Here is a 55,893-nt window from a genome sequence, read left to right as displayed (position 1 = left end):
CACACGCTGGAGGCCGTGAAGGCGCTGGGTGTGCTGCGCAGCCGGGGTGTCACCGATCCCCGGAAGCCGCTGGAGACACTGCGGACGATGAAGGAGTCGCGCATCCTCGGCCCGCAGGCCACGCTGATCCGGCACTCCGCGCGCGTGGCGCCGGACGCTCCGGGCATCGTGGACGAGGCGGGCGCCCTGACCTACCGCGAACTGGACGACCGGTCGACGGCCGTCGCGCGCGGCCTGCAAGCGGCGGGCATCTCCGAAGGCCAGGTGATCGGCGTGCTCGCGCGCGACCACCGCGGGCTCATCATCGCCATGGCCGCCGCGGGCAAGCTCGGCGTGCGAGTCGCGTTGATGAACACCGGATTCGCGAAGCCGCAGTTCGCCGAGGTGTGCGCCCGCGAGAAGGTCAAGGCGGTGCTGCACGACAGCGAGTTCCTCGGCCTGCTCGACGCGTTGCCCGCCGACTTGCCGCGCTACATCACCTGGGTCGACGAGGGCGCCACACTCCCCGAGGGTGCGCAGACGCTCGACGACCTGGTGGCCGCCAACTCCGCCGAGCCGCTGCCCGCGCCGAGCAAGCCCGGTGGCTTCATCATCCTGACCAGCGGCACCACCGGCCTGCCGAAGGGCGCTCCGCGCACCAAGGTCACTCCACTGTCGACGGCGCAGATGGTCGACCGCATCCCGTTCCCGCAGCGCGGCACTCAGGTGATCGTCTCGCCGATCTTCCACAGCACCGGACTGGCCACCTGGCTGGTCGGCGCGGCGCTGGCCAACAAGGTCGTGGTGCGCCGCCGGTTCGACGCCGAGGCCACGCTCGCCCTGGTCGCCGAGCACAAGGCCGACATGCTGGTGGCGGTGCCGACGATGCTGCACCGGATGGTCGAACTCGATCCGGCGATCCGGGCGAAATACGACACGTCCTCGCTGAAGTCGATCGTGCTGGCCGGTTCGGCGCTGTCGCCGGAACTGACGATCAAGGCCACCGAGGCGTTCGGTCCGGTGCTCTACAACCTCTACGGCTCCACCGAGTGCGCCGTGGCGACGGTGGCCAACCCGGAGGATCTCGCCCTCGCGCCCGGCACCGTCGGTCGCGCGCCGATCACCTGCGAGGTTCGGCTCTACGACGACAACGACCAGCGCGTCACCGCCACCAACACCACCGGCCGAATCTTCATCCGCAGCGGCGCTCCGTTCGAGGGCTACACCGACGGCAGGCACAAGCAGATCATCGACGGCTACATGTCCAGCGGCGACGTCGGCCACTTCGACGAGAACGGCCTGCTCATGGTGGACGGCCGCGACGACGACATGATCGTGTCCGGCGGCGAGAACGTCTTCCCGCAGGAGGTGGAGAACCTGCTGCTGGAACGGCCCGACATCTTCGACGTGGCCGTGGTCGGCGTGGACGACGTGGAGTTCGGCAAGCGCCTGCGCGCCTTCGTAGTTCCCGAGCCGGGCTCCTCGCCCGACGGCGAGGAGATCAAGGCGTACGTGAAGAACAACCTGGCGCGCTACAAGGTGCCGCGCGAGGTGGTCTTCCTCGATGACCTGCCGCGGAACGCCACCGGCAAACTGCTGCGCCGCGTGCTGGTCGAGTACGAGGTCAAGGCCTGATGAACAGCGGGCCGGGCCACCGCGCCCGGCCCGTTACCAGCGGGTAGCGTCCGCTGAGATACATGACACAACCGGTTACACAAGCTTGCTAGTGTTAGCACCAGCACTGGGTATCGAAATTGCGGTCCGCACCACCCGGAGGATCACCGGGTGATACCGCCGGAAGGTTGTCGTCGATGTCTCTTTCCCTCCCCGCGTTGGGCGGCGCCGCCCGCAAGGCGGGCGATCTTGCCCTTGGCGTGAACGTGATGGTCAAGCGGCGGCTGTTCAATCCGCTGCGCCCCGACCATGCCGCTCGGTCGGCGTTCAATATCTTGAAGTTCGGCCCGTTCGCGGGTGTCGTCATGCATGCCGCGCAGACGAGGCCGCACGCCGTCGCGATCGTCGACGAGCGCGGGGAGCTGACTTTCGGCGGTCTCAACGAACAGTCCAACGCCTTGGCCCGCGGCTTGCAGAGCAAAGGCATCAATCCCGGTGACGTGGTGGCGATCCTGGCGCGCGACCACCGCGGCATGGTGCTGAGCCTGCTGGCCACCGGCAAGCTCGGCGTGCGCGGCGTGCTGATGAACACCGGGTTCGCCAAGCCGCAGTTCGCCGACGTCGCCGAGCGCGAGAACGTCAAGGCGGTGCTGCACGACAGCGAGTTCATCGACCTGATGAGCGCCATCCCCGCCGCGATCCCGCGCATCCTCACCTGGGTGGACGAGAAGGACAACGCCGATCCGGCGATCCCGACCGTCGATTCGCTGATCAGCGGGCAGTCCGGCGCATCGCTGCCCGCCCCGGCCAAGCCCGGCGGCATCGTCATCCTGACCAGCGGCACCACCGGCACCCCGAAAGGGGCCCCGCGCGACCGGGTCAGCCCGTTCGCCTCGGCTCAGTTCGTCGACCGGGTGCCGCTGCCCGCCAACGGCACCATGATCATGGCGGCGCCGATCTTCCACGGCACCGGCTTGTCCCAGTTCACCCTCGGTCTCGCGCTGGGCAACCGGGTGGTCTTCCAGCAGCGCCGCTTCGATCCCGAGCAGACCTTGGCGAACATCGAGAAGTACCGGGCGGATTCGCTGGTCGTGGTGCCCACCATGCTGCAACGCATCCTGGACCTGGATGCGGACGTGCTGGCGAAGTACGACGTCAGCAGCATCAAGGTGATCTTCGCGGCGGGCTCGGCCATCGCGCCGGACGTGGTGACCCGCACGCTGGACCACTTCGGCGACAGCCTCTACAACCTCTACGGCTCCACCGAGTGCGCCGTCATGACCGTCGCGACGCCCGAGGACCTGCGCAAGGCGCCGACCACCGCAGGCAAGGCTCCGGTCGGCATCCGGATCGTGCTGCTCGACGAGAAGCGCAAGCCGATCACCGAGCCGAACGTGACCGGAACCATCTTCGTGGACAACGGCTTCGCCTTCACCGGCTACACCGACGGTCGCGGCAAGGAGATGGTCGACGGCATGATGTCCAGCGGCGATGTCGGGCACTTCGACGCCGACGGCCTGCTCTACATCGACGGCCGCGACGACGACATGATCGTCTCCGGCGGCGAGAACGTCTTCCCGCTCGAGGTGGAGAACCTCATCGCCGGTCGCGACGACATCTTCGAAGCCGCGGTCGTCGGCGTCGAGGACCGCGAGTTCGGCAAGCGGCTGCGCGCGTTCGTCGTTCCCGGTCCCGATTGCAAGCGCGATCCGCAGGAGATCAAGGACTACGTCAAGGCGAATCTCGCCCGCTACAAGGTGCCGCGCGAGGTGGTCTTCCTCGACGAGTTGCCCCGCAACGCGACCGGCAAGCTGCTGCGCAAGCCGCTCATCGAGATGGAGGTCGACGCGGGCTGAGCGGAGCGCGTCCACGGTCTTCCTGGCGGTGCGCCTGCCGCCCGCCATGGAGGCCTGAGTATTTTCGGGGCCTGCTGATGCGGTCGGACGCGTGCAACCGGTCCGCTATCATCAGCGGGTGAGTTACGAGTTCGACCGGTCTGCCGCGGGACGTCGCGGCGCCGTCGCGCGGGTGCGCGGTGGCTCGGCCGGTGCGATCTCGGGGGCCATTTCCGTCGCGGCGCACGGCTGGGCTTCCGGCGGCATGCTGCCGGACACCACCGCGCTGGCCCTGCTCGCCGCCGCGTCCGCCGTGATCGGCGCGCTGGTCGCGGGCCTGGCCCCGCTGCGCGAGACGTCGACCGGGCTGGTCGCGGCGCTGGTCGCCGGGCAGTTGCTCGGGCACTTCACCATGGGGATCAGCTCGGGACACCTGCATCACGGTGATGCCCAGCTGACCCCGGCCATGCTGGCCGCGCACGTGTGCGCGGCATTCGCGGCGGCCATCGTGATCCGGGGGGCGGAGGCCGCCTACCGGATCGGCACCGCGGTGCTGCGCCGGGTGCTGCCGGTGCGGCACACCCCGCCCGTCGTCGCGGACCGCGCTCCTTTGCGGACGGCCCATCGTGACCGGGTCGTCCTGCGTGTTTTCGCCACCGAGGCGCTGCGCACACGCGCTCCGCCGCTCGCGGTCGTTCTCTGAATTCTTTCCACACCCGGTGCACGCGTGGCGTGAGTATCGCTCATCGTCACGGTCTTTCCTCGTGCAGCGCAGCGTCGCGGCGCACTCTCGTGCCCACTCCTGAGCGTGCCGACGCGACGCCGTTCACCGAATCGCACACCTTCCTTCCGTGCGGTTCCGAGATCGCGCTTCCGTCGAATGGACGCGTCCGCAAATGATTCCGCGACGGCTGTCCGCGCAGGACGGTCGCCGCGGCGGTCGCGTGCCCACGGCCGTCAGAAAAGGTTGCGTCCCACCCGGGTTCCGCCGTCAGAAACGAAATGATCGTGAGTACAACAGAAACTATTTCCGACGCCGACTTATCGGAGCCGTCGGATTCCTCCGGCCCACGCCGGGCCACCGCGCGTAACAGTTTGTACGCGCTGGCCATGCGGCTGCACTTCTACGCGGGAGTGTTCGTCGGGCCGTTCATCCTCATCGCCGCCGTCACCGGCGCGCTCTACGCGATATCCCCGACGCTCGAGTCGATCGGGTCGCGCGACCTGCTGACGGTCACCGCGACCGGAACGCCGAAGCCGCTGTCGGAGCAAGTCGGCGCGGCCGTCGCCACGCGGCCGGATCTCCAGCTCGTCGCCGTCGCCCCGGCGGGGGGCGCCGAAGACACCACCCGGGTGCTGTTCAGCGACCCGTCGCTGGGGGAATCCGAGCGGCGGGCGGTGTTCGTGAACCCGTACACCGCGCAGCCGGTGGGCGATTCCGTCGTATACGGCAGCTCGGGTGCGCTGCCGATGCGCACCTGGATCGATCGGTTGCACCGGGACCTGCACCTCGGCGAACCCGGCCGGCTCTACAGCGAGCTCGCCGCGTCCTGGCTGTGGATCGTCGCGCTGGCCGGGCTGGTCATCTGGGTGCGCCGGGTGCGCAGCCGACGGGCCCGCAACGGCTGGGGCTGGCTGTTCGCGGCCGATCGGTCGCAGCGCGCGCGAGGCCGCACCCTGAACTGGCACGGGGCGGTCGGAATGTGGGTGCTTCCCCTGGCGCTGCTGCTGTCGGCGACCGGCATGACCTGGTCGACCTACGCGGGTGCGAACGTCACCGAACTGCGTGAGCAGCTCAGCTGGACCACACCCGCGGTCAGCACCGCGCTGCCCGGAACCGCTGCCTCGAGCCATGATTCGGGTTCCGATCACCACGGCGGCGGGCACGCCGACCACGCGCCCGCCGCTCCGGCCGAGCGGATCGCCCAGCTGGATCGGGTCTACGCGACCGCCCGCGCCGAAGGCATCACGCAGCCGGCCGAGATCGCCGTACCGGCCGCGCCGGGCAAGGCGTTCGCGGTGAAGGAACGCCGGATGCCCGGCACCTACACCGTCGACTCCGTGGCCGTCGACGGCGCGACCGGCGCGGTCACCGACCGTCTGCCGTACGCCGACTGGCCGCTGATGGCCAAGCTCACCAACTGGGGCATCCAGTTCCACATGGGGCTGATGTTCGGGTTGCTCAATCAGTTGTTGCTGCTCGCGGCGATGATCGGCCTGATCACCGTGATCGTGCGCGGCTACCTGATGTGGTGGCGCAGGCGGCCGACCCGCGATACGGGGCGGTTCGTGCTGGGCCGCGCCCCGCGACGCGGCGCGTTGGGCAAGACCTCGCTCTGGCTGGTCGTGCCGCTGGTGACCGCCGTGCTGGTGGTCGGCTGGTTCGTCCCGCTGGACGGGTTGAGCCTGCTCGCCTTCCTCGCGATCGACGTGCTGCTCGGCCTCGCCGGACGGATGCGCGCCGCCGCTTAACCACACATTCGCGGGCGAAGGCCCGTCACCCCAACGACCTACCGAAACGTCACGGGTATGGCCGTCGCTTCGCCATGCCTTCGAAACCGAGGATTTCCCATGCAGATCACGAAACTAGCCCTGGCCGCCGCGTTCACCACCGCTGCCGTGAGCATCGCCGCGGGCACGAGTTCCGCCGCCCCCGAGGTCGCTGCGGTGGACAGCGCGTCCGTCGAGGCCACATCCACGGAGGCCGCCGAGGCCGTCGGTTTCACCGCCCACGCCACCGAGACCGCCAGCATCATCAGCATCGATTCCGGCTCGCTTGTGGTCGAGGACCAGGTGCTGAAGGTGAAGGCCGCCGACGGCACCGTCGTCGCGGGCACGCCGTTGACCTTCCTGGTCGACGAGTTCGAATTCCCCATCGCCGCGGAGATTTCCGACCGCACCGCGACGCTGACCCCCCAGTTCGACCTGGCACACGCGGTCTACAAGCCGGTCGCCCTGCCGTTCGAGGACAAGGCGCCGTGGAAGACGGAGTACGACCGTGAGCAGGCGGCCTGGTCCCGGATGACCAGCACCATCTCCATGGGCGCCACCATCGGCACCCTGGTCGGCGGCATCGGCGGCGCGGCGGTGGGCTGCGTGCTCGGCGGCATCGCCGGAGCGACCGTCGCCGCCGCCACCATCGTCGGCATGTTCGGCCCGTTCATACCGGCCGCCGCCGTCGGCTGCCTCGGCGGCATCGTCGCCGTCGGCGCCCTCGGCACGGTCGCGGGCCAGATCCTGGTGACGGCCCCCGTCGCCATCGGCGCGGCGATCATGTACTTCTCCACGATCAACGCACCCATGCCGGCTCCGCTGAAGTGATCTCCGGCCCGGCATCGAGGGCGTGTCACTCGATGCCGGGCCCCGCTTCATCCGTTATCCGAAGACCGATTTCGGCGAGCAGGTCGCGGACGTGCCGTTTTATCTCGGTGCGGATCGCGCGGACGGTGGCGCGGTCTTGTCCGGCGGGATCGTCGAGCTTCCAATCGAGATAGCGTGTTCCGGGGTAGTAGGGGCATGCGTCGCCGCAGCCCATGGTGATGACGACGTCGGAGGCTTCGACAGCTTCGGGCGTCAGGATCTTCGGCTTCCGGTCGGTGAGGTCTATGCCGATCTCGTTCATGACTTCGGCGACGACAGGGTTGATCTCGTCGGCGGGGGCCGAGCCTGCGGAGCGGACCTCGATTTCGTCTCGAGCGCGGCGATCATGTACTTCAGCACGATCAACTCGCTCTTCCGGGGGCAATGAGCTGACCTGGGCGAATAGTCCAGACCCTCGCCGTTGACCAGGCTTTTACAGGGAAGAGCGAGTTGTGTCACAGCGGCTCCGGTTCGGAGACCCTACCCGCCGCGGACCGGGGCCGCGCACCAAGGAACTACGGACCCTTGAACTCTCCCAAGAGAAGTCCGGAGCAGCACCGCCGTCCTGAACGGATCAAAAGGTACAGCCGACCTGGCCCCGTCGTCACGTACAACACCCGGTCGCCAGGCTGCCACTACAGTTGCGTCTTCTAGGTACGCATTTCAAACCATTCGGTACGCCTAGGTCGCAATCTCTAGTGCATTCTCGGCGAGAAATCTACGAACAAATCTGAGGATGCCTACTAAAGTGGCCATCATGCAAGAGAAGGCCTCCGCGTCAGCGCCCAGTGCAAAGGTCCAGGTACGTCCCTGGGTCGATCGCGCAGCAGGGGGGTTGCCACTATTTCCCGGATCCTACGCGAAGTGGCTGGATCTCCTGAAGTCACTACTGGCCGCACTGAGCGTGGAGAGTGATATCCGGACCCAAATCGCATGGCCAGCGGATGGTGAGTACACAACGGTTGGCGATGCGTCCAAGACGATATCCCGAAGTGGCCTGATATCCGTCAGCAAGAGTGTTGTCAAGCTCACAAAAGAGGGTGAGCACTGGCTGGCGTCAGGAGACAACGAATACCTTGCAGCCGTATTCCACGGGAACATCAGATTCATCGGCGAGCTACTGTCGGTCCTTTCAGAAAATGGTCCGACAACTCACGAAGAGCTCTGGAAAATAGCTGACGCGCAGTACAGGTTGAAGTGGAGAACTGTCACTCAAATTCGCAATAGAACAACATGGCTGAGATTGCTTGGAATGGTTGATTTCTACGGCGGTCGCTTATATCTAACAGAATCCGGTAAACGCGTCCTGGAAAGAGTTGAGAACGGATCGCCGACAGAAAGCGAAAGAGTTCCTTCATTATCAATCAGCGACCCGTCACCGGCTGTTGCGCAACTACTGAAGCAAATGACGGATGAGAGGCTGGCTCGACGCTCTCGCCAACTCTATATTCCCAGGGGCAGTGGCGAGAAAGGGAAGTTGGAAATAATAGCGACGCTTGCAAAGCGCGCGGACCCCACTGTAGAGACGGCCGCATTGACAGAATTCTGCGCAAGAGAATTCGGCATAAATGCCGACTCTGCCGAATCGGTTCTGATCAGCCTCAGATCTCTTGGGGTGATCGCGAGATCCTCCTCTAAATCGCACTCGATTACACCCGCTGCCAAATCCTGGCTGGCAAGCGGTGACCCATTAGATCTCGCTAGGATCGCCCATTCCAACGTGTGGTATTTCGGCGAGCTGCTTCATGAACTGGATAACCCCGATATAGGACACAACCCGAAGGAACTCGCAAAACAAAGTAATAGATACCACCCTGATGGCCGCGGGGTCGATCGCACTTTGGTCGGGAGTCGGATAACAATATTGATTGCTTGCGGATTAGTCGAGAAGCTGGCAAGGATGGATTATCGAGCAACACCATTAGGCCGTCTCTTTCGGACAACCATCCGCTGTCAAGATCCTACTCACTCATCGGATATTCGGCAACCAGCTAGTTCAGATATCACAGAGCCCATCGTTACTGAGGGAGGGGGCGAAGCGGCGACGAGCCAGCCTAGGGCGGATACCGCTGACAGTCTGATTACCGACCCTATCGCTAGTGATATCGTTAGCCTTATGGCAACGGCTTCGCCTGCGATGGTTGAGGCCCAGGACATCGCCGACGAGCTTGAGGCTGCCAGTCGTGATAGCAGGGAAAATTTTGCGCGTTTCGAGTATGCGGCGGTGGCGGCGTTTAATTACCTCGGGATGCCCAGCACCCACCTCGGCGCGCCTGGTAGGGCAGATGGGATCGTCTACACGGAAATCGGAGTAAAGTCGCGCAAACTTGCGCTTGAGACAAAAAGCTCCGCCAAGGGTAGCGTATCCGAAGAGTCTGCCAACCTTCTTGCCCTTCCGGAACATCGGGAAAAAGAGGGCGCTGCGTTTACACTGCTCATCGGACCAGGATTCGATCGAAGGCTGCTGGAGGCAGCGGATAAGGATCCCAAAATTTCCGCAATATTGGCGCCGCTCCTTGCGGAAGCCGTTCGTCGCCAGTCCGTTTCTCCTCTGACACTAGACCAACTTGCTCCACTCATAGATCCAAATCTCAAATGCGGAGAGCGTCAGGAAGCGCTATTGAAACTATGGATGAGAGAGGCGCGCCGTTGTGAGCTGGAGCAGATGCTCGTGCGGGTTCTTGAGGAGGAAGCTTTGAATCCTTTTCATGAGGATGGGTGGCTCGATACGATTAGTATTCGGCGAGAGCTCCGTCGTCATCGGCTTCATGCTAGTGAAGAAGAGGTCCTCGATGGCCTGGAGTTCTTGACGTCATCGAGAATTTGCGCTGTCGAAAAATCGACGAACGGCTACAGGTGTTCGATGCCGAGCGCTGCAATCGCGCGAAGGGTCCAAGCTATCGGGCGACAGTGGCAACGAGTCTAGCGATTAATCGCTTTAGAGGTTGCGTTGCACCGTGTGCCCAACGAATTCGATCCTCATTCCGTGCCAGTCGGGAGATCTATGGTCGCAGAGCAAGCGCACGTATGGACCGGTACCTAATAGACATCAACTGAATTTGCCAGCCAGGCCGGTGACATGGTTACACGCAGAGGCCAAAGGAGCGCTTTCCGCCGCTGCCCAACTTCTTGCACTGTGCTACTAAAACGGAGAACGTCTCGCACCCCACTAACCCGCGATTGCTTCCGCGCACGCTAGGACAAGCGGACGCAAAGGGCGTGGCACTGCTGCCGCACAACCCATCGTGCGACCCACCAAGCCCACCGAGGACCGACCACACGTGAGCCGGTGGAGCGAGTGGCTATCGGTCGCGGGCTATTCCGCGTGTGCGGTCCTGCCCGTGCCCGGTTCCGCCACGCACGACACTCGGTGCGTGGCCGGGCGGCTGCCTAACTGCCGCTTGTGGGTGATGCGCCTGCCCCAGCCACACGAGTCTTTCTACCTCTGATAGACGGCCCTTCTCGTCCAACTCTTTGAATGCCGCGTTTCGCGCCTCGTCGAGAGACTTGTACGCGGCCTCACGTTCCTTCTCCGCTGCCGCACGAGCTTCGGCCGTTTCTCGCTCTACGCTGGCCGCGTCGGCCGCATCTCGGGTCGCTTGTTCCTCCGTGTTGACAGCCACCCGTTCGTCATACTGGCTCGGCATTGGGAACTCCTGCACCACCCATTCGGCGGCCTCACGCTCAACCCGTGCCCGCCCGGTTTCCGGCGTTTGGCGTGCTTGCCTGGTCCGCTCGGCTTCTTCTCGGGCCTGCCGGTCGCGTTCGACTCTCTGTGGAGCATCCGCGCGGCCACGTGCGGCGGCTTCGCGGAACCGCTGCATCTTCCGAAACTTCTCGGCCCGATCGCGTGCCCTCTGCACCAGCTCCGCGGCTTTCACCCGCTGCTCGAGCTGCTGCGCCTTCTGCTGCCGCGCTTGGTCGCCGACGCCAGGCAATTCTAGCTGTTGAACCATCTCGAGACTTTTACCCAAGTCTATGGCCTGCACAGCCATTTCTTGCGATACCTCTATATGCTGGAATCGGTCCTTGAAGTCCTGCTCCATCTGCCGGAGCAAAGCTCGGATTTCCTGCGGGATATGCTTACCCTGGACCGTTACCCATGCCCCGATGCGATATCTGTCCGTCTTGAGTAGATGCCGGTCGATGGCGAGCTGCTTGCGTACCTCTTTCGTATCATCGACGCGGCCGGACTTGTATTCAGTAAATGCCCGTTCTCCACGCTCGGTGTACACCCGAGCCTGGTCGATACGGCGGTTTCCTTCGGCCGTGCACTCTCTGTGCTCGCGAACCCACCCGTTTTCGCGTGTCTCACCGCGCATCTGCGCCATACCCCGGTGAAACCGCTCCCCTTTCTGTGGGTTGTCCCGGCCGCGCTGTTTGCTCTGCGCCTCCTGTCGGCGGAATTTCTCGCGGTCTTCCTCCCGGCGTCTGGCATCATCGTCGGACATCGGTCAGCCACCCCCCGTACAGCAGAAGTCAGGTAAAAAAATTTTGGGCTACAAGCCATTAGGGGCGGGAATGGGTCTTCCAGTCGTCCCAGTCCAGGCCCATGCTGTGAGCTTCCATCGTCACGTCCGAGCAGCCTTCCTCGATCGCCCACTGCACGAGATAGAGCGCGCTGAAAACGTCATCGGTGTAGTCGAAACGCAGACTCGGACCGATGGTTTCGTATATCGGGGCACTGGAAGCAGGCGCGTCGAACCATTGCGCCCCGGCTTGGCGCACGAAATATTCACCGAGGAATCGGGCATACTGGTCGACGGTGTCGAAATTCTGGGGTGAGAGGATGGTGCGCTTGTCGAGGAAAACGGTGTCGGCTGCTTCCTCGATGCGGGACAGAAACGGACGCTCCCACCAGAGGCACGGTGATTGTTCCGGGTGCACATCTGGAAGCGTCTCTGTGAGGAATTTCCGGATTTGCGATTCCATGCGTTCCGGTGCTATCCACGCGGCCCATTCCTGCCGCCGCCGCACCAGCTTTGCGTCTACATGGATCTCTACGCCGAGATCCATGGCCATCTGCTCGTCATCCTCCACGGCTACCTCTTTGTTGGCACGGTCCGAACAGGTCAGTCTCGCGTCTGCGCGTGCCTGAGGCAAGCGACAGGCTGAGAGGCGGGAGTCGCATCAGCGCTCGACATACAGGCGTTCGCATCGCAGCCGGGGCAGCCGATCGGTTCTGCCGCTGGCGACAGATACGGCGTCGGTGCGTCGGTGGATACCTTCGTCTTGCACGAACACCAGAGCCGCAGTCAGGCATGCCGCGTAATGCAAGTGGTAGCCACGCATCCGCACGATCAGGTGCACGTCGGGTTCGTCCGGCAGGGGTGAACCCGACGCATGCTGGTGGTTGCTGCTGATTTCTGCGGGGCAGTAGTTCAGTTTTGGGTCGGGTTGCATGTGAGGGCCTCCGTTGAACGGTTTGACCGGTCGTGAATATGACTTTTTGCAGGAGGTTTCGAGAGCGGGAGGCTGGCGGCGGGATCGATTGGGCACACCGATGCGGAGTCCCGTCCGCACAGCCTCCCCCTCATGTGTCCCAGCACGTGCCTACGTCCCCTGCGGTGCAAAGGGGGACCAGGGGACGGCTATCCGTGCGGGGCGGCCCAGGTGGTTTAGGTGTTGTTGAGGTGCTGGCCGATGATGGCGGGGATCAACAGGTCCAGAAGGGTGATGTCGTCGGCGGCGGGGACGTTGTCGATGATCGGGTCGAGTAGCGGTGCGGCGTACAAGCGGCCGGTGTGCGGTCCGGCGGCGGTGCGGGCGCTGCTGATCAGTTCATAGACGACCATCGCCATCACACGCACGCGGGTGGTGTCGCTCATCCCGTCCCGCACTGCGTCTGCGGTGGTGGCTACCAGAGTTCCGATCACGTCGGTGAGGACATCGAGTTCGGCGGCGGATCGCTCCACGTCCTGGTCCCCGGTCACCGATCCACCTGCGGCGGTTGAACTCTCGGCGGGGCGGGCTCGGCGGCGTGTTCTGGGTACTGGGCGCGGTGGAACACGACGCGGATACCGATCCACGGGCATTTCTGCCCGCCAAGTGCGATGTCCCTCGGGGAGTGGTGGTCGGCCATGCGGCCGTGGACGACTTTCCCCATCCGCCCGAAGCAATTCACCGAGGGCACCTCACCAGTTCCCTGGTCGAAGGTGAACACACCGCACTGCTCGACAGTGATCCACGGCCGACACGCCGGGCTACACGCGTAAAGCACCGTCGCCGTGATGGCGTCAGCCATACGCCCTCACCGCCCGGCGCTGCCCGGCGTGCTGGGCGGCGCATCCCCGGATCGCCTCGACCACAACCCGACCTGGCGGTCGATAGGAATCCTGGGGAGGCTGCACCCACGCCCGGAATAGACCGGGGCGCTGTCCGGGACCGGGCAATGCGATCTCTCCGGCACGGAGGATGGAAACGTTCAGCCGCGACATCTCAGCGAACAATCGAATGTCCTCCGGCAGATCCGGCCCGGTGAGGAACGTCCAGCGCTGCGAACGAGGATGCGTCAGTATCGGTCCGGACGGGTGGCCCGTGCGGTGCATCCACGCTTTGACTTCCGAGCCGATGAACGCAGGCATCATCAACCCACAGACCCGCCCCGCGCGTAGCGTGATGCGGCCTAGATGCGGTGGGTGGACTTCGGCGGGCAGGTCACACACGTGCCGGTAGAAGTGGCACAACGACAATGGTGTGTGTCCAACGTGTTTGGATGAATCCACAATCGTCTCCCCTGCTCGATGCACTGGTGTGCACCGACGCCGAGGCCCAACCGCTGGCCGCCCGTCATCGGACGACCAGCAGGGCCGGGATGAGGAACCGGCAGCACCCGGCGTCGGGGCTGAATCGAGGGTGGCGGAGATTATTCGCCGGAACTTGCACAAAATCGGCACACTGCCGAGTTTGGTTGACGTGGGGTTCTCAGCGTTGGACGCTGGGCATATGACCGGCGAGTCGAGAACAGCCATCGGTGTCCGGATTGCCGAGGTGCGTAAGACGCATGGTGTCACTCAAGTGTCGCTGGCACGGCGGGCGCGTGTGTCGTCATCGTTGTTGCAGAAGGTCGAGCGGGGTACCCGGCCAGCTAGTCCGTCGCTGATCGCTGCGGTTGCGGCAGCGTCGGCGGGGGCCGAGCCTGCGGAGCGGACCTCGACTTCGCCCTGAGCGAGGTGGGCGAGCAGGGCGGCGGCCATTTGGGAGCGTCCGGCGTTGTGGACGCAGACGAACAGCACGCTCGGTATGGCTGGCATCGCGGCCTTTCAGTGAGTGTCGATGGTGTCGCGGGGGATGACGGCCTTGTCGGCGGCGGCGGTGGCCGGGTAGAGGATGGCGACGAGGGCCATGCCGATGAGTGCGCCGAGGAGTTGGGCGGCGAGGTAGCCGGGCACTGAGGCGGGGGCGATTCCGGCGAAGGTGTCGGAGAAGACGCGGCCGATGGTGACGGCGGGGTTGGCGAACGAGGTGGAACTGGTGAACCAGTACGCCGCTCCGATGTATGCGCCGACCGCTGCCGCCGACAGGGCCGCTCGCCCGCTGCGGGCCAGGCCGAAGACGACGGCGATCAGTCCGGCCGTGGCGACGACTTCCGCGATTACATGGCCGGTGGTAACGCGATGGTGGGTGGAGATCTGCAGCGCGGATCGATCGAACATGATGTTGGCGAGGATCGCTCCGAAGACGGCTCCGGTCGTTTGGGCGGCGATGTAGCCAGGGAGGTCTCGGCCGGGAAGGCCGGTGCCTCGGCGTCGCCCGAGTAGCCAGTCCACCACGGAGACAACGGGATTGAAGTGCGCGCCCGACACCGGCCCGAAGACCAGGATCAGCACCGCGAGTCCGAGAACGGTGGCGGTGGAGTTCTCCAGTAGCTGCACGCCGATGTCATCGGGCGACAGTTGCCGGGCAGCGATGCCGGAGCCGACGACGACGGCGACGAGCAGGGCGGTGCCGAGGAATTCGGCCAGTAGCCGCCGGGCCAGGTCGGTCATCGCGCCGCTTCCGAGACGGTGATGTCGAGCAGGCGGGGCAACTGCCGCAGCGCGGCGGGTTCGATGCGGTAGTACACCCACGACCCGCGCCGCTCGCTGCTGAGCAGTCCGGCTTCGCGCAACACTTTCAAGTGATGGGAAATGGTCGGCTGGCTGACGTCGAAGCCTTCCGACAGGTCGCAGACGCACGCCTCCCGCCCGGCATGGCCGGCGACCACCGACAGCAGCCGCAAACGGACCGGGTCCGACAGCGCTTTGAAGACGCAGGCCAGCTCGATGGCGGCGTCGGCGGTCAGCGGTTGGCGGATCATCGGCGTGACCTCACACGATGGTGCGGTCACGCCGACGAGCGGTAACTCCTGTTTCGACACGGATCGATATTGATGTACATCGAATCCACAGGCAAGCGAACACCGGGTTAACGTCGCCCGGGGTCAGTGGCAGCAGGTGGCACCCGAGTCGATTGCCTCCTTCTTGGCGACCGAGCCGCAGCACGCACCTTCGGCGGCGGCTTCCTCGACCGTGCCACAGCAGGACTGAACCGCCTCGGCGTCGGAAGGCGTGGCCGCACCGGTGAGTTCGGGTGCCGTACCGAAGGTTTCACTGTCGGCCAGCACGGTGTAGACCTCCCAGCGTTCGGCGTCCGGCGCTGTCACCCAGACTTTGTCCTGCGTGGCGAAGCAACAGGTGGTGGAGATCTGCTCTTCGGTGAACAACCCGGCTTCCGACAGGCGGGCGATCTCGGCGTGCACCTGGTCGGAGGTCTCGACCTCGACGCCGAGGTGGTTGACGCTGCCGCCGTGGCCGGGGTTCTCGATCAGCACGAGTTTCAGCGGTGGTTCGGTGACGGCGAAGTTGGCGTAGCCGGGCTTGCGCTTGGCGGGCTCGGTGCCGAACAGGGTCGAGTAGAACCGCACGGCCCGGTCGATGTCGTCGACGTTGAGGGCGAGTTGGATGCGGGACATGACTACCTCCACTTGTGTGACATATATCGAAGAACCGGTTCGGTGCCGAGTCTGCCACCTTTTCGACATATGTCAATGAAGTGGGTAGAGTCGACCGCATGCCCAAGACGCTGCCCGTGATCGACATGTCCGCCCCGGTCTGCTGCACGCCGGTCGCGGCCGGGCCGATCGACGACGACGCCGCGCTCGCGGTGGCGCTGCGGTTGAAAGCGATCGCCGACCCGGCGCGAGTGAAGCTGCTGTCACTGCTGTTGACCAGCACTTCCGACGAGGAGAACGGCGGCGATCTCGCCGCGGCGGTCGGATTGTCGGAGTCGACGGTGAGCCATCACCTCGGCCAGCTCCGTAAAGCCGGGCTGGTGGAATCCGAACGGCGCGGCATGAACACCTTCCACCGCGCCCGCCGGGACGCCCTAGCGGCACTGTGCTTCGTCCTCGACCCCAACTGCTGCCGCTGACCCTGTTCTGAACAACAAGATCAACGGCACATGGTGGAGCGGCTTACTCGCGAAATGCCGCAGTCATGCGCCGTTGATCTTGAACTTACTTGGGAAGCGCGGTGACGCATTCGTACATGTGACCGTCGAAGGAGCCGAGCGGGGCCACGCTCCAGAGCATTCCGGTTTCTTCCATGCTGGGGGTGTAGATTTCGCTGCCCGCGCTGTTGAAGTAGCCGAAGGACGTTCCGGGGAACTTCTTGCCGGAGGAATTCAGGTATTCCGTCATCGAGTCGACGAAGGCGGAGAAGCGCGCGGAGTCGCTGGATTCCTCTTCCGCTACCGCGGCGGCGTTCTGCGACCAGTCGTCGTATTGCTCCATCAGCGAACCGGAGGGCGCGGGTGTGCCGGACGGGAAGGCGATGGCCTCGTAGATTCGGGAGCGGTCGCGGAACCCCGACAACGTCCAATAGATCGACGACGCGTCGCCACGATCGACGCCCGCGTTGTCCGACATGTGGCACACGCCGTACGCATGGACGTCCAGTTTCAAGCCGAGGCGGCTCAGCCAGCCGGGGAGCGCGTCTTCGAATTGGCTGAGACACGCCTCGTCGTCGCTGCCGTCCTCTTCCGCCTCGGTGGCAGCCATCAGGCAGGCGAGCTGGTACGCGCCGTAGGCATCGTCCCGGCCGCCGTTGGAGCCCTGAATGCGATTCTTCAGTGCCTCGGGATCGCGCCTCTCGCTGCGGGTGGGCATGTCGAAGATCTCGACCTTCTTCATTCGAACCCTCCTTCACTCGATCGTCCGGCATCTGTTCGTCCTCAACCCTGACCACACGCGGGCCTGCCGTCCTCGCACATTCCGGGTGGTTCTCACGCTCGGGATGTGCGGCACGTCGGTTCCGGAGACGCCCGGGGCGGGCGGGCCGAGTCGGTGGCGGAACGGCGGAGCATGCCGACTCGCCGGCGGTCGAGGACCAAATGCCGGAGGTGAAGACCGCGGTCGCAGCGACCGCCACGCTTCCCGACGCCAGGCGGCAATACCGCGGGAACGATCGCGCAAGCCCTCGATTGTGTTGTGCCAGAACGATTGTCGGCTGTTCTGGACAGATGTTACGTTGGCCGCGAACCGCTCTTCGTGAACCAGGGGGCATCTCGATGAAGTCGAAGTCCGTACTCGCTGGAACAGTCGTCCTGTGCGTGCTGGCTGCCTGCGGTAACGAGGATCAGAGCAACCCAGGAACCTCCGACACAAAGCTGGCAGTGCCCGGGCTGGCGGATAGAAGTACGCGAGGAACCGGCCATCTTGCCCCACTCGAAGGCCGTCGCGGTCTGGCGCGGCGAGCGGCTGGACGAAGGCGCGTTCGCCGTGCTGGACGCGACCACCGGGAAGGCTCGTTGGAGCCGACAGCGGTACGCGCGCTGGGCGCGTTGGCCGCCGACGTCCTCGTCTGAATTGATTCGGGAAGAAAACAAGGCCTGATCGGGCCTGGGACCTGGTCCGACGGCGCTGGTCGGCACGTGTGACGGGGATTCCGCTCTGTTTGCCCCCCAACGACCCGGGTAAGCGACCAATGTCCCGAGTCGCCCCACAAGGGAGCGCTTGTCAACCGAGAGACGCCGACCCGCGAAAGACGCGGATGGGCGAGGAAAGGGGTAGCAAGTGAGCACAATGGCCGCCACGGTGGACGTCGAGGTTCCGGTTCGCACCGCCTACAACCAGTGGACGCAGTTCGAGTCGTTTCCGCAGTTCATGGAGGGTGTCGAAGCGGTACAGCAGATCGATGACCGGCATATGCACTGGCGTGTCCATGTCGGCCCGTCGACGCGGGAGTTCGACGCGACCATCACCGAGCAGCATCCCGACGAACGCATCGCCTGGAAGTCCGACAGCGGACCCAAGCACGCGGGCGTCGTCACGTTCCATCGGCTCGACGACACCCACACCAGGGTGACCACGCAGATGGACGTCGACCCGGAAGGGTTCGTGGAGAACGTCGCCGACAAGCTCGGTGTGCTGAAGCACCGGGTGAACGGTGACCTGGAGCGCTTCAAGCACTTCATCGAGCATCAGGGCAGCGAGACCGGTGCGTGGCGCGGCGACATCCCGCGTCCGGACGCCGGCGGCACCGCGACCGAACGCGGCACGGCTCCCCGGCCCGGCGTCGGCGGAACCGGCATGCCGGGCGCAGGCGGAACCGGGACCCCGGGAACGGGCGGAACCGGCAGCCCGGGTGTCGGTGGGACCGGCACACCCGGCACGTGGCCCGGCGGAACCGGTAGCCCGGGCGTCTGACCAGTGCGATGACGACGCCCCCTGGGTCTCCCAGGGGGCGTCGTTCGCGTCAGGCGGAGTCGCGCTCCTCATCGGTGTCCGCCGGATGCGCTTCCGGTGGCACCTGGACCGGGCGCAGCAGCGCCCAGGCCACGAAGGCCACCGCCACCACGCCCATGCCGAGCCCGGCCCACAGGTTCACGTTCACCCCGCCGGTCTTGGCCTGCTCGGCGGCGGTGTCGTGCACCAGTCCGGTGACCACGAGAACGATCGCGTAGCAGCCGAGCAACCCGCCGACGATGGTACGGATATCGAAAAACATTGCGGCGATTCCTTATCCGACGAAGATGTTGAGCGCGATCACGAGCACGAGCGCGATGCCTGCCAGCAGGACCGGGCGCTGGTACCAGGGCAGCGTGTCGGCCTCCGGGTCGGTGCGCACTTCCTTCGGCGTCTCCGAGTAAACCAGCCCGATCAGTTCCGCCGCCGGTTTCGGCTGGGTCACCTGGGTGACCAGGACACTGACGAGGATGTCGACCACGAACGCGACACCGGCGGCGACGAAACTCGCCCCTTGGCCGGACAGCTCGAAGACCTTCGTCTCGTGCAGGATGAAAACGACTATGGCGGAGGCTGTTCCGCAGACCAGACCGGTCCAGCCCGCGGTCGGCGTCATCCGTTTCCAGAACATGCCGAGGATGAACGTGGCGAACAGCGGCGCGTTGAAGAAGCTGAACAAGGTCTGCAGGTAGTCCATCATGTTGCTGAACCCGGAGGCGATGAACGCGGTGAAGATCGCGGCCACGGTCGCGCCGATCGTGGCCAGCCTGCCCACGCCGAGGTAGTAGCCGTCCGCGCGGTCGCGCCGCACGTACTGCTGCCACAGGTCGTAGCTGAACACCGTGTTGAACGCGGAGACGTTGGCCGCCATGCCCGCCATGAACGCCGCGAGCAGGCCTGCCAGCCCCACACCCAGCAGGCCGTTGGGCAGCACGTCCTTCATCAGGTAAAGCAGCGCCTGGTTGTAGGTGGTGTCGCTCTCGAAGTCCGGATTCGCCGTCACCGCCGCCTTGTACTCCGCCATCTGCGGCACCAGCACCGCGCTGATCATGCCGGGGATCACCACGATCAGCGGGATGAACATCTTCGGATACGCGCCGATGATCGGCGTGCGCCGCGCCGCGGAGATGGAGTGCGTCGCCATCGCGCGCTGTACCTCGACGAAGTTCGTGGTCCAGTACCCGAACGACAGCACGAATCCGAGGCCGAACACGATGCCGAGGATCGACAGGAAATCGTTGGAGAATCCGCTGAGCGCGTTACCGGGCCACGATTCCAGCTGCGCCGCGCCGCCCGGCGAGGCGGTCACTTTGTCGCGCAGCCCGTCCCATCCCCCGACCCGGTGCAACCCGACCAGGGTGAGTGGCAGCAACGCGGCGACGATGACGAAGAACTGGAGCACTTCGTTGTAGATCGCCGCGGACAGACCGCCGAGGGTGATGTAGGACAGCACGATCACCGCGGCCACGATCACCGAGACCCACAGCGGCCAGCCCAGCAGCACGTTCACGATCGAGCCGAGCAGGTACAGGTTGACCCCGGCGATGAGGATCTGCGCGACGGCGAAACTCAGCGCGTTCACCAGATGGGCTCCGGTGCCGAAGCGGCGACGCATGAATTCCGGCACGCTGCGGACCTTGGAGCCGTAGTAGAACGGCATCATCACCACGCCGAGGAACAGCATGGCGGGCACCGCCCCGATCCAGAAGTAGTGGAAGGTCGGGAAGCCGTACTCCGCGCCGTTGGCGGACATGCCCATGATCTCCACCGCGCCGAGGTTGGCGGAGATGAACGCAAGGCCGGTCACCCAAGCCGGTAGCGAGCGCCCGGACAAGAAGAAGTCGATGCTGGATGACACCCGTTGCCTGGCCAGAAGGCCGATGCCGAGCACGAACACGAAATACAGGGCGACCAGCGCGTAGTCGACGGGCTGCGCGTCCAGGCGGAGGGTCTCGGCGGCTTCGAGGTGCGGTGGCGAAGCGGCCGAGTGCAGGCCGGGCACGGCGGCGAGAACGGACGAATCGACGAGCGGCACAGCGTTCCTCCTGGCGGTGAAACCGGGGCGGCGAGCGAGGTCGTTCGTCGTGCGAGAGCCGCGTCGTGCTGGTCCTGCCCGGCGCGCGCGACCTCCTCGTCGCCCGCCGAATGGTGTCGGCAGACACCACTGTGCGCGATCATGCCCAACGGCGTGGCACATTCGCGCACAAATCCGGTCGGTCGCTCAGTCGACCCGGTGGGCTCCAGGGGCGGGGACCACCACGAAAGTGCGCGGATCGGGGAGATCCGCGTCGGCGAAACGCTGCCGCACCGAATCCGCCACCGCCGCGGTGCGGTCCCGGTCGACGAGCGCGATGACGCTGCCGCCGAATCCGCCGCCGACCATCCGCGCGCCGTGCGACCCGGCCGCCAGCGCGGCGTCGACCGCCGCGTCGAGGGCCGGAGTGGACACCTCGAAGTCGTCCCGCAGCGAGACGTGTCCGGCGGTGAGCACCGGGCCGATTCCACGCGGGTCGAGCCCTTCCCGCAATTCTTCGGCAACTGCGACCACTCTGGCGTTCTCCGTCACCACATGCCGGGCGCGCCGACGCAGCACGTCGTCGGCGATCCGGGTGGTGTCCGTCGCCGACGCCACGTCGCGCAAGGTCTCGACGCCGAGTGCCTCGGCCGCCGCAGCGCATTCCGCGCGGCGCTCGGCGTAGCGGCCGTCGGCCAGTTCGTGCGGCTGGCCGGTGTCGACGACAAGGAGTTCCAGCCCGAAAGCGCCGAGATCGAAAGGGATCTGCTCGACGCCGCGCGGCGCGGCGGTGTCGGCGGCGAATGCCCGCACGTCCAGCAGCAGCGCGTGCCCGGCGGTGCACAACATCGCGGCCGATTGGTCGAGCAAGCCGGTCGGCGCGCCGACGTAGTCGTTCTCGGCGGCGCGGGCCATGTCGATCAGCGTGCGATCGGTCAGGCCCGGCGCGAACAGATCACGCAGCGCGATGGCCACCGCGCAGGACAGCGCCGCCGAGGACGACAGGCCCGCGCCGATCGGCACCGCGCCGTCGAGATCGAGATCCACGCCGGGGATCCGGTGTCCGCGCCGGGTGAACTCGGCGACCACGCCGAGCGGATAACGCGACCAACCAGGCACCCGCGCCCGCGCGCCTTCGATGTCGGACACCGCGACGAGCACCGGCTCGCCGGGCCGCTGCCGCGAGCCGACCCCCACCAGCCCGTCCGTGTGCGGCGCCGCCGTACACCGCGCCACCAGCGGCAACGCGATCGGCAGGACGTAGCCGTCGTTGTAGTCGGTGTGCTCACCGATGATGTTGACCCGCCCCGGCGCCACCCATGTCCGCACACTCGCTCCTCGCTGTCCCGGTCGGTGCCAGGGTACGAGACACGCCGCCCGGACATCGTTTTCGGCCCGGTCGGCTGCGGGATCGGCGTTCGTGCCGCAGAGTCGAATTCGACGCAAGTCCGGCCTGCGAAATCTGGTGGCCGCGGCGGATCGGGAGGGCACCATGATTCACGACGCCTCACGCGGCGACCTACGCGCGCGGCCTCGCCCGGATCGGCTGCGGCCGCCGCTGGAGCGGACGTTCCCGGCGCCGCTGACGATCGAGATCGGCGCGGCGACCGGCGCGGGACCGACCGCCATGTCGGCGTTCGACGCGGCGCTGCGCGATCTCGGCGTGGGTGAGGCGAACCTGATCCGGTTGTCGTCGGTCATCCCGCCGCGCGCCACCGTCGAACGGATCGGCCGGGTACGCAAGCCGATACCGTGGGGTGACCGGCTGTACTGCGTCTACGCGGTGCGGCACGCCTGCGAACGCGGCGCGACCGCCGCGGCGGGCATCGGCTGGGCGCTGCGCGACGACGGCTCCGGCGCGGGATTGTTCGTCGAGCACGAGGCCGACACCAGCGACGAAGTCGACGCCCTGATCCGCGCCAGCCTGGCGGACATGACCCGCCACCGCGGCGACGGCTTCGGCCCCGTCCAGTTGTGCACCGTGGACGCCACCTCCGACGGTGACCCGGCGTGCGCGCTGGTCCTCGCCGCGTATCACACCATTCCGTGGGGCCCGCGATGAGCGAGATCACCGTCACCGTCGAGGCGGCGATTCCGGAGGAACGGATCGCGATGTTCCATCGCCTGTACGAGGAGGCGTTCGGCCCGTTGCGCGCGAAGGCCATCGCACGGCAGGTGCTGCACCCGGAGGAGTTCCGGGAGGAGATGGTGGATCCCCGCGTGCAGAAGTACGTGGCGCACGCCGACGGCGAGCCGATCGGCGTCACCACGCTGACCAGGCATCTGGAGACCGTGCCGTGGATCAGCCCGGACTATTTCGCGGCCCGCTATCCCGAACACGCGGCGCGCGACGCGATCTACTACGCGGGTTTCACCCTTGTTGCGCCAAGTGCCCGCCAAGGGGCGGCGTTCCATGCCATGATCAAATCAGTTGTCCAGATATTGGTTGCCGAGCGCGCTGCGGTCGGTTGGGACATCTGCTCGTACAACAACACTCGGTTCTCGTTCGCCGACAGCATCAGGGCGGTGCTCGACGAACAGGCGAACGTCGAAGTCGCGGTGGAGGATTCACAGATCTATTACGCGGCCCGGTTCACCGGGGATGGAGCGACCAAGGGGGGCTGATGACACCAAGTGAACAGCCACAGACCAGCCGTCCGCGCGGCATCGGATCGGGCTGGTACCCGGTGCTTCTGGGGGGAAGCGCGGCCGCGATCGCGGTCCATCTGGCGGTGGACTCGCACGTGGCGGCGTTCGTGACGATGACGATCATCGTCGGCGCGACCCTCGCCATGATCGCGGTCGGCGTGCGCACGCACCGGCCCGCGCACCCGTTGCCGTGGTATCTGCTGTCCGGCTCGGCGGTGCTGTTCGCCACCGGCACCACGCTGCGCGACATCGGCGACCACGCGGTCCATCCGCTCGACGACGCGTTCACTCTGCTGGGTTATCTCGGCGTCGGGCTCGCGGCGCTGATCTGGTTGTGGCCGCGCCAAGTGCACGGCGACTACGACCTGCTCCTGGACTCGGCCCTGATCGGGCTCGGCGCGCTGCTCGCCTCCTGGACCTTCCTCATCTCCCCGATCCTGCAATCCACCGCGACCGGGCTGGACGCGCTGTTGGCGGCGACCTACCCGGTACTCGACGCGCTGCTGCTGACCTTGGTGGCGCACTCCATGGCGACCTCAACGCGCGCGGAGACCTCGCTGTGGTTGCTGCACGCCGGACTCGTCGCGGTGCTGCTCGGCGACTTGGGCTACAGCCTGGAGACCGCGGGCGCGACCGTGTTCGGGCGCGAAGTGCTGCTGGCTCCCCTGCTCGCCGCCTACGCCACCGTGGGCGCCGCGGCGCTGCACCCGACCATGACCGCGCTCGGCACGCCACGGCGCATCCACCCACACCACTCCAGGCAGCGCGCCAGCCTCATCGCGATCGCGCTGATCGTGGCCTCACTGGTGCCGGTGGTCGGGTCGAGCCTGCGCCCGCTCGATCGCGTGGTGGTGTCGTCGCTGTTCGGGTTACTGCTGATCGGCATGCTGGTGCGCAGCGAGCGCGCCATCGTGCGCAGCGCCCGCAGCGAGCGGCGCGCGCAGTACCAGGCCGACCACGACATACTCACCGGATTGCTGAATCGAGCCGCACTGCTGCGCGCGCTGCGGCAGCGCGGCGAACAGTGGGCCGAGCAACCGATCTCGCTGCTGTTCATCGACCTCGACGGCTTCAAGCGGGTCAACGACAGCTACGGGCACGCCGTCGGCGACGAACTCATCTCGACGGCGGCCGGCCGGATCCGGCGAGTCGCGCGCCACGAGGACGTGGTGACCCGCTACGGCGGCGACGAATTCGTCGTGCTCGCCCGGCTCGCCCGGCCGGAGGCCGCCGTGCTGGCCGAACGGCTGCTCGGCGCGTTCGTCCGGCCGTTCGGGCTGAGCGCCGGGGAGATACCGATCACCGCGAGCGTCGGCGTGGCGTGCGTCGGTCCACGCAGCTCGGACACCGACGTGCACGGCCTGCTCCGGGACGCGGACGCGGCCATGTACCACGCGAAGCAGTACTCGCTCGGTTACGCGTTCCACGACGACGTGCGGCACACGCCTCCCAGCACTGAGCGACGGATCTGGCGCACGGCTGCCCGATCCGCCAGCCCCGCGGTCTGACTCAGTCGCTCAGCTCGTTCAGCAGGCGCTTGGCCTCCTCGAGCTCGGCCTGTAACTGCTGCACCTTGGCCTCCTGCACCCCGCGCAACGCGTCCAGGACGCCCGCGACCACCTCGGCGACCTCCGGATGCAGGATCTTCGCCGCCTGCGCCACCGTGGAACCGGCCACCGGAAGACCGCGCAGGGTGCGCTTCTTCCCGCTGACCACGTCGATGGACCACTCGCCGTCGGCGGTGCCGGTGAGCGTCACGGTGACCTCGGGCGCCTTGGCCTTGCGGGCGGCGGCCGCTTTGGCCGGTTTGGGCGCCGCGGCCTGCTTGGCCGCGCTGTCGGCTCGACTCGCTTCCGCGGCCGCCGCGGGCTTCGGGGTGGCCGCGGGCGCGGGTGCGCTCGGCCGCGCGGGCTCGGTCGTGGTGCTCGTCGTGGTCGACGACTGCGTCACAGGGGATTCCTTCCGTGTTGTCGACTTCTGCTGGGCGGTGGCGCCCGCCGCCCCTCGCGGCGGCTTGGTCAAGGTCACCTCGGTGGGAGAGAAGGACAGTACATCCTTCGATCCGGTCGGCCGGACCTGGAGGAAGTCACCGTCGGCAGGGTCGCCGAGCGCGATCACCTTGCCCGAGCGCCCCTCCGGCACGCCGACCGCGGCGGAGGTGAACCACACCATGGGCGGGCTGCCACCGGCTATGTCCGCGGCGATCTGTTGAATCTCGCTGTCCGACAAGGGCTGCGGCTTGGTTCGTGGGGACGACATGGGTAACTCCGAGCGATTTCGTGGTTGGCTGCGTGCACAGATGATGCCGCACGACGCCGACAGATTCGCGGGCCACCGTCGAATAGGGGCGGCGGACGACACCGTTCACGCATCCAGCGAACAGTGGGCAACACATGCCGTCACCCTGCGGACAGCCCCCACAGACCACAACGCTTCGGCGTCCTATGCGAGAAAACCAGTGCTGGAGGCCTTCTCGCACCTCAGCCGACCCGACGTCACCGACTGGCCCGCCCAGGAAGGTCGACTGTGCCGAACAAGCCCGCTCAACTCGCGTCCGTCGGCGCGCGCAGCGCCGGAAACCAGATGTCGGTGAGCACTTCGACGGCTTGCTCCACCGAGACGTCGATGGTGCCCTGCATCGCCCATCGGGTGAAGAACCGCTCCAGTTGCGCGACGAGCAATTCCACGCGCAACCGCGCCTCGTCGCGCCGGTCGGCGGGCCACGCCGCCAGGTAGGCGGTCATCGCGTTGGGCAATGCGAGGATGCCGTCGCGGGCGATCTCGCGAAACTCCGGTTCCAGCGCGGTCGCCTCGTCCCAGGCGGGCAGCAGGTCTTTGTATTGGTGGAACCACTCGATGGCGCGGGTCATCCAACGGGCGAACTCGGCGCGCGAACCGGTCTCCAGCACCCGGTCGAGGTCCTGATAGGAGTGCAGCACGGTAGACAGGGTGCCCTGCTGGGCGATCGCGCGCAGGATCTCTTGTTTCCCCGCGAAGTGCAGGTAGAACGTGGCGCGGCTGCAACCGACGGCGGCGACGATGTCGTCCACCCGCACCGCCGCGTAGCCGCGGGTGGCGAACAGCTCCTTGGCGCCCTCCATCAGCCGGACCCTGGTCTGCTGCTTCTGCTCGTCCCGCAGGTTCGCGCTCGCGTTCGTACGCATGGTGAACAGGTACCTCGTATCCGTGAAAAGAGGGACTGACGTGCGGTTGACGCCGCCCGAGTCTACGCGGCAAAGGGAGTGATGGACAGCGCGTCACTCACTAGACACCATGTCTACCGAGTGCTAATTTGTTGCCTACGTCACTCCGGCGCGTGAGCCGCACCGGACGGTTCGGCCGTCACCGACGACGGCCTCCAGCACGAGGACAGTGAATGACGTCAACCGCACTCCCCCGCGTCTGCGTGATCGGGGCGGGTCCCTCCGGGATCACCGCCGCCAAACGCCTGAACGATTACGGCATACCGTTCGACTGCTACGAAGCGTCCGACGAAGTCGGGGGCAACTGGTACTTCAAGAACCCCAACGGCATGTCGGCGTGCTACCAGAGCCTGCACATCGACACGTCCAAGTTCCGCCTGGCCTTCGAGGACTATCCGGCGCCCGACGAGTGGCCGGACTTTCCCCACCATTCGCAGCTGTTCCAGTACTTCCGCGACTACGTCGACCATTTCGGCATCCGCGACCGGATCGTGTTCGACACCAGGGTGACCGCGGCCGAGCGCGGGACGGACGGCCGCTGGCTGATCAGCACGAGCGACGGGAGCACCAAGGACTACGACGCGCTCATCGTCTGCAACGGGCACCACTGGGATCCCCGCCTTCCGGACTACCCGGGCGAATTCGACGGCACGCTGCTGCACAGCCACGCCTACAACGACCCGTTCGACCCGGTCGACATGCGCGGCAAGCGCGTCGTGGTGGTCGGCATGGGCAACTCGGGCCTGGACATCGCCTCCGAGCTGTCGCAGCGGTTCATCGCGACGAAGCTCTACGTCTCCGCCCGGCGCGGAGTCTGGGTACTGCCGAAGTACGTCAACGGCAAGGTCGGCGACAAGCGCTCGATGCCACGGTGGATGCCGCCGAAGCTGGGCCTGAAACTCAAGCAGCGTTTCGTCCGCAAATTCCGCGGCAACATGGAGGACTACGGCCTGCCCAAGCCCGACCACCTGCCCTTCGAGGCGCATCCATCGGCGAGCGAGGAGTTCCTGCACCGCGCGGGCTGCGGCGACGTCACGTTCAAGCCCGCGATCACCGCGCTGGAAGGTTCGCGGGTGCGCTTCGCCGACGGCAGCGCCGAGGAGGTGGACGTGATCGTCTGCGCCACCGGTTACCGCATCTCCTTCCCGTTCTTCTCCGATCCGGAACTGCTGCCCGACAGCGACAATCGCTTCCCGCTGTTCAAGCAGATGGTGAAGCCCGGCATCGACAACCTGTTCTTCCTCGGGCTGGCCCAGCCGCTGCCCACGCTGGTGAACTTCGCCGAGCAGCAGAGCAAGCTGGTCGCCGCCTATCTGACCGGCCGCTACCACCTGCCGCCCGCGGAGGAGATGCGGGCGGCCATGCGGTCCGCGGAGTCGGCCAGGTCGGGGCGCTACTACGACTCGCCCCGGCACACCATCCAGATCGAATTCGAACCGTACGTACGGGACATGCGGCGGGAGCTGGCGCGCGGCGCGAAACGCGCCACCGCCGCGGGTAACGCGCTGCCGGTTCCCGGCCGCACGCCCGAACACGTGTGAGGCGGCGATGACCACTACCACGGGCACCGCCACCTCGGGATTCTGCGCCGAACGATTCGCACGGGTCCGCACGGAACTGGAGACCCGGCTCGCCTCCGGCGACGAGCTGGGCGCATCGATCTGCGTCACCGTCGACGGCGAAACGGTCGTCGACCTCTGGGGCGGCTACCGCGACCGGGAACGCACGCGGCCGTGGACCGAGGACACCTTGGTCAACGTCTTCTCCATCACCAAGACCATGACCGCGCTGTGCGCCCTGCTGCTGGTCGAGCGCGGCGAACTGGACGTGCACGCGAAGGTGGCCAGGTACTGGCCGGAATTCGCGGCGAACGGCAAGGGCGACATCGAGATTCGTCATCTGCTCGCGCACACCTCCGGCGTCTCCGGGTGGCAGCCGCCGATCGAGCTCGCCGATATCTACGACGCGGAAGCCTCCGCCGCCCGTCTCGCGAGCCAGCCGCCGTGGTGGGAGCCCGGCACCGCCTCCGGCTACCACGCGCTGGCCTACGGCCACCTGATCGGCGCGGTGATCCGCCGCGTCACCGGTCGCTCGCTGGGCGAGTTCTTCGCCGATGAGCTCGCCGGGCCGCTGGGCGCGGACTTCCACATCGGCACCGCGCCCGAGCACCACGGGCGGATCGCGACCTTGATCCCGCCCGCCATGCCGGAATTCGACATGGCCGCGCTCGACCAGGAAAGCGTGCTGGTCAAGACGCTCACCAGCCCGCTGCTCGACATCGCCGAGACCGCGAGCGCCGGGTGGCGGCAGGCCGAGATCGGCGCGGTGAACGGCCACGGCAACGCCCGTTCGGTGGCGCGGGTGCAATCGCTGGTGTCCTGCGGCGGCGAACTGGCCGGACGGCGGCTGCTGTCGGAGCGGACGATCGAGCTGATCTTCCAGCAGCAGTCCGACGGCGTGGATCTCGCGCTTGCGGTGCCGCTGCGATTCGGCATCGGCTACGGTCTGCCGCAGCGGCAGACCGCCCCGGAGGTTCCCGACGGCCGGGTGTGCTGGTGGGCCGGGTACGGAGGCGCGATGGTGGTCAACGACCTCGAGCACCGCACCACCTTCGCCTACGCCATGAACCGGATGGCGCCGGGGCTGATCGGCTCCGACCGCGGCGATGCCTATCTGCGCGCGACATTCGCGGCGGTGCGCGGATGATGCGGGCACTGCAGCTCACCGAGCCCGGTGTGCTGGAACTGCGCGAGGTATCGATTCCGGAGATCGGTCCCACCGATCTGCTGCTGCGGGTGGGCGCGGCGGGCATCTGCCATTCGGATCTGCACGTGCTGCACATCCCCTTCCGGATGCGCGAGGAACCGTTGACCCTCGGCCACGAGATCGCGGGCACCATCGAAGCCGTCGGCGCCGGGGTCGGCGGCCGCCGGGCGGGCGAGCGCGGCATCGTGTATCTGTGCTGGTCGTGCGGGGTCTGCCGGGAGTGCGTCGGCGGCAACGAGAACGTCTGCCTCGCCGCGGGTCGCACCGCCATGCCGCCGTGCCCCGGACTCGGGCCGGACGGCGGGATGGCCGACTACATCCGGGTGCCCGCGAGTTCGTTCGTGCCGATCGGCGACCTCGACTTCGCCGAGGCCGCGCCGCTGGCCGACGCCGCGCTGTCGAGCTACCACGCCATCCGCGGCGCTCGTGATCGGCTGGGGCCGGGGTCGGTGGCGGTGGTTGTCGGGATCGGCGGGCTCGGCCACCTCGCGGTGCAGATCCTCGCCGCGACCACGGCGGCCAAGGTGCTGGCCGTGGACGTGAGCGCCGACAAGCTCGAACTCGCCGCGCGGTGCGGTGCGGCCGAAGGACTTCTCGCGGGCGACGACACGGCGAAGGAGATCCTCGACCGGACCGCAGGTCGCGGCGCGGACGCGGTGTTCGACTTCGTCGGCGTCGACGCCACCGCACGGCTCGCGGTGGAATCGGTGGCGCCCAACGGGGCCTACCGCATGGTCGGCCTCGGCGGTGGCGCGCCGGAGATCACGGCGGCGCCCGCCACCGGCACAGGCTGGCCATGGGGCGCCACGGTCCGGAAATCCTACGGCGGCACCAGATCCGACTTGATCGACTCCGTGGCGTTGGCCGCGGCGGGCAAGCTGCGCGCCGAAGTGGAGCGCTATCCGCTGGCCGACGGCCGCGCCGCCCTCGACCGGCTGGAGCGCGGGCTGATCACCGGCCGCGCCGTGCTGATCCCAGAGCCGTGACGAATCAACCCTTGCGCAGTGACGAGGAAGTATCCGATATGACAAAAGCCATCGACCCGCAGACGTTCGTGGCACAGGCCGCGAGCAGGCTCACCGGACCCGGCGGTCGATTCGAGATGGTGGTCGAGGACGTGCTCGGCGCGCCGCTGCCGGTGGTGCGCCATCGCAAGTCCTCGCTGCGGGAAGTGCTCGTCGCCGGGGCCGCGCACGGCGACCGGGACTATCTGGTCACCGCGGACCGCAGGATGTCGTTCACCGAGCACGCCGCCGCGGTCGCGGCACTGGCCACGGCCCTGCGCGACCGCTTCGGCGTCGGCAAGGGCGACCGCGTGGGCATTCTCGCCGCGAACACGCCCGAGTGGGTGCTCACCTTCTGGGCGGCCCAAGCGCTCGGCGCGATCGCGGTGGGTTACAACGCGTGGTGGGCGCCGCGCGAGATCGCCTACGGCGTCGAGCACACCAGCCCCTCCGTGCTCGTGGTCGACGCGAAGCGCGCGGCGCTGGTGGCGGAACTGGATATCCCGGTCCCGGTGCTCACCATGGAACACGACATACCCTCGCTGCTGGCCGAATACCGCACCGACGACCTGCCCGACACCGAGATCGACGAAGACGATCCCGCGGTGATCCTGTACACCAGCGGCACCAGCGGCCGACCCAAAGGGGCGGTGCACTCGCACCGAAACCTGGTGGCGGTCACCGACTACCACCTCTTCAACGACGCGCTGGCCGCCGCGCTCACCGGGGCGGACGAACTGCCGAGCGGGCGGCGCTTCCTGCTCACCTCGCCGCTGTTCCACATCGCCAGCCTGCACAACCTGGTGGTTCCCCGGCTGGTCACCGGTGACGCGGCGGTGATCCACCAGGGCTCGTTCGACGCCGACCGGGTGCTGCGGCTGATCGAGGCGCAGCGGGTCACCAACTGGGGCGCCATGCCGACCATGGCGACCAGGATGCTCGAACTCGACCTGTCCGACTACGACCTGTCCTCGCTCGCTTCCTTCTCGCTGAACTCCGCGCCGTCCTCGGCCGCGTTGCAGGAGAAGCTGCGCGATCAGCTGCCCGTCGCCCGCAACGCGCTGGTGACCAGCTACGGGCTCACCGAATGCAGCACCGCCGCGACGCTGGCGAGCCCGGCCGAACTGGCGGCGTTCCCGGACACGGTCGGTCGTCCGGTCGTCGGGGTCGCGCTGGAGATCCGCGACAGCGCGGGCAACGTGGTCCCCGACGGCACCGAAGGCGAGATCTGCGTGCGCAGCCCTTACGTGATGCTGGGCTACTGGCAGAACGAGGCAGCGACCGCCGCGGCGATCACCGCCGACCGCTGGTTGCGCACGGGCGATATCGGGGTGCTGGAGGACGGCAGGCTGCGCTTGTCCGGGCGTCGTTCGGATCTCATCCTGCGCGGCGGGGAGAACGTCTATCCCACGGAGATCGAGCAGTGCCTCGAGGAGCATCCGGCGGTGCGCGAGTGCGCGGTGCTCGGGGTACCCGACGCCGACCTCGGACAGCAGGTCGCCGCCGTGGTCGTGGTCGAAAGCGTCACGGCGACCAGCGAAGAGGAGCTGCGCGCGTTCGCCGCCGAGCGGCTCGCCTACTACAAGGTGCCCGCCCGCTGGCGGCTCACCACCACCGCACTACCGCGCAACGCGACCGGCAAGGTCATACGCGCCGATCTCGAGGTGTAAAGCCATGTACGACACCATCATCGCGAACGGCCAGTGGTTCGACGGCACCGGCGCGCCCTCGGCGATCCGGCACCTCGGCATCCGAGACGGTCGCGTCGCGACCGTCTCGGCCGACTCGATCGATGACCCCGACTGTCCGAACATCGTGGACGCCACCGGGAAATGGGTGATCCCGGGCATGCTCGACATCCACACCCACTACGACGTGGAGGTGCTCCAGCATCCCGCGCTGACCGAATCGCTGCGCCACGGCATCACCACGGTCCTGCTGGGCTCGTGCTCGCTGTCGACCGTCCACGTCGACGCCTCCGACGCGGGCGACCTGTTCGCACGGGTCGAGGCGATTCCGCGCAAGCACGTCCTCGCCGCGGTCGGCGAGCACAAGACCTGGCGCTCGGCGCACGAATACGCGGCCGCCCTGGAACAACTGCCGCTGGGCCCGAATGTCGCCGCGTTCATCGGGCATTCGGACATCCGCGCCGCGGAAATGGGTCTGGAGCGCGCGACCCGCAAGGACGTCCGGCCCGATGCCGCCGAACTGGCGGGGATGGCGGCGAAGCTGACCGAGGCGCTGGACGCCGGGTTCGTCGGCATGTCCTCCCAGCAGCTGCTGTTCGACAAACTCGACGGTGCGGTGTGCCGATCGCGCACCCTGCCGTCCACCTACGCGACCACCCGGGAACGGCGCAGGCTCAACGCCATCTTGCGCCGGCGCGGGCGGGCACTACAGGGCGGACCCGACGTGTCCCGCCCGCAGAGCCTGGTGACGATGGCGGCCGGTAGCCTCGGCCTGTTCCGCAAGCCGCTGAAGGTCAGCCTGCTCTCTGCCGCCGACCTCAAGGCCATTCCCGGCATCGCGTACCTTTTCCCGCTGATCGCGCGAGTGCTCAACGCGCTGGGCGGCGATTTCCGCTGGCAACACCTTCCGGTGCCGTTCGAGGTCTACGCCGACGGCATCGACCTGGTGGTGTTCGAGGAGTTCGGTTCCGGCGCCGAAGCGCTGCACCTCGCCGACCAAGTGGACAAGCGCCGGGAACTGTTGCGCGACCAGCAGTACCGGCGCCGCTTCCGCAAGGACTACGACAAGAAATTCGGCCCACGGGTGTGGCACCGTGATTTCTTCGATGCGCGGATCGTGGAATGCCCGGACGCGAGCGTGATCGGCAAGACCTTCGGCGAGGTGGGCGCGGAGCGCGGCGGCACGCACCCGGTGGACGCGTTCCTCGACCTCGTGGTGGAACACGGCGGGAAGGTCCGCTGGCGTACGACGATCTCCAACCACCGACCGGAAGTGCTCGATCGGCTCGCCGCCGACCCCGGCGTGCAATTGGGCTTCTCCGACGCGGGAGCGCATCTGCGCAACATGGCGTTCTACAACTTCGGGCTCCGCTTCCTGCGCCGGGTGCGCGACGCCGCGAACGCGGGCCGTCCGTTCCTGTCGATGGAACAGGCGGTGCACCGGCTCACCGGCGAACTCGCGGACTGGTACGGCCTGGACGCCGGACATCTGCGGGTGGGCGACCGAGCGGACGTCGTCGTGCTCGATCCGGCTCGCCTGGACGATTCGCTGGACGCCTACCACGAATCCCCCATCGCCCCCTTCGACAACCTGTCGCGCATGGTGAACCGCAACGACGAGGCGGTCACCGCGGTCTTGGTCGGCGGCGTGCCGGTGTTCGGCGGCGGCGCGCCCGCCGCGGAGCTCGGCGCCCGGCGGACCGGCCGTTTCCTGCGCGCGGCGACCGCCACCGGATAGTCCAACCGCCCGCTCGGTCCGGTTCGTCCACGTAAAATCGCTGCTACCCGGCGGTTCGCTCGCCGGTGGTTCGTAGGGAGTCAGCGTGGACGTATTCGAACATCGGGGCAGGTCCGTGGTCTTCGACCGCACGGGCAGCGGGTCTCCGGTCGTGTTCCTGCACAACGCGGGCACGCAACGCCGCATCTGGGACGACCAAGTCGCGGCACTGCGGGACTCGCATGAGGTCTTCGCGCTCGACCTGCCCGGCTACGGGCAGTCCGACCAGCCCGCGACCGGCTACCGCCTCACCGATTACGTCGACATGCTCACGGCGTTCCTCGACGCCCAACGCGTCACCGACGTGGTGCTGATCGGCAACTGTCTCGGCAGCGCCACCTCGCTGCGCTACGCCATGGGGCATCCCGACCGGGTGCGCGCGCTCGTCCTGATCAATCCGCTCACCTTGGACACCGTGAGTTCGGGACAGTCGGCGGGCCTGGCCTGGCTGGGCGCGCGGCTGCCGCTGGCGCCGCTGGCCCGCCGGATCAGCCTGCCGAACCCGGTGGTCTCGCTGATCGTCGGCAATCAGCTCGGCCCCCGCGGCCGGCGCTTGCGCACTCAGCACGAGCCGCGCGTGCGGGCGTACTGGACCGATCGGGGCAGGCTGCGAGCTCTGCACGGCTTGGTGCAGGATTTCCCGTCCTACCGCGCGTTGGACACCTTCGAGCCGCCCGCCGGTTTCCCGCCGATCTGCACGATCTGGGGGCGGCGCAACCGCATCCTGTCGGCGAAGGCGGGCGGACGGCTGAACCGCAAGCTGCGCCCGCACACGGCGGTGGAACTACCGGACTGCGGTCATCTTCCGATGGTGGAGGCTCCGCAGCGGGTCGCTTCGATCATCACCGGCTTCCTGGCCGCGACCGACGTCCCCGCGCGCGAGCAGTCCGGCGGCCGCTGAGCCACACTCAGAGCGGAGCCATAGTCGGGCACAGTTCGGCGAAACTGGCCGAGTGCACTCCGCATCCGGCGCATTCGAACACCATGCCCATGTCCAGCATCCAGTGGATGCGGGTATGGCAGGTCTCGCAGAGGAAATCCACACCCGCCGGATGGCAGCAGGACCGTTTACGGATGAACCATTCCGCGCGATGACGGCAGGGCACGGAATCGAAGCGGAACGTGCACTTCGGCGCGGCGGGCAACTCGGCGACGACGGCATCGAAAGCCGTTGTGGCCGTACGGGTGTTCACAGCGGATACCTTCCGGCGGAGCAGGGGCGGGAGAACGAGCGGTGCGGCGGCGCCTTCTACCCCCTGGATCGATCTCTCTCGATTAGCTGTTACCCGGATGAGTCCGCTTTCACACGGCGGCGGACCCGCTTGTTTGGTCACGAATCGCGCGGGAATCCGAATTGTGACGCCATCTAAGGGAAGGGGTTCTGTCATGTTGTTGCGCCGACTCGCCCGGCCGCTACTGGCCACCGTGTTCGTGGTCGACGGGGTCGATACGCTGCGGCACCCGGACGAGCGGGTGAAGTCCGCGAACGCACTGCTGGAACGGGGGCAACGGCAGCTGCCCGCAGAGGTCGCCGCGAAATTGCCATCGAATCCGTCGACCGTCGTGCAGGTCAACGCCTTCGCCCAGGTGGGCGGCGGCGTCCTGCTGGCCCTCGGCAAGGCGCCGCGACTGGCCGCTTTGGTGCTCGCCGCGACCGTCGTGCCCGCGGCCGTCACCGAGCAGGACTTCTGGAACGAACAGGATCCCGCCCGCAAGTCGGCGAAGCGCACCGCGTTCCTGAAGGATCTCGGGCTGCTCGGCGGACTGATGATCACCGCCGCCGACACCGAGGGCAAGCCTTCGCTGGGCTGGCGCGGACGCAGGGCCGCGCGCGATGCCGCCGCCGCGGTGACCGCGGCGTTGCCGTTCGGCGCGGCCTCGGACACCGCCACCGGCGCGGCACTGCGCAAGCACGCGCACGAGGCCGCGGACAAGGCGCGGGCAGTGGGCGCGGTGGCCGCGAGCAAGGGGGCGGAACTCGCCGAATCGGCCCAGCGGCACCGGCCCGGGTGGGCGGAGTCGGCCAAAGAGCACAGCAGCGACTGGGCCGAGACCGCCAAGACGCACGGGCAGGAGTGGGCCGAGATCGCCAAAGAACACGGTGCCGACTGGGCGGAGATCGCCAAAGAACGCGGCGCGGACTGGGCGGAAATCGCGAAAGAGCGCGGCGCGGAATGGGCCGAGATCGCCAAGGAGCGCGGCGCCGAATGGGCGGAGGTCGCCAAGGAGCAGAGCGTTCACCTCGCGGATCTGGCGAAACAGCGCGGCGCCGAATGGGCGGAGATCGCGAAAGAGCGCGGGCCTGAGCTCGCCGACGCCGCCAAGGAACGCGGTGTGCACGCGGCACACCTGGCGCGCGAGCGTGGAGCCCAGACCGCGCACGCGGCCCGCGACGCGATCGAGTCACGTCGCCACTGACGCGTCGCCACGGGCTCTCGGCCCGGAAAGGAAAGACGTGTCCGGCGAGCTGCACGAGGTGCGGCGCCCGAGTCCATGGCCGCCGGTCATGCCGGCACGGACACGTCGCGCACAAGCTGGTCGGCTGGGCCCTGCTCGGTCTCATGAGCGTTCGGTAGCGGGTGTCGCGCGACACCCGCTACTTTCGCGGGTGGGCATCCGTTTCGCCGCGCACGCCTTCGAGCGACTCGCCGTTTCGCGCCTGTTGTGACGGGACATGCGCTATGAGGTGCTCGCGCTCCCGCCGCAGGAGATGGTGACGGCTTCGCCGTTGAAGTGGCGGCCGTGCTCGGAGACCAGCAGCAGCATCGCCTCGGCCACCTCGGCGGGCTGGATCAGATCACCGTTGGGCGGCCCGGATTCGATGATCGCCATCCAGTCCTCCCTGGTGGGATTCTCCTTGTCCGGCATCATGAGCCGCCAGGTCGCCGGATTCTGGATCATGTCGGTGTCCACGCCGGAGGGCAGCAGCGCGTTCACCGTGATGCCGTACTCCGCCACTTCCAACGACAGTGACTTCACCAAGCCGAGCACGCCCCATTTGCTCGCGGCGTAGTGCGCCGCGTTGCGCACGCCCATCTTCGCCACGATGGAGGAGGTGGCCACCACGCGACCCCAGCGGCGCTCGATCATGTGCGGGACGACCGCGCGGAAGCTGTGGAACACGCCCGTCAGGTTGGTGTCGATCATGTCCCGCCACAACCGCTCGTCCATCTCGGCGACGGGCGAGTTGGACGCGATGCCCGCATTGGCGACGAGGATGTCGATGCGATCGAACTCCTCGAGCGCGCGCTCGGCGACCGTCCGCATCTGTTCCAGGCTGCGCACGTCGGCTCGGACGGCGACACAGCGGCGGCCGGTCCGCTCGACCAGCGCGGCGGTCTCGGCCAGGTCGCCGGGGGTGCTCAGCTCGTAGGGCAGGCCGGGCACCGGTGCGGCGATATCGCACACCACGATGTCCGCGCCCGCGTTCGCCAGCGCCAAGGCGTGCGCGCGCCCCTGTCCGCGGGCGCCGCCGGTGATCACCGCCACCCGGTCGTCGAGGTTGCCCATGACTGGCCCTTCGTCGGTCGGTACCTGCTTCGGCCGCCCCCATCGTGTCATGGGCGAACGAGCTGATCTCCCGGTTTTCCGGGGGCCGCGTCGCCGAGGCGATATTTCCCAGAGTTGGGAACGGGCCGCACCCGCTGCCTGGCACGACGTGCGCTTCTGCGTGCCGCAGCACGTCCGCAACCTGCGTAGACGGGGTCGCTGCGCCGAATTGTCCAGGGAGAGTGGAACAATGGGCACGATCTCGGCGCCGGAGCGGGCACGGCCATGGCACGGACGCGCCGACCCGACTGCGGCACGGAGACCACATGCACCCATTTCGACCCGGTCCAGCGACCGACCGTCCGCGATGTACGCTGCGCCCCGGAACGATCTCGCCCGTGCCCACGCGTCGTTCCAGGCACGAGCGTCGCATTGACATGGTTTCCTGGGGGCCCGATGACCGATTGTGAGTACCTTCCCGTGAATCTCGACCGACAGCTCGACGCCGAACCGACCGAGCACGACAACACCCTCGCCGACCGGCTCGCCAGCCCGCGGCTGCGCAGGCTGCTGCACACGGCCATCGGCCTGTCCGAGGACTCCGTCGACCTGCTGACGACCATGACCACGCGCCTGCGCGCGGCCGAGGGCATGATCCTGCGCGACCCGCTCGAGGACTACTGACCCACGGGCGGCCGGGGACTCCGGGCGGACAGCCGGCGGGGCGGGTTGCCGAACCGGCAACGATATTTGCCGTTTCGGTCGGCCCGATGGATGGTGGGACGCATGAGTGCGACACCCCATCACCACGCCGACCGGACGACGCCGACCACTGTCGAGTACTGGGAGGCCTTCTACCAGGAGCGCGACCAGATCTGGTCCGGACGGCCGAACTTCTTGCTGGTGCGTGAGCTCGAAGCCGTCCCCCCTGGCACCGCACTGGACCTGGGTTGCGCCGAGGGCGCCGACGCGATCTGGCTGGCCGAGCGCGGCTGGCGGGTCACGGCGGTCGACGTGTCGGAGACCGCGCTGGCCCGCGCCAGGACGAACGCGGCCCGCCAGGGAATCGACGGCGAAATAGATTGGCAGCGGCACGATCTGGACCACACCTTCCCCGCGGGAAGTTTCGACCTCGTCACGGCGCAGTATCTGCACTCACCGGCGGCGAAGGACGGCGAACGGACGCGCATCCTGAGCCGGGCGGCCGATGCGGTGGCTCCCGGCGGGCTGTTGCTGATCGTCGGTCACGCGCAATGGCCCTCCTGGGTACTGGAACCACCCGCCGACGTGCATTTCCCGACCACTGCCGAAGTACGGGCCGGTCTCGCGCTGGATCCGGCCGAATGGCACGTGGAAGTGGACGAGGAGGTCGAGCGCGAACACGCGAGCCCCGAGGGCAGGCCGGGCACGCGAAAAGACAACATCCTACGAATTCGCCGCAACTGACGGCGAGAGCAAATAACGGGCCAATCTCCTTGCAGCCGAGGAGAATTCGCGGAGCCTGCGCACGGAATTAACTCCGATATTACTCAGGATTCATGGTGCCGAGACGGATTTCTCGCTACTGTGGACGCAGCCTACAGTGCGGTGGGAATCGAGAATCTCACGTCGGTCGGGGGGAAATTCGCCCGTAGGAGAGTTCCCAGTGAAGTATCCCGTATGCGCACGCGTGCTAGGTCCGTTGACGCTTGCCCTGAACAATCACAATGCGACGCCGACCGCGCAGAAGCAGCGGCAGTTGCTGGCATTACTTTTGGTCCGGCACGACACCGTGGTCCCGGTGACGGCCCTGATCGAAGAACTGTGGAACGACGATCCGCCACGCAGCGCGGTGACGGTCGTGCAAACATACGTGCTCGGCATTCGCAAGAAGATGGCGGAGCAACTCGGAGTCGGACAGGCGGAGGTGGCCGAACGCTATCTGCGCACGCGCAGCAAAGGCTATTCCTTCGACGTGCGGGACTGTGTGTTCGACCTGCGTGACTACCAGTCCATGTCCGACGCCGCCCGATGCGCCGCCAAGACCGGCGACGACGAGCGCGCGGTGGACCTGTTCAGCGCCGCGGAAGCGCTGTGGAGCGGTCCCGCGCTGGTGGACGTGGAGGGTGGCATCCCGCTCGCCGCCGAGATCTCGCATCTGGATCACCTGCGGCTGACCAACATCGAGTTGCGCGTGGAGGCGGAATTGCGACTGGGCAGGCATCGTGAGGTCTGTCCCGACCTGGCGCGGCTGACCATGCAGCATCCGCTGCACGAGCGGCTCCAGGCGTACTACATGTTCGCCCTGTGCCGGTCGGGCCAGCGCGCTCGCGCCCTGGCCTCCTACCAGCGGTTCAGCCGGTCCATGCAGGACGAACTGGGGCTCGACCCCTGCCAGAAGCTGCAGAAGTTGCACCGGGACATCCTGACCGCCTCCGACGACTCGGTGAGCGCGATGCTCAACAGCCGCCACGCCGGTTACCTGATCGGGTGGTACTCCCCCGAGCGCCGCGCCGCCGCCGAAACCGCCTGACGCCGACGCCCGGCCGCGATCGCCGCCGGCCGGGCGAACCTCCGGCGCGCTCATCCCCGCCCGAGGAGCTCGTCCACCAGCCCGGTGGTGTGCGTGGCGGCGCGCATGGCTGGATGGTCGAGCACCTCGTACAGGAAATCCCGGGTGGTCGCGACGCGGGCGCCGGAAATCCGGAATTCCGCCAGCGCCCGCCGCATCCGGGCCAGCGCCCGGTCCCGGTCCGGCGCCCACACCACCAGTTTGGCCAGCAGCGAATCATAGTGCGGAGGTATCGAATAACCGGCGTGCGCATGGGTGTCGACACGGACGAAGGGGCCGCCGGGCGGGGTGAATTCCGCCAGGATTCCCGGAGCGGGCGCGAATTCCGCGGCAGGGTCTTCGGCATTGATCCGGCATTCGATCGCCGCGCCGCGCAGGACGATATCTTCCTGATCGATGCCGAGCGGTTGCCCCGCCGCGACTCGAATCTGCTCGGCGATGAGATCTATACCTGTCACCATTTCGGTGACCGGATGTTCGACCTGAATTCGGCAGTTCACTTCCATGAAATAGTAATTGCCGTCCCGATCGACCAGGAATTCCACGGTTCCCGCGCCGGTATACCCTGCCTCGAGCACACCGTGCACGGCGGATGCGCCCATTCGCTCGGCCAGACCGTCCGGCAGCAGCGGGGCAGGCGATTCCTCGATCAATTTCTGGTGCCTGCGCTGCACCGAACAGTCGCGTTCACCCAGGTGCACGCCATTGCCGTAGGCATCGCACAGCACCTGGATCTCGACGTGTCTGGCGGCGGCGAGGTACTTCTCCAGGTACACCCGGCTGTCGCCGAACAGCATCCGCGCCGTCGCCCTGGTCTCCTGATAGGCGCGCGGGAACGCCGCACTCTCGTGCACCACCTGCATGCCGCGCCCGCCGCCGCCCGCGGCCGCCTTGACGATCACCGGGTAGCCGATCGAATCCGCGAGCGCGTGCGCCTCGTCGAGTTCGAGCGGATCGAGGCTGCCCGGCAGCAGCGGCAGTCCCGCCTTCGCCATCAGCGTGCGCGCCGACTGCTTGTCGCCGAGCTGGGCCATCACGTCGGCGGGCGGCCCGATCAACGTGACGCCCGCCGCCCGGCACGCGTCGGCGAAATCCGGTGACTCGGAGAGGAATCCGTATCCGGGATGGATCGCGTCCGCGCCGGTGAGCTCGGCGGCGGCCAGGATCGCCGCGGCGTTCAGATAACTGCGCTTGGCCGCGGACGGGCCGATCTGCACCGCCTCGTCGGCGAAACGCACCACCGCCGACTCGGCGTCGGCGACCGAGTGCACCGCGACGGTGCGCACGCCGAGTTCGCGGCAGGTGCGCGCGACGCGCAGCGCGATCTCACCACGGTTGGCGATCAGGATCTTCTCGAACATGGCGCCACTCCTACGCGACCGACCGGACCAGGACCTGCCGCCGCGCGCCGAAGCGCCGGAACCGGGCGCGGCGCTCGTCGGCCAGCTCCGCACCGCTGCGACCGGACAGTTCGCCGAGGGTCGCGGTCAGGGCCCGGTGCAGCTGTTCGGCAGCGGCCACGGGGGCCGCGCCCACGTCGTCGCCCGGCTCGGGCAGCACCGCGTCGACGACACCGAGACGCAGCAGGTCTCGCGCGGTCAGCGACAGCGCGGCCGCGGCCTCCGGTGCGGCGGCGGGATCGTTCCACACGATCGCCGCGCAGCCTTCCGGGCTGATCACCGAGTACGTGCCGTTCGCGAACATCAGCACCCGGTTGGCGACGCCGAGCGCCAGGGCCCCGCCGCTGCCGCCTTCGCCGATCACCACGCTGATCACCGGCACCCGCAGCGCGGACATCAACCGGATGTTCTCCGCGATGACGATCGCCTGCCCCTGCTCCTCGGCGGTCGCGCCCGGATACGCGCCGGGCGTGTCGATCAAGGTGACCACGGGCAGCCCGAGCTTTTCGGCCAGGCGCATCAGACGAGCCGCTTTGCGATAGCCGGCCGGAGTCGGCATGCCGAAGTTGCGTTCCATCAGCTCCTTGGGGTCGTGTCCTTTCTGGTGGCCGATCACCATGACCGGCCGCCCGCCGAGCCACGCCGTTCCGCCGACCACCGCGGCGCAATCGCCGGAGATCCGGTCGCCGCGCAGCTCGCGGAACCCGTCGAAGGCGAGTGCGAAGTAGTCCAGCGCGGTCGGCCGCTGCGGAGACCGCGCCCGGCGCACTTGTGTCCAGGGATCGGTCGCGGGAACGCGGGCCGGATCGGTGATCACGCCCGCGTCGGCGGGTACGAAGGTCTCGGCGGAATCGACCGGCCCCGCGGCCCGCAGCAGTGCGCCGAGCGCCTGGCGCAGGCCCGCGCGCGGCACGATCATGTCGATGAGCCCGCGTTCCAGCAGGAATTCGGCGGTCTGGAACTTCGGCGGCAATTCCTGCCGGATGGTCTGCTCGATCACTCGCCGTCCGGCGAACCCGAGCCGGGCGCCCGGTTCGGCGATCAGCACGTCGGAGAGGGTGGCGAAGGAAGCCGCGACGCCGCCGTAGGTGGGGTCGGTGATCAAGGTGACGGTGAGGATGCCCGCCCGGTCCAGTTGCTCCAGCGCCGCGCTGGTCTTGGCCATCTGCATCAGCGACAGCGGGCCCTCCTGCATCCGGGCGCCTCCGGAGGCGGTGACAATGACCAGCGGAACACGTTGGGCCAGAGCGGTTTCGGCGGCAGCGGTGATCATTTCGCCGACCGCGGTGCCGAGGCTGCCGCCCAGGAAGCGGAAGTCCATGGCGGCGATCACCACCGGCCTGCCCTCGATCGCGGCCAGCGCGCACAGCACCGCGTCGTGCATGCCGGTGCGGGAGCGCGCGGCGGCCAGCCGGTCCGGGTAGGGCTTGGTGTCGGTGAAGGTCAGCGGGTCTTCGTCGGTGGCGGCGACCGGCAGCGGCTCGAAGCGTCCCTCGTCGGCGAGCTGCTCGATGCGCTGCCGCGCGGTGATCGGCGTGTGCCTGCCGCATTCGCCACAGACGCCGAGGTCGCGGGCGAACCGCTTGCCGTACAGCGGGATCAGGCATGCCGGGCAGAGCACCCAGTCCGCGGCGCCGTGCTGGCCGTGTGCTGACTTCATCACGCGTGTCTCCTGTGCTCGGGAACAGGTGATCGATCCGGGCGGCGCCGGCCGGGCGATCACAGCGACAGCCTGCGCCCCACCGCTCGAGAACAACTCGACTCGCTCGCTCGAGCGAGGTTCGAGGACCGTCCCCGATGCTCGATCGCACCATCGAAGGGAGAACGCCATGAACACCAATGCATCCGGTGGTGTGCGATGAGCCGCCGCGTTGTCGTCACCGGGCTCGGCGTCCGCGCGCCCGGCGGGTCGGGCAAGGACGAGTTCTGGAAGCTGCTGTCCGAGGGCCGCACGGCGACGCGCCGGATCTCGTTCTTCGACGCCTCGCCGTACCGGTCCCAGGTGGCCGGCGAAGCGGACTTCGACCCGGCGCTGGAAGGGCTGTCCCCCAGGGAGATTCGGCGCATGGACCGGGCTGTGCAGTTCGCCGTGGTCTGCGCGCGGGAGGCGGTGGCCGACAGCGGGCTCGACCTCGCGACGGTCGATCCGCACCGGCTCGGCGTGAGCCTCGGCAGTGCGGTCGCCGCGGCCACCAGCCTGGAGCGCGAATACCTGGTGCTGTCGGACTCCGGGAAGAACTGGCTGGTCGACGAGACGTATCTCTCTCCGCACATGTTCGACTACATGATCCCCAGCGTGATGCCCGCCGAAGTGGCCTGGAGCGTGGGCGCCGAGGGACCGGTGGCGATGGTCTCCAACGGATGCACCTCGGGACTGGACTCGGTGGGCCACGCGGTGCAGCTGATCCGCGAGGGCTCCGCCGACGTCATGGTTGCGGGCGCGTCGGACACCCCCATCACACCGATCGTGGTGGCCTGCTTCGACGCGATCAAGGCGACCACCCCGCGCAACGACGAGGCGGAGGTGGCCTCACGGCCGTTCGACAACTCGCGCAACGGGTTCGTACTCGCCGAAGGCGCCGCGATGTTCGTGCTGGAGGCGTACGAGAGCGCGCGCAAGCGTGGCGCGCACATCTACGCCGAGATATCCGGGTACGCGACCAGGTGCAACGCCTACCACATGACGGGCCTCAAGGCCGACGGCCGCGAGATGGCCGAGGCGATCCGGGTCGCGCTCGACGAATCCAGGATCGACCCGACCGGTGTGCACTACATCAACGCGCACGGCTCCGGCACCAGGCAGAACGACCGGCACGAGACCGCGGCGGTGAAGCGCAGTCTCGGCGCGCACGCCTACGCCACGCCGATGAGCTCGATCAAGTCGATGGTCGGGCATTCGCTCGGCGCGATCGGCTCGGTCGAGATCGCCGCCTCGCTGCTGGCGCTGGAATACCAGGTGGTGCCGCCGACGGCGAACCTGCACGAACCCGATCCCGAATGCGATCTGGACTACGTGCCGCTGGTCGCCCGCGACCATCGGATGGACACCGTGCTCACGGTGGGCAGCGGGTTCGGCGGCTTCCAGAGCGCGATGGTGCTGCGCAAGGCGGAGGCGGTGGCGGCATGATCCTCGTGACCGGAATGGGAGTGCTCGCGCCGAACGGCATGGGCGTGGAGCGTTTCTGGGACGCCGTGCTGGCCGGGCGCGGCGGGATCGCGCCGCTCACCCGGTTCGACACCAGCGGTTCGTCGGCGCGACTGGCCGGACAGGTGGCCGATTTCGACGCCGGTGAGCACCTGCCGAGCAGGCTGCTGCCGCAGACGGACGTCTCGACCCGGATGGCGCTGGTCGCCGCGCAGTGGGCGCTGGACGACGCGAAGGTCGACACGGCGACGATGACCGACTACGACATGGGCGTGGTGACCGGAAACGCCTCCGGCGGTTTCGAGTTCACCCATCGCGAATTCAACAAGCTGTGGTCGCTCGGCTCCGAGCACGTCAGCGTGTACGAGTCCTTCGCGTGGTTCTACGCGGTCAACACCGGCCAGATCTCCATCCGGCACGGCATGCGCGGACCGAGCAGCGCCTTGGTCGCCGAGCAGGCGGGCGGACTGGACGCGATCGGCCACGCGCGGCGCACCGTGCGGCGCGGGACGCCGCTGGTGGTCACCGGCGGCGTCGACTCGGCGCTGGACCCGTGGGGGTGGGCCTCGCATCTGTCCAGCGGCGGGGTGAGCGCCGCGACCGACCCCGACCGCGCCTATCTACCGTTCGACGCCCGCGCCGCCGGCTACGTGCCCGGTGAAGGCGGCGCGATGCTGGTTGTGGAGGACGCCACCGCCGCGCGTGCCCGTGGGGTGCCCAAAGTGCACGGTGAGATCGCCGGCTACGCCTCGACCTTCGACCCGCCGCCCGGTTCCGGTCGTCCGTCGGGCCTGCGCCGCGCCGCCGAACTCGCGCTGGCCGACGCCGGGATGACGCCCGGTGACATCGACGTGGTGTTCGCCGACGCCTCCGGCATACCCGATCGCGACCGCGACGAGGCCGCCGCCATCGAGGCGCTGTTCGGGCCGGGCGGCGTTCCGGTCACCGCGTCGAAACCGCTGACCGGACGCCTGTTCTCCGGTGCTGGTCCGCTCGACGTCGTCACCGCGCTGCTGGCCATGCGCGACTCGGTGATCCCGCCCACCGCCCGCACCTCCACGCCCGCCGAGGATTACCGGATCGATCTGGTTCTCGGCGCCCCGCGCTCCGCCACCGTCGGCGGCGCGCTCGTCCTGGCACGCGGGCGCTGGGGTTTCAACTCCGCGGTCGTCGTGCGCGCCGTGTCCGATCGAGATCTGCCGAGGAGCGAATCATGACCATGACCATCACCGAACTACGCCGCATTCTGGTGGACTGCGCGGGCGGCGAGGACCTCGCCGAACTCGGCGGCGACATCGCCGCCGTGGAATTCGAGGAGCTGGGCTACGACTCGCTCGCGCTCATCGAGACCGCGGCGCGGATTCAGCGCGATTTCGGCGTGACGATCCCGGAGGAAGAACTCGTCGAGGTCAAGACGCCGCAAGAGCTGGTCGACATCGTGAACGCCCAACTGCGCGGTGCGGCATGAGCGGTCAGGCCCGGAGGAGGCAGCGCAGCGTAACCACGCAGGGCCCCGCCCGTGCCGGAGAGGACAGAGCATGAGCGGCGAAGTGATGTCCCACAGCAGGGTGGTGCAGGCCGCCCCGGACGTCGTCTACGGTCTGGTCGCCGACGTGACCAGATGGCCGGTGATCTTCGAGCCGAGCGTGCTGGTGCGCCACCTGCACCAGGGGCCGGACGAGGAGCGCTTCCGGCTGTGGGCGACCGTCGGCGGCGCGGTGAAGAACTGGACGTCGCGGCGGGTGCTGGACGCCGAGCAGCGCCGCATCGTGTTCGAGCAGGAACGCAGCCAGGCGCCGTTCGCGTCGATGGGCGGCGGCTGGTCGTTCCGCGAGATCGGTCCCGGCGCGACGAAGGTCACCTTGGACCACCACTTCGCGGTGGTGGACGGGGCCGATGCCGCGCAGGTCGCCGCGTCGGTCGATCGCAACAGCGTGGTCGAGCTCGCGGCGCTGGCCCGCGTCGCCGAGCTCGGCCACCCGGTGGACGAGGTGATCCACACCTTCGAGGACACCGTGACGCTGGAATGCTCGTCCTCCGAGGCGTATGACTTCGTTTACCACAGCGAACGCTGGCCCGAGCAGGTGCCGCACGTCGGCCGCATCGAGCTCACCGAGGATGCCGATGGCGTGCAGCTGATGGAGATGGACACGGTGACGGCGGGCGGTATCCCGCACACCACGAAGTCGATCCGGGTGTGTGTTCCCGGCGAACGAATCGATTACAAACAGTTGGTGCCGCCCGCGATCCTGTTCGGCCACAGCGGTGCGTGGGAATTCGCCGAGGGTCCGGACGGCGCGGTGGTGACCGCGCGGCACACGGTCGCGATCAATCCCGAGGCCGCGCGCGAGATCCTCGGCGCGAACACCGATCTCGCCGACGCCCGCGCGTACCTCACCGAAGCGCTGTCCGCCAACAGTCGCAACACGCTGCGTTGCGCGGAACGCTCTGCCGCGACGACGAAGTCACCGACATGACCGCCACCGAGACGACCGCGACGCCGCGCGTACAGGAGATCGCCGACGGCGTCCACGCCTACACGCACAGCCGCGGCGGCTGGTGCGTCAGCAACGCCGGCGTGCTGACCGGGCCGGACGGCGCGGTGGTGATCGACACGCTGGCGACGGAAGGGCGCACCCGGGCACTCGTCGAGTTCGTCGACGGGCTGGATACCGGCCCGGCCCGCGTCATCGTGAACACCCATCACCACGGCGACCACAACTTCGGCAATCACCTGTTCGGCCCGGCCGCCGTCGTCGTCGGCCACGACCGGATCCGGCCGGAGATGATCGAGACCGGCCTGGCGCTGACGAAGCTGTGGCCGGATGTCGAATGGGGCGATGTGCGGGTCACGTTGCCGAGCATCACGTTCAGCTATCACCTGACCTTGCACCAGGGCGAGCGCCGGGTGGAGCTCATTCACTTCGGCACCGCCGCGCACACCACCAACGACGTGGTGGCGTGGCTGCCCGAGGAGCGCGTGCTGTTCGCCGGAGACCTGGTGATGGCGGGCGCTGCGCCGTTCTGCCTGATGGGGTCGGTCAGGGGTTCCGTCAACGCGATCCGGCGGCTGGCCGCGCTGGGCGCCGAGACGGTCGTCGCCGGACACGGCCCCGTCACCGGACCTGAGATCTTCGACCAGACGCTGCGTTATCTGCGCTGGGTGCAGGACCTGGCCGCGGAGGGACGCGCACTCGGGCTGACGCCGCTGGCGATCGCGCTGGAGGCCGACCACGGTGAGTTCGCCGACCTGGTCGACCAGGAGCGGTTGGTCGGCAACCTGTATCGCGCCGACGCGGAACTGTCCGGCGGCGAACTCGGCGAGCCACTGGACGTGCCGGCGATCTTCGACGAGATGGTGCTCTACAACGGCGGGCAGGTGCCCACATGCCTGGCGTGAGCACCGAATCCGTGCGGGTCTGCGTGATCGGCGGCGGCCCCGCCGGATTGATGACCGGCCTGCTGCTGGCGCGTTCCGGCGTGGAAGTGCTGGTGCTGGAGAAGCATCCGGACTTCCTGCGGGATTTCCGGGGCGACACCGTGCACACCTCGACACTGCTCGCGATGAACGAACTCGGCTTGGCCGAGGAGTTCCTCGCGCTGCCGCACGTCGAGCTGCCCCGGCTGCCAATGGCGACCGCCACCGGTCCGGTGGTGTTCGCCGACTTCAGCTCCCTGCCCGGGCCCTTCCCGTTCGTGGCGTTCATGCCGCAGTGGGATGTGCTGAATTTCCTCGCCGAGGCGGGCGGGCGCTACCCCGGCTTCCGGTTGGTGCAGGAAGCGGAGGTCACCGAGCTGATCCAGCGCGGCGGTGCGGTGGCGGGCGTACGCGCCGAGACCGCTGACGGTCCGCTGGAGGTCAGCGCCGACCTGGTGATCGCGGCCGACGGGCGGCACTCGATCGTGCGCCGATCGGGGCTGCTCGAGGTCGCCGCCAGCGCGGCGCCCATGGACGTGCTCTGGTTCCGCGTCGGCAAGCCGGAGGGCGAGCGCCTGCCCACCGTGCGCAGCGGGAAGGGATTCTTCATCGTCTGTATCGATCGCGGTGACTATCTCCAGGTCGCGTACATGATTCCGAAGGGCGGCTTCGCGACGATCCGGGCGGCGGGGCTGGCGCGGTTCCGTGCGGATCTGTCCGGCATCTATCCCGTGCTCGCGCCGTGTCTGGAGGCGGAGATCCTGGACTGGGACGACGTGAAACCCCTCGACGTCCGGGTGGACCGGCTGCGCCGCTGGTACCGTCCCGGGCTGCTGGCGATCGGGGACGCGGCGCACGCGATGTCCCCGGCGGGCGGGGTGGGCATCAATCTCGCGGTGCAGGATGCCATCGCGACCGCTCGCCTGCTGGCGCCGATCCTCGCCGCGGGCGCGACCGCGTCCACGACGCAGCTGCGCACCGTTCAGCGCCGCCGCGAATTCCCGATGCGCGTGGTGCAATTCGCGCAATTGCACTTGCTGTCGGACCTCTACCCCAGTGCGGGACGGCCCGGGACCGACAAGCCGCTCCTGGTGCGGCTGCTGCGCCGTTTCCCGCGCCTGCCCCGGCTGGTGGCCAGGGTGATCGGCCTCGGCATCCGCCCGGAGCCGGTGCCGACCGCGACCGAAACCGTCACGACCCTAACGAAACTCAGGGAGAACTGATCGTGTCGACCTACCTGCTCATTCACGGCGCCTTCCACGGCGGATGGGTCTGGCAGCGAGTGACTCCGCTGCTGGAAGACGCCGGTCACCGCGTGCTGGCCCCCTCGCTGGTCGGTCTGGGCGACCGCGCGCACCTGCTGACCCCGGATGTCGGGCTCGACACCCATGTTCAGGATCTGATCGAGCTGGTCACCGCAGAGGACGCGACCGAAGTCGTCCTGGTGGGTCACAGCTACGGCGGCATCGTCGTCACCGCGCTGGCCGACGCCGTGCCGGACCGCATCGCCGAACTCGTCTACATCGACACGTTCGTGCCGCGCGACGGCGAGGCGGTGGCCGACATCATGCCGGGCATGGTCGATGCCTTCGCCACCGCGGCGGCCGCCACCGGCGACGGCTGGCTGGTGCCGCCGCAGACCGAACCGACCGGCGACGGCGGCCTCTACGGCGTCACCGAGGAACCCGATCTCGGTTGGCTGGCGTCCATGCAGACGCCGCAATCGCTGAAAACCTTCCAGCAGCCGATGACACTGACGAATCCCGCCGCACTGGCGAAGATTCCGGTGACGCACGTCCACTGCGGCGAAGGCGGCGAGGACTTCAAGGCGATGCGCGCGGCCATGCCCCGCACCCTGCCACCGGCCGATCTGCCTCCCGACCGCCTCCATGTACTCCCCACCGGGCACGACTGCATGATCACGATGCCGCGCGAGTTGGCCGGATGCCTGCTCGAACTCGCCGCTCGACCAGCGCCCGCACCGTAGCGCCACCGCGCTCGGCGCTCGTCCGCGATGGCCGGCGCAGTGACAGGCGGCCGCCCTGGACCACGGATCACTCGTGTCTTCGGTAGGGCGGATCAGCCCGGGGTCTCTCCCGAGTCATAGGCGGCGCGGGCCGCGAGGACCTCGCCGAGGTGTTCGGACGACCAGGTCACGATGCTGCTGAACACCGGGGTGAGCGTTCTGGCCAGTGGGGTCGCCTCGTATTCGACGCGCGGCGGGACCTCGGGGTGGTAGGTGCGCGCGACCAGGCCGTCGCGTTCGAGCTGGCGCAGGCGCTGGGTGAGGACCTTGGGTGTCAGGCCGGGAATGCGCTGTTGCAGTTCGGTGAAGCGCAGCTTGCCGTCGTGGGTGAGCACCCAGAGCACCTGGGTGGACCAGCGGCCGAACACCAGGTCGATGACGGGTGTGATCGGACAAGGGTCGACCGGCGCGGTTGTCATACGTCCTCCCAGTAAGTCACTTTCCCCTTGGTTACTACTATACTTTGGAAAGTAACGTGTTTCCAGGGGTCGCGAATACGCGAAATCGAAGGGAGCACAGTCATGACGACGACAACAGTGGACGGCCGCCTGGATCTGCCACGGCGCTCCGGTGACCGGCCGCGCACTCGTGCGCACAATCCGCACCAGCAACTCGACCAGATCGCTCCGCCGGAGTTGCAAGAGGAGCTGTGGTCGCGGATGACCACGCTCGACGGCGTTCTGCTCGGCCGCAGTGGAGTCTCCCTGCCCGACACCCGGGCCCTGCACCTGCGGCCGACGATCGCCCATGGACCCGGCGAGGCGTATCTCGCGGGCACCGAATTCGCCCACCTGCACGGGCACGGGGACGGCAGTCTGCACATGTGCCTGCCGAAAGACACTGTGGCACAGTCGGTTCGGTTGGGCTGGGCGGAGGCGCATCCGATGGCCCGGCGGGGATACCTGCCCGGGACGCTGGTGATGGTGTACGGGCCGCGCGATCGCGAGGAGCTGGACGTCGTCTGGCAGCTGGTGCGGGCCAGTCACCGCTTCGCCCGGCAACCGGCTACAGCGTGATTAGAGCGGCGGCCGCCATCGTCGGTGTCATGAACGCAACCGATCTTGTCGGCACCTGGGAACTGGTCTCCTACTACGACATCGACGAGCAGGACGTCACCAGCACGGGACCGCTCGGCGACGCACCACGCGGCCTGCTGATCTACGGCGCGCACGGTTACATGTCGGTGAGCATGATGCGCACCGACGGAGCCAAGGGAGCCACCCCGTTCATGGGGTACGCGGGCACCTGGCGGCGCACCGGCACGGAGGTGGTGCACGCGATCAGCGTCTGCTCCAACCCGGCTTGGGCGCGGACCGAGCAGGTGCGGCAGATGTCGCTGAACGGCGACGTGCTGACGCTCATCGGCGCCGCACAGGTCGGCGGGCGGACACAACGCCGGGTGCTCACCTGGCGTCGCGGCCGCCCGCTCGAAACACACCGTCATTCCGGCGAATACGAGAACAGGGGCTCGTCGAATTGAACCGGTTCGCCGTCTTCCTTGAGGATCCCGGTGATCACGCCCGCCTGCGCCGTCACCGGGATCATCAACTTCATCGCCTCGACGATGCCGACCTGCTGCCCGGCGCTCACCCGTTCGCCGACCTCGACGAACGGGTCCGCGCCCGGCTCAGGGCATCGGTAGAACACGCCGACGCTGGGCGCGCGGACGACCGCGCCCAGCGCGGGAGCCTCCGGCGCGGCGACGGCTTCCACCGCGGCCGCCGCGATCGGGGCGGGCAAAGCCGCCCACTCGGCCTCTACGGTCACCTCCCCCACCTGGAAGCGCAGTGCGCTCGGCTGCTGCGGAAAGCCCGCGAGCAACTGCAACGCGCCGGTCTGGATCGCCTCCAGCACCCGCAGATAGTCCTCGTGTCCGGTGGTGGGGACGTTCTCCTCCACTGCGGTCATTGCCGTCACTCCTTGTCAGTAATTACCCAGGCCGCCACAGACGTTCAGCGCCTGCGCGGTGACGGCGCCCGCTCCGGGACCGATCAGATAGTCGACCATCGCCGCCACCTCGAACGGCTGCACGTAGCGGCCGATCGGCACTCGCGCGCTGACCCGGGCGTGCACCTCGTCGGTGTCCACGCCCCACAGCCCCGAATACACCTCCCGCACCCGCTCGGCCATCGGCGTCTCCACGAATCCGGGGCACACGGCGTTCACGGTGATCCCGGTCTTGGCCAGTTCGAGGCCGAGCGCTTTGGTGAAGCCGACCACGCCGTGCTTGGACGCGGAATACGGGGCGCCGTGCACCACGCCCTGTTTACCGCCGGTGGAGGCGATGTTGACGATGCGGCCGCTGCCGCGCTCGAGCATGCCGCCCGCGTTCAGCACCGCCTTCGTCATCAGGAACACGCTGTTGAGATTGGTGTTGATCACGTCGAACCACAGTTCGTCGGTCACCTGCGCGGTGACGCCGCCGCCGCTGCGGCCCGCGTTGTTGATCAGGATGTCGATCGGGCCGTAGCGCCGCACACCCGCGTCGACGTACTCGCGGACCTGCGCGGCGTCGGCGACGTCGCAGACGGTGCCGTCCACCTCGTGACCGTCGTCCTGCAGACTCTTCACCGTGTCGGTCACCCGCTGCTGATCGCGAGCGCAGAGGAACACCGCGATCCCCTGGGCCGCCAGGCTTTTGGTGATCTCCAGGCCCATTCCGCTGGTCGCTCCGGTGACCAGCGCGACGCGCCGATTTTCCGCCATGACTCCTCCATCGGTCGAACTTCCGAACTCGCCGGGCTTCTCGACCACCAGGGTCGACCCGCGTCCTATAGATCCGGTCAACCGCGGACGACGGAGGTCGGCTCAACCGAGGCTCTAGCGGCGTGGACCACGCTGGCGTGCAGCCGAGCCCCGCCGCGACCACAGGAGCAACCATGACCACCGTCGCCAGCCGCACCGAGTTGTACGCCGAGGTCCAGCAGTTCTACGCCGAACAGATGCAGCGGCTGGACAACCGCGACATCCCCGGCTACGCCGCGACTTTCACCGAGGACGCGGAATTCGAGCACACACCGGGCATTCCGCCGGCCCGGACCAGGGCCGGGATCATCGCCGACCTGGTCGAGTTCCACAAGCGCTTCGAAACCGACCCGATGCAGCGCAGGCATTGGTTCAACATGATCAACCTGCAGCCGCAGGACGACGGGACCATCGTGTCCACCGCCTACTGCCTGGTGGTGAAGATCCGCCCGAACAGCAAGCCGGAGATCGCGCCGAGCTGCGTCGTGCACGACGTGCTCGTCCGCGCCGACGGCGCCTTGCTGACCCGGTCGCGGCGCGTCGTCCACGACTGATCCGACCACTATCGAGGAGAAACCCTGTGAACTCCGTTCAGCCGGACTTGCTCACGCTCGCCGCCGACGCCGGGGACCTGCTGTTCCGGGAGGCCCGCACGGCGAACGCCTTCACCGACGAGCCGGTCACCGACGAGCAGATCCGCGCGATCTACGAGCTGGTCAAATACGGACCGACCTCGATGAATCAGCAACCGCTGCGGATCGTTCTGGTGCGCAGCGCCGAGGCCAGGGCCCGGCTGGTCACCCACATGATCGACAACAACAAGCCGAAGACGGCCGCCGCGCCGCTGTCGGCGATCCTCGCCGCCGACCTGAATTTCCACGAGCACCTGCCCACGGTGTTCCCGCACGCGCCGGAGGCCAAGGACTACTTCGCGGACGCCGACTACCGCGCGGAGTCCGCGCGCTTCAACGCCCTGATCCAGATCGGCTACTTCATCCTCGGCGTCCGTGCCGCCGGTCTGGCGGCGGGCCCGATGAACGGTTTCGACGGCGCGGGCCTGGACGAGGACTTCTTCCCTGGCGGCGAATACACCGGCCTCGTCGTGGTCAATATCGGCAAGCCCGGCCCGAACGCGTGGTTCCCGCGTTCGCCGCGACTGGCGTACGAGGAGGTGGTCAGCACGGTGTGATCCCGCCGAGCGAGTGATGAGGGCCGCTCGGCCGCACAGCGCACTCCCAGGTTTGCCCCAGCTTGCGGGCAGGCTGCCTTCCTAGCCTTCGAGCAGAGGTTCAGACGAAAGGAAGGCGAAATCATGGCGCTGATCACGAGCGTCCCGCCGGGCGTCGCGGCCGACGAGCGACTCGTCGGCGCCCATCGCGCACCGGCACGCCGGTCCCGGGCGGATCGCGTGTTCTTCGGGCCCGCGACCCAACCGCGATGGGCGCGCCCGGCGTTGTTCACGCTGCTCGGCGCGACCGCGGTGCTGTATCTGTGGAATCTGACGATATCCGGTTGGGCGAACGAGTATTACGCCGCCGCGGCGCAGGCGGGCACGCAGAGCTGGAAGGCACTGCTGTTCGGCGCGCACGACGCGGGCAACGCGATCACGGTGGACAAGCCGCCCGCGGCGCTGTGGGTGATGGGGCTGTCGGGGCGGCTGTTCGGATTCGGCTCGTGGTCGCTGCTGGCGCCGCAAGCGTTGATGGGCGTCGGCTCGGTGGCCCTGCTGTACGCCGCGGTGCGGCGGTGGAGCGGGCCCGGCGCGGGCCTGCTGGCGGGTGCGGCGCTGGCGGCGACTCCCGTCGCCGCGTTGATGTTCCGCTTCGACAACCCGGACGCGCTGCTGACCCTGCTGTTGATCGCGGCGGCCTACTGCACGGTGCGGGCGATCGACTCGCACGACCCGCGCTGGCGTTCGGCGAGCACCGGCTGGCTCACGCTGGCCGGTGTCGCCATCGGTTTCGCGTTCCTGACCAAGATGATGCAGGCGTTCCTGGTCCTGCCCGCCCTGGGTTCGGTCTTCCTGGTCGTGGGCGCGGGCGGATTCTGGTCCCGCATCGGCAAATTGGTCACCGCGTGCGCGGCCATGGTGGTCGCGGGCGGCTGGTACGTGCTGCTGGTGGAGCTGTGGCCCGCGGATTCGCGCCCGTACATCGGCGGGTCGACCGACAACAGCCTGTGGGAGCTGGCGCTCGGCTACAACGGCATGGGCCGGTTGCTCGGCGGCAGCGGCAATCCGAGTGGAGGGGGTTCCGGCGGCCCCGGCGGTGGCGGGGGCATGGGCGGCGCGTTCGGCGGCGACACCGGCCTGGCCCGGCTGTTCAGCGGCAGCATGGCGACCGAAGTGTCGTGGCTGCTTCCGGTCGCGCTGATCGGCTTGGTCGCCGGGCTCTGGCTGAGTGGCCGCGCGCCACGCACCGATCGGCTGCGGGCGGGGATGATCCTCTGGGGCGGTTGGTCGCTCGGCACCGGCCTGGTCTTCAGCTACATGATCGGCATCATCCACCCGTATTACACGGTGGCCCTGGCGCCGGGCGTCGCCGGTGTCGCGGCGATCGCGGTGACGCATCTGTGGCGGCGGCGCGGGCACGTGGCGGCCAGGATCACCTCGGCGCTGCTGTCGGCGGTCACCGGCGCCTGGGCCTTCGTGTTGCTGAACCGCACGCCGGACTGGCTGCCGTGGCTGCGCTGGACGGTAGTGGCCGCGACGGCGATCGCCGCGGTGGCGCTGCTGGTGGGCGCGCACCGGTCGCGCCGGATCGCCGTCGCGATCGCGGCGACGGCGTTGCTCGCCGGATTCACCGGGTCGACGGCCTACGCGGTCGAAACGGTCACCCACGCGCACAGCGGCGGCATTCCTACCTCCGGGCCCGCGCAGGCGGGTTCCATGGGCGGGCCCGGTGCGGGCGGAGCCGGTGGTCCGGGCACGGGAGCGGACGACGGCCGCGCGGAGGCCGCCGACGGAACGTCCGGGGCCGGCCGCGCGGCTCCCCCCGGCCCAAGCCGGCCGACCGGAGAAGCGGCTCCCACCGGCAGCGAACTGCCCACCGGAGACATGGCGGCCGACGGCGGCATGCCGACCGGTGACGGGGCTCCCACGGGCGGCGCTCTCGGCGGCGGTGGACCGGGCGGCAGCGCCGACAACGCCGAGCTGAACGCCCTGCTGAAGGACACCGACAGCCGGTGGTCGGCGGCGAGCATCGGCTCCGGCACCGCGTCGAGCCTGGAATTGCGCACCGGCACGTCGGTGATCGCGATCGGCGGCTTCAGCGGCGGCGACGACGCGCCGACGTTGGCTCGGTTCCAGCAGTACGTGGCCGATGGCGAGGTGCACTGGTTCATCGCGCAGGGGCAGGGCATGCGGCCCGGCTCCGGGGGCGAGAAGTCGGCCGCGGACGAGATCGCCGAGTGGGTGAAGGCGCACTACACCGCGAAGACGGTCGGCAACGTCACGGTCTACGACCTGACCGCACCCACCAGCTGACGATTCCGATCCCCGCCGACG

The 55,893-nt window shown here is 68.0% G+C and carries 55 protein-coding genes and 2 pseudogenes (1 of these 57 running past the window's edge); 35 read left to right on the top strand and 22 right to left on the bottom strand.

The genetic code is table 11. From position 1 onward, the window contains the following. The 5 genes from ACIHAX_RS09840 to ACIHAX_RS09820 all read left to right on the top strand — a co-directional run. On the top strand, positions 1-1,614 hold the 3' portion of the coding sequence (locus ACIHAX_RS09840; RefSeq protein ID WP_355077879.1) for an acyl-CoA synthetase. The gene continues 12 nt to the left of window position 1, outside the view; only the last 1,614 of its 1,626 coding nucleotides appear in the window; its start codon lies beyond the left edge, outside the window; its stop codon occupies positions 1,612-1,614. A gap of 176 nt (positions 1,615-1,790) precedes the next feature. Then, the gene (locus ACIHAX_RS09835; protein WP_397276839.1) at positions 1,791-3,449 is read left to right on the top strand and encodes an acyl-CoA synthetase; all 1,659 of its coding nucleotides are present in this window, start codon (positions 1,791-1,793) and stop codon (positions 3,447-3,449) included. 118 nt (positions 3,450-3,567) lie between these two features. Then, positions 3,568-4,131: a hypothetical protein gene (locus ACIHAX_RS09830; protein WP_364431538.1), complete on the top strand. Its 564-nt coding sequence runs from the start codon at positions 3,568-3,570 to the stop codon at positions 4,129-4,131. A gap of 299 nt (positions 4,132-4,430) precedes the next feature. Then, a complete protein-coding gene (locus ACIHAX_RS09825) occupies positions 4,431-5,900 on the top strand; it encodes a PepSY-associated TM helix domain-containing protein (RefSeq protein WP_397276837.1) in 1,470 nt (489 codons plus the stop codon). A 99-nt stretch (positions 5,901-5,999) separates the two neighbouring features. Next, entirely contained in the window at positions 6,000-6,749 is a 750-nt protein-coding gene (locus ACIHAX_RS09820; RefSeq protein ID WP_355077883.1) for a hypothetical protein, read from the top strand. A 25-nt stretch (positions 6,750-6,774) separates the two neighbouring features. Here ACIHAX_RS09820 and ACIHAX_RS09815 read toward each other — a convergent pair whose 3' ends face one another. After that, on the bottom strand, positions 6,775-7,173 hold the full coding sequence (locus ACIHAX_RS09815; protein WP_397276835.1) for a heat-shock protein HtpX: 399 nt from the start codon (positions 7,171-7,173) through the stop codon (positions 6,775-6,777). A gap of 372 nt (positions 7,174-7,545) precedes the next feature. Between ACIHAX_RS09815 and ACIHAX_RS09810 the strand changes: the two genes are divergently transcribed. Beyond that, positions 7,546-9,714: a hypothetical protein gene (locus ACIHAX_RS09810; RefSeq protein WP_397276833.1), complete on the top strand. Its 2,169-nt coding sequence runs from the start codon at positions 7,546-7,548 to the stop codon at positions 9,712-9,714. A 376-nt stretch (positions 9,715-10,090) separates the two neighbouring features. Here the strand turns inward: ACIHAX_RS09810 and ACIHAX_RS09805 are convergent, their stop codons facing one another. The 4 genes from ACIHAX_RS09805 to ACIHAX_RS09790 all read right to left on the bottom strand — a co-directional run bounded on the left by ACIHAX_RS09805 (position 10,091) and on the right by ACIHAX_RS09790 (position 12,721). Next, positions 10,091-11,239 (bottom strand): hypothetical protein, encoded by a 1,149-nt coding sequence (locus ACIHAX_RS09805; RefSeq protein ID WP_397276831.1) that lies wholly within the window; start codon positions 11,237-11,239, stop codon positions 10,091-10,093. Between the two features lie 58 nt (positions 11,240-11,297). After that, positions 11,298-11,828 carry a hypothetical protein gene (locus ACIHAX_RS09800; RefSeq protein ID WP_397276829.1) on the bottom strand — a complete coding sequence of 177 codons (531 nt, stop codon included), beginning with the start codon at positions 11,826-11,828 and terminating at the stop codon, positions 11,298-11,300. A gap of 90 nt (positions 11,829-11,918) precedes the next feature. After that, a complete protein-coding gene (locus ACIHAX_RS09795) occupies positions 11,919-12,191 on the bottom strand; it encodes a hypothetical protein (RefSeq protein ID WP_397276827.1) in 273 nt (90 codons plus the stop codon). A 215-nt stretch (positions 12,192-12,406) separates the two neighbouring features. Next, the gene (locus ACIHAX_RS09790) at positions 12,407-12,721 is read right to left on the bottom strand and encodes a hypothetical protein (protein ID WP_397276825.1); all 315 of its coding nucleotides are present in this window, start codon (positions 12,719-12,721) and stop codon (positions 12,407-12,409) included. 1,012 nt (positions 12,722-13,733) lie between these two features. Here ACIHAX_RS09790 and ACIHAX_RS09785 point away from each other — a divergent pair. Next, positions 13,734-13,955, top strand: a complete 222-nt coding sequence (locus tag ACIHAX_RS09785; protein ID WP_397276991.1) for a helix-turn-helix domain-containing protein — start codon at positions 13,734-13,736, stop codon at positions 13,953-13,955. On the opposite strand, the pseudogene ACIHAX_RS09780 reads toward ACIHAX_RS09785, so the two are convergent. The 4 genes and pseudogenes from ACIHAX_RS09780 to ACIHAX_RS09765 form a co-directional block, all read right to left on the bottom strand. Beyond that, positions 13,889-14,041, bottom strand: a pseudogene (locus ACIHAX_RS09780) (heat-shock protein HtpX); the annotation flags it as partial. The gene ACIHAX_RS09785 and the pseudogene ACIHAX_RS09780 overlap by 67 nt on opposite strands. 9 nt (positions 14,042-14,050) lie before the next feature. Beyond that, on the bottom strand, positions 14,051-14,776 hold the full coding sequence (locus ACIHAX_RS09775; RefSeq protein WP_397276823.1) for an aquaporin: 726 nt from the start codon (positions 14,774-14,776) through the stop codon (positions 14,051-14,053). Beyond that, on the bottom strand, positions 14,773-15,147 hold the full coding sequence (locus ACIHAX_RS09770) for an ArsR/SmtB family transcription factor (RefSeq protein WP_397276821.1): 375 nt from the start codon (positions 15,145-15,147) through the stop codon (positions 14,773-14,775). The genes ACIHAX_RS09775 and ACIHAX_RS09770 overlap by 4 nt, the downstream gene beginning before the upstream one ends. Before the next feature lie 63 nt (positions 15,148-15,210). Then, complete coding sequence (locus tag ACIHAX_RS09765) at positions 15,211-15,741, bottom strand: ArsI/CadI family heavy metal resistance metalloenzyme (RefSeq protein ID WP_397276819.1); 531 nt, start codon at positions 15,739-15,741, stop codon at positions 15,211-15,213. 98 nt (positions 15,742-15,839) lie between these two features. Here ACIHAX_RS09765 and ACIHAX_RS09760 point away from each other — a divergent pair, with 98 nt between their 5' ends. Continuing rightward, positions 15,840-16,199, top strand: coding sequence for an Rv2640c family ArsR-like transcriptional regulator (locus ACIHAX_RS09760; protein ID WP_039800120.1), 360 nt, complete (start codon positions 15,840-15,842; stop codon positions 16,197-16,199). 85 nt (positions 16,200-16,284) lie between these two features. Here the strand turns inward: ACIHAX_RS09760 and ACIHAX_RS09755 are convergent, their stop codons facing one another. Continuing rightward, positions 16,285-16,959 (bottom strand): hypothetical protein, encoded by a 675-nt coding sequence (locus ACIHAX_RS09755; RefSeq protein WP_364431519.1) that lies wholly within the window; start codon positions 16,957-16,959, stop codon positions 16,285-16,287. Positions 16,960-17,484: 525 nt separating this feature from the next. Between ACIHAX_RS09755 and ACIHAX_RS09750 the strand changes: the two genes are divergently transcribed. Both ACIHAX_RS09750 and ACIHAX_RS09745 read left to right on the top strand, forming a co-directional pair. Further along, entirely contained in the window at positions 17,485-17,661 is a 177-nt protein-coding gene (locus tag ACIHAX_RS09750; protein WP_364431516.1) for a hypothetical protein, read from the top strand. 180 nt (positions 17,662-17,841) lie between these two features. Beyond that, positions 17,842-18,297: pseudogene (locus ACIHAX_RS09745) on the top strand (SRPBCC family protein); the annotation flags it as partial. Positions 18,298-18,523: 226 nt separating this feature from the next. Here ACIHAX_RS09745 and ACIHAX_RS09740 read toward each other — a convergent pair. The 3 genes from ACIHAX_RS09740 to galK form a co-directional block, all read right to left on the bottom strand. Continuing rightward, complete coding sequence (locus ACIHAX_RS09740) at positions 18,524-18,775, bottom strand: hypothetical protein (RefSeq protein WP_364431513.1); 252 nt, start codon at positions 18,773-18,775, stop codon at positions 18,524-18,526. Positions 18,776-18,787: 12 nt separating this feature from the next. After that, the gene (locus tag ACIHAX_RS09735; protein ID WP_355077926.1) at positions 18,788-20,506 is read right to left on the bottom strand and encodes a sodium:solute symporter family protein; all 1,719 of its coding nucleotides are present in this window, start codon (positions 20,504-20,506) and stop codon (positions 18,788-18,790) included. A gap of 228 nt (positions 20,507-20,734) precedes the next feature. Further along, entirely contained in the window at positions 20,735-21,856 is a 1,122-nt protein-coding gene (gene galK, locus ACIHAX_RS09730; protein ID WP_397276816.1) for a galactokinase, read from the bottom strand. Positions 21,857-21,947: 91 nt separating this feature from the next. Between galK and ACIHAX_RS09725 the strand changes: the two genes are divergently transcribed. Genes ACIHAX_RS09725 through ACIHAX_RS09715 form a run of 3 tightly spaced genes read left to right on the top strand, consistent with a single transcriptional unit; the run spans position 21,948 to position 24,684 of the window. Beyond that, positions 21,948-22,589, top strand: a complete 642-nt coding sequence (locus ACIHAX_RS09725) for a pyruvoyl-dependent arginine decarboxylase (RefSeq protein WP_364431507.1) — start codon at positions 21,948-21,950, stop codon at positions 22,587-22,589. Further along, entirely contained in the window at positions 22,586-23,152 is a 567-nt protein-coding gene (locus ACIHAX_RS09720; RefSeq protein ID WP_355077893.1) for a hypothetical protein, read from the top strand. Before ACIHAX_RS09725 ends, ACIHAX_RS09720 begins: the two co-directional genes overlap by 4 nt. Further along, positions 23,152-24,684: a diguanylate cyclase domain-containing protein gene (locus ACIHAX_RS09715; protein ID WP_397276813.1), complete on the top strand. Its 1,533-nt coding sequence runs from the start codon at positions 23,152-23,154 to the stop codon at positions 24,682-24,684. Before ACIHAX_RS09720 ends, ACIHAX_RS09715 begins: the two co-directional genes overlap by 1 nt. A 1-nt stretch (position 24,685) precedes the next feature. On the opposite strand, the gene ACIHAX_RS09710 is transcribed toward ACIHAX_RS09715, so the two are convergent. Next, entirely contained in the window at positions 24,686-25,435 is a 750-nt protein-coding gene (locus tag ACIHAX_RS09710; protein WP_355077895.1) for a DUF6319 family protein, read from the bottom strand. A gap of 284 nt (positions 25,436-25,719) precedes the next feature. After that, on the bottom strand, positions 25,720-26,340 hold the full coding sequence (locus tag ACIHAX_RS09705; protein ID WP_355077896.1) for a helix-turn-helix domain-containing protein: 621 nt from the start codon (positions 26,338-26,340) through the stop codon (positions 25,720-25,722). Positions 26,341-26,552: 212 nt separating this feature from the next. Here ACIHAX_RS09705 and ACIHAX_RS09700 point away from each other — a divergent pair, with 212 nt between their 5' ends. From ACIHAX_RS09700 to ACIHAX_RS09675, 6 genes are all read left to right on the top strand, one after another. Next, positions 26,553-27,920, top strand: coding sequence for an NAD(P)-binding domain-containing protein (locus ACIHAX_RS09700; RefSeq protein ID WP_364431499.1), 1,368 nt, complete (start codon positions 26,553-26,555; stop codon positions 27,918-27,920). A 7-nt stretch (positions 27,921-27,927) separates the two neighbouring features. Then, positions 27,928-29,085: a serine hydrolase domain-containing protein gene (locus tag ACIHAX_RS09695; RefSeq protein ID WP_397276811.1), complete on the top strand. Its 1,158-nt coding sequence runs from the start codon at positions 27,928-27,930 to the stop codon at positions 29,083-29,085. Further along, complete coding sequence (locus ACIHAX_RS09690; protein WP_397276989.1) at positions 29,085-30,131, top strand: NAD(P)-dependent alcohol dehydrogenase; 1,047 nt, start codon at positions 29,085-29,087, stop codon at positions 30,129-30,131. Before ACIHAX_RS09695 ends, ACIHAX_RS09690 begins: the two co-directional genes overlap by 1 nt. A 38-nt stretch (positions 30,132-30,169) precedes the next feature. Next, positions 30,170-31,819, top strand: a complete 1,650-nt coding sequence (locus ACIHAX_RS09685) for a class I adenylate-forming enzyme family protein (RefSeq protein WP_397276809.1) — start codon at positions 30,170-30,172, stop codon at positions 31,817-31,819. 4 nt (positions 31,820-31,823) lie between these two features. Beyond that, positions 31,824-33,575 carry an amidohydrolase family protein gene (locus tag ACIHAX_RS09680; RefSeq protein ID WP_364431490.1) on the top strand — a complete coding sequence of 584 codons (1,752 nt, stop codon included), beginning with the start codon at positions 31,824-31,826 and terminating at the stop codon, positions 33,573-33,575. A gap of 85 nt (positions 33,576-33,660) precedes the next feature. After that, positions 33,661-34,515 (top strand): alpha/beta fold hydrolase, encoded by an 855-nt coding sequence (locus ACIHAX_RS09675; protein WP_397276806.1) that lies wholly within the window; start codon positions 33,661-33,663, stop codon positions 34,513-34,515. Between the two features lie 7 nt (positions 34,516-34,522). On the opposite strand, the gene ACIHAX_RS09670 is transcribed toward ACIHAX_RS09675, so the two are convergent. Next, a complete protein-coding gene (locus tag ACIHAX_RS09670) occupies positions 34,523-34,807 on the bottom strand; it encodes a hypothetical protein (RefSeq protein ID WP_397276804.1) in 285 nt (94 codons plus the stop codon). 193 nt (positions 34,808-35,000) lie between these two features. On the opposite strand from ACIHAX_RS09670, the gene ACIHAX_RS09665 reads away from it, so the two are divergent. Continuing rightward, positions 35,001-36,032 carry a DoxX family membrane protein gene (locus ACIHAX_RS09665; RefSeq protein WP_355077903.1) on the top strand — a complete coding sequence of 344 codons (1,032 nt, stop codon included), beginning with the start codon at positions 35,001-35,003 and terminating at the stop codon, positions 36,030-36,032. A 261-nt stretch (positions 36,033-36,293) separates the two neighbouring features. Here ACIHAX_RS09665 and ACIHAX_RS09660 read toward each other — a convergent pair whose 3' ends face one another. Beyond that, on the bottom strand, positions 36,294-37,124 hold the full coding sequence (locus ACIHAX_RS09660; RefSeq protein ID WP_355077904.1) for a mycofactocin-coupled SDR family oxidoreductase: 831 nt from the start codon (positions 37,122-37,124) through the stop codon (positions 36,294-36,296). A 435-nt stretch (positions 37,125-37,559) separates the two neighbouring features. Here ACIHAX_RS09660 and ACIHAX_RS09655 point away from each other — a divergent pair, with 435 nt between their 5' ends. The 3 genes from ACIHAX_RS09655 to ACIHAX_RS09645 all read left to right on the top strand — a co-directional run bounded on the left by ACIHAX_RS09655 (position 37,560) and on the right by ACIHAX_RS09645 (position 39,615). Next, positions 37,560-37,787 carry a hypothetical protein gene (locus ACIHAX_RS09655; RefSeq protein ID WP_356960870.1) on the top strand — a complete coding sequence of 76 codons (228 nt, stop codon included), beginning with the start codon at positions 37,560-37,562 and terminating at the stop codon, positions 37,785-37,787. A gap of 102 nt (positions 37,788-37,889) precedes the next feature. Further along, positions 37,890-38,549 carry a class I SAM-dependent methyltransferase gene (locus tag ACIHAX_RS09650; protein WP_364431477.1) on the top strand — a complete coding sequence of 220 codons (660 nt, stop codon included), beginning with the start codon at positions 37,890-37,892 and terminating at the stop codon, positions 38,547-38,549. Positions 38,550-38,748: 199 nt separating this feature from the next. After that, complete coding sequence (locus ACIHAX_RS09645; RefSeq protein ID WP_355077907.1) at positions 38,749-39,615, top strand: AfsR/SARP family transcriptional regulator; 867 nt, start codon at positions 38,749-38,751, stop codon at positions 39,613-39,615. A gap of 50 nt (positions 39,616-39,665) precedes the next feature. On the opposite strand, the gene ACIHAX_RS09640 is transcribed toward ACIHAX_RS09645, so the two are convergent. Beyond that, positions 39,666-41,015, bottom strand: a complete 1,350-nt coding sequence (locus ACIHAX_RS09640; RefSeq protein WP_397276801.1) for an acetyl/propionyl/methylcrotonyl-CoA carboxylase subunit alpha — start codon at positions 41,013-41,015, stop codon at positions 39,666-39,668. A gap of 10 nt (positions 41,016-41,025) precedes the next feature. Next, a complete protein-coding gene (accA, locus tag ACIHAX_RS09635; protein ID WP_397276987.1) occupies positions 41,026-42,714 on the bottom strand; it encodes an acetyl-CoA carboxylase carboxyl transferase subunit alpha in 1,689 nt (562 codons plus the stop codon). Positions 42,715-42,912: 198 nt separating this feature from the next. Between accA and ACIHAX_RS09630 the strand changes: the two genes are divergently transcribed. The 7 genes from ACIHAX_RS09630 (at position 42,913) to ACIHAX_RS09600 (ending at position 49,604) form a co-directional block, all read left to right on the top strand. Beyond that, positions 42,913-44,181: a beta-ketoacyl-[acyl-carrier-protein] synthase family protein gene (locus ACIHAX_RS09630; RefSeq protein WP_364431470.1), complete on the top strand. Its 1,269-nt coding sequence runs from the start codon at positions 42,913-42,915 to the stop codon at positions 44,179-44,181. Beyond that, entirely contained in the window at positions 44,178-45,416 is a 1,239-nt protein-coding gene (locus tag ACIHAX_RS09625) for a ketosynthase chain-length factor (RefSeq protein ID WP_397276799.1), read from the top strand. The genes ACIHAX_RS09630 and ACIHAX_RS09625 overlap by 4 nt, the downstream gene beginning before the upstream one ends. Continuing rightward, positions 45,413-45,667 carry a phosphopantetheine-binding protein gene (locus tag ACIHAX_RS09620; protein ID WP_355077911.1) on the top strand — a complete coding sequence of 85 codons (255 nt, stop codon included), beginning with the start codon at positions 45,413-45,415 and terminating at the stop codon, positions 45,665-45,667. The genes ACIHAX_RS09625 and ACIHAX_RS09620 overlap by 4 nt, the downstream gene beginning before the upstream one ends. A 70-nt stretch (positions 45,668-45,737) precedes the next feature. Next, complete coding sequence (locus ACIHAX_RS09615; RefSeq protein WP_364431463.1) at positions 45,738-46,676, top strand: aromatase/cyclase; 939 nt, start codon at positions 45,738-45,740, stop codon at positions 46,674-46,676. Continuing rightward, entirely contained in the window at positions 46,673-47,599 is a 927-nt protein-coding gene (locus ACIHAX_RS09610; RefSeq protein WP_397276796.1) for an MBL fold metallo-hydrolase, read from the top strand. The genes ACIHAX_RS09615 and ACIHAX_RS09610 overlap by 4 nt, the downstream gene beginning before the upstream one ends. After that, positions 47,596-48,840, top strand: a complete 1,245-nt coding sequence (locus tag ACIHAX_RS09605) for an FAD-dependent oxidoreductase (RefSeq protein ID WP_364431457.1) — start codon at positions 47,596-47,598, stop codon at positions 48,838-48,840. Before ACIHAX_RS09610 ends, ACIHAX_RS09605 begins: the two co-directional genes overlap by 4 nt. 2 nt (positions 48,841-48,842) lie before the next feature. Beyond that, positions 48,843-49,604 carry an alpha/beta fold hydrolase gene (locus ACIHAX_RS09600; protein WP_397276794.1) on the top strand — a complete coding sequence of 254 codons (762 nt, stop codon included), beginning with the start codon at positions 48,843-48,845 and terminating at the stop codon, positions 49,602-49,604. 92 nt (positions 49,605-49,696) lie between these two features. On the opposite strand, the gene ACIHAX_RS09595 is transcribed toward ACIHAX_RS09600, so the two are convergent. Continuing rightward, complete coding sequence (locus ACIHAX_RS09595; protein ID WP_355077916.1) at positions 49,697-50,062, bottom strand: helix-turn-helix domain-containing protein; 366 nt, start codon at positions 50,060-50,062, stop codon at positions 49,697-49,699. A 102-nt stretch (positions 50,063-50,164) separates the two neighbouring features. Between ACIHAX_RS09595 and ACIHAX_RS09590 the strand changes: the two genes are divergently transcribed. Together ACIHAX_RS09590 and ACIHAX_RS09585 are read left to right on the top strand one after the other, a co-directional pair. Beyond that, on the top strand, positions 50,165-50,659 hold the full coding sequence (locus ACIHAX_RS09590) for a luciferase family protein (RefSeq protein ID WP_397276791.1): 495 nt from the start codon (positions 50,165-50,167) through the stop codon (positions 50,657-50,659). Positions 50,660-50,688: 29 nt separating this feature from the next. Next, positions 50,689-51,123, top strand: a complete 435-nt coding sequence (locus ACIHAX_RS09585) for a lipocalin-like domain-containing protein (RefSeq protein WP_355077918.1) — start codon at positions 50,689-50,691, stop codon at positions 51,121-51,123. On the opposite strand, the gene ACIHAX_RS09580 is transcribed toward ACIHAX_RS09585, so the two are convergent. Together ACIHAX_RS09580 and ACIHAX_RS09575 are read right to left on the bottom strand one after the other, a co-directional pair. After that, positions 51,084-51,551, bottom strand: a complete 468-nt coding sequence (locus ACIHAX_RS09580; protein ID WP_355077919.1) for a biotin/lipoyl-containing protein — start codon at positions 51,549-51,551, stop codon at positions 51,084-51,086. The two genes, ACIHAX_RS09585 and ACIHAX_RS09580, sit on opposite strands and share 40 nt — an antisense overlap. Positions 51,552-51,566: 15 nt before the next feature. Continuing rightward, positions 51,567-52,349, bottom strand: coding sequence for an SDR family NAD(P)-dependent oxidoreductase (locus tag ACIHAX_RS09575; RefSeq protein ID WP_355077920.1), 783 nt, complete (start codon positions 52,347-52,349; stop codon positions 51,567-51,569). A gap of 173 nt (positions 52,350-52,522) precedes the next feature. Here ACIHAX_RS09575 and ACIHAX_RS09570 point away from each other — a divergent pair, with 173 nt between their 5' ends. The 3 genes from ACIHAX_RS09570 to ACIHAX_RS09560 all read left to right on the top strand — a co-directional run bounded on the left by ACIHAX_RS09570 (position 52,523) and on the right by ACIHAX_RS09560 (position 55,872). Next, complete coding sequence (locus tag ACIHAX_RS09570; protein ID WP_355077921.1) at positions 52,523-52,942, top strand: nuclear transport factor 2 family protein; 420 nt, start codon at positions 52,523-52,525, stop codon at positions 52,940-52,942. A 26-nt stretch (positions 52,943-52,968) separates the two neighbouring features. Beyond that, complete coding sequence (locus tag ACIHAX_RS09565; RefSeq protein ID WP_356960851.1) at positions 52,969-53,577, top strand: malonic semialdehyde reductase; 609 nt, start codon at positions 52,969-52,971, stop codon at positions 53,575-53,577. A 123-nt stretch (positions 53,578-53,700) separates the two neighbouring features. Further along, complete coding sequence (locus ACIHAX_RS09560; protein WP_397276788.1) at positions 53,701-55,872, top strand: ArnT family glycosyltransferase; 2,172 nt, start codon at positions 53,701-53,703, stop codon at positions 55,870-55,872. The last annotated feature ends 21 nt before the right edge of the window (positions 55,873-55,893 follow it).

The sequence above is a fragment of the Nocardia sp. NPDC051929 genome, from assembly GCF_044548645.1.
Lineage (GTDB): Bacteria > Actinomycetota > Actinomycetes > Mycobacteriales > Mycobacteriaceae > Nocardia > Nocardia sichangensis.
Note: the sequence above shows the minus strand (reverse complement) of the source record. Positions and strands in the feature narration are given on the sequence as shown.

Coding starts and splice junctions, on each gene's coding strand:
- ACIHAX_RS09585 (WP_355077918.1), top strand. CDS start 50,689: ATGAACGCAACCGATCTTGTCGGCACCTGGGAACTGGTCTCCTACTAC.
- ACIHAX_RS09760 (WP_039800120.1), top strand. CDS start 15,840: ATGCCCAAGACGCTGCCCGTGATCGACATGTCCGCCCCGGTCTGCTGC.
- ACIHAX_RS09650 (WP_364431477.1), top strand. CDS start 37,890: ATGAGTGCGACACCCCATCACCACGCCGACCGGACGACGCCGACCACT.
- ACIHAX_RS09595 (WP_355077916.1), bottom strand. CDS start 50,062: ATGACAACCGCGCCGGTCGACCCTTGTCCGATCACACCCGTCATCGAC.
- ACIHAX_RS09805 (WP_397276831.1), bottom strand. CDS start 11,239: ATGTCCGACGATGATGCCAGACGCCGGGAGGAAGACCGCGAGAAATTC.
- ACIHAX_RS09700 (WP_364431499.1), top strand. CDS start 26,553: ATGACGTCAACCGCACTCCCCCGCGTCTGCGTGATCGGGGCGGGTCCC.
- ACIHAX_RS09690 (WP_397276989.1), top strand. CDS start 29,085: ATGCGGGCACTGCAGCTCACCGAGCCCGGTGTGCTGGAACTGCGCGAG.
- ACIHAX_RS09620 (WP_355077911.1), top strand. CDS start 45,413: ATGACCATGACCATCACCGAACTACGCCGCATTCTGGTGGACTGCGCG.
- ACIHAX_RS09640 (WP_397276801.1), bottom strand. CDS start 41,015: ATGTTCGAGAAGATCCTGATCGCCAACCGTGGTGAGATCGCGCTGCGC.
- ACIHAX_RS09580 (WP_355077919.1), bottom strand. CDS start 51,551: ATGACCGCAGTGGAGGAGAACGTCCCCACCACCGGACACGAGGACTAT.
- ACIHAX_RS09810 (WP_397276833.1), top strand. CDS start 7,546: ATGCAAGAGAAGGCCTCCGCGTCAGCGCCCAGTGCAAAGGTCCAGGTA.
- ACIHAX_RS09570 (WP_355077921.1), top strand. CDS start 52,523: ATGACCACCGTCGCCAGCCGCACCGAGTTGTACGCCGAGGTCCAGCAG.
- ACIHAX_RS09660 (WP_355077904.1), bottom strand. CDS start 37,124: ATGGGCAACCTCGACGACCGGGTGGCGGTGATCACCGGCGGCGCCCGC.
- accA (WP_397276987.1), bottom strand. CDS start 42,714: ATGAAGTCAGCACACGGCCAGCACGGCGCCGCGGACTGGGTGCTCTGC.
- ACIHAX_RS09655 (WP_356960870.1), top strand. CDS start 37,560: ATGACCGATTGTGAGTACCTTCCCGTGAATCTCGACCGACAGCTCGAC.
- ACIHAX_RS09820 (WP_355077883.1), top strand. CDS start 6,000: ATGCAGATCACGAAACTAGCCCTGGCCGCCGCGTTCACCACCGCTGCC.
- ACIHAX_RS09705 (WP_355077896.1), bottom strand. CDS start 26,340: ATGCGTACGAACGCGAGCGCGAACCTGCGGGACGAGCAGAAGCAGCAG.
- ACIHAX_RS09795 (WP_397276827.1), bottom strand. CDS start 12,191: ATGCAACCCGACCCAAAACTGAACTACTGCCCCGCAGAAATCAGCAGC.
- ACIHAX_RS09685 (WP_397276809.1), top strand. CDS start 30,170: ATGACAAAAGCCATCGACCCGCAGACGTTCGTGGCACAGGCCGCGAGC.
- ACIHAX_RS09695 (WP_397276811.1), top strand. CDS start 27,928: ATGACCACTACCACGGGCACCGCCACCTCGGGATTCTGCGCCGAACGA.
- ACIHAX_RS09740 (WP_364431513.1), bottom strand. CDS start 18,775: ATGTTTTTCGATATCCGTACCATCGTCGGCGGGTTGCTCGGCTGCTAC.
- ACIHAX_RS09615 (WP_364431463.1), top strand. CDS start 45,738: ATGAGCGGCGAAGTGATGTCCCACAGCAGGGTGGTGCAGGCCGCCCCG.
- ACIHAX_RS09575 (WP_355077920.1), bottom strand. CDS start 52,349: ATGGCGGAAAATCGGCGCGTCGCGCTGGTCACCGGAGCGACCAGCGGA.
- ACIHAX_RS09785 (WP_397276991.1), top strand. CDS start 13,734: ATGACCGGCGAGTCGAGAACAGCCATCGGTGTCCGGATTGCCGAGGTG.
- ACIHAX_RS09630 (WP_364431470.1), top strand. CDS start 42,913: ATGAGCCGCCGCGTTGTCGTCACCGGGCTCGGCGTCCGCGCGCCCGGC.
- ACIHAX_RS09560 (WP_397276788.1), top strand. CDS start 53,701: ATGGCGCTGATCACGAGCGTCCCGCCGGGCGTCGCGGCCGACGAGCGA.
- ACIHAX_RS09765 (WP_397276819.1), bottom strand. CDS start 15,741: ATGTCCCGCATCCAACTCGCCCTCAACGTCGACGACATCGACCGGGCC.
- ACIHAX_RS09835 (WP_397276839.1), top strand. CDS start 1,791: ATGTCTCTTTCCCTCCCCGCGTTGGGCGGCGCCGCCCGCAAGGCGGGC.
- ACIHAX_RS09610 (WP_397276796.1), top strand. CDS start 46,673: ATGACCGCCACCGAGACGACCGCGACGCCGCGCGTACAGGAGATCGCC.
- ACIHAX_RS09710 (WP_355077895.1), bottom strand. CDS start 25,435: ATGTCGTCCCCACGAACCAAGCCGCAGCCCTTGTCGGACAGCGAGATT.
- ACIHAX_RS09590 (WP_397276791.1), top strand. CDS start 50,165: ATGACGACGACAACAGTGGACGGCCGCCTGGATCTGCCACGGCGCTCC.
- ACIHAX_RS09625 (WP_397276799.1), top strand. CDS start 44,178: ATGATCCTCGTGACCGGAATGGGAGTGCTCGCGCCGAACGGCATGGGC.
- ACIHAX_RS09715 (WP_397276813.1), top strand. CDS start 23,152: ATGACACCAAGTGAACAGCCACAGACCAGCCGTCCGCGCGGCATCGGA.
- ACIHAX_RS09720 (WP_355077893.1), top strand. CDS start 22,586: ATGAGCGAGATCACCGTCACCGTCGAGGCGGCGATTCCGGAGGAACGG.
- ACIHAX_RS09825 (WP_397276837.1), top strand. CDS start 4,431: ATGATCGTGAGTACAACAGAAACTATTTCCGACGCCGACTTATCGGAG.
- ACIHAX_RS09775 (WP_397276823.1), bottom strand. CDS start 14,776: ATGACCGACCTGGCCCGGCGGCTACTGGCCGAATTCCTCGGCACCGCC.
- ACIHAX_RS09755 (WP_364431519.1), bottom strand. CDS start 16,959: ATGAAGAAGGTCGAGATCTTCGACATGCCCACCCGCAGCGAGAGGCGC.
- ACIHAX_RS09665 (WP_355077903.1), top strand. CDS start 35,001: ATGTTGTTGCGCCGACTCGCCCGGCCGCTACTGGCCACCGTGTTCGTG.
- ACIHAX_RS09680 (WP_364431490.1), top strand. CDS start 31,824: ATGTACGACACCATCATCGCGAACGGCCAGTGGTTCGACGGCACCGGC.